Annotated in this window: 44 protein-coding genes; 26 read left to right on the top strand and 18 right to left on the bottom strand. The window is 62.3% G+C overall.

Translation table 11 applies throughout. The features are described 5' to 3' along the window. The 4 genes from JWP26_RS00895 to JWP26_RS00880 form a co-directional block, all read right to left on the bottom strand. Window positions 1-961 (bottom strand): ABC transporter substrate-binding protein (locus JWP26_RS00895; protein ID WP_299722065.1); only part of this gene is annotated, 961 nt, incomplete at its 3' end. Between the two features lie 164 nt (window positions 962-1,125). Next, window positions 1,126-2,034, bottom strand: a complete 909-nt coding sequence (locus JWP26_RS00890) for a LysR family transcriptional regulator (protein WP_299722062.1) — start codon at window positions 2,032-2,034, stop codon at window positions 1,126-1,128. A 268-nt stretch (window positions 2,035-2,302) separates the two neighbouring features. Continuing rightward, window positions 2,303-3,334 (bottom strand): aldo/keto reductase, encoded by a 1,032-nt coding sequence (locus JWP26_RS00885; RefSeq protein WP_299722059.1) that lies wholly within the window; start codon window positions 3,332-3,334, stop codon window positions 2,303-2,305. A 170-nt stretch (window positions 3,335-3,504) separates the two neighbouring features. After that, the gene (locus tag JWP26_RS00880; protein WP_299722056.1) at window positions 3,505-4,377 is read right to left on the bottom strand and encodes an AraC family transcriptional regulator; all 873 of its coding nucleotides are present in this window, start codon (window positions 4,375-4,377) and stop codon (window positions 3,505-3,507) included. 101 nt (window positions 4,378-4,478) lie between these two features. Between JWP26_RS00880 and JWP26_RS00875 the strand changes: the two genes are divergently transcribed. The 3 genes from JWP26_RS00875 (at window position 4,479) to JWP26_RS00865 (ending at window position 8,207) form a co-directional block, all read left to right on the top strand. After that, window positions 4,479-5,933, top strand: a complete 1,455-nt coding sequence (locus JWP26_RS00875) for an alpha-glucosidase/alpha-galactosidase (protein WP_299722053.1) — start codon at window positions 4,479-4,481, stop codon at window positions 5,931-5,933. Window positions 5,934-6,024: 91 nt separating this feature from the next. Then, complete coding sequence (locus tag JWP26_RS00870; RefSeq protein WP_299722050.1) at window positions 6,025-7,566, top strand: tryptophan halogenase family protein; 1,542 nt, start codon at window positions 6,025-6,027, stop codon at window positions 7,564-7,566. Then, complete coding sequence (locus tag JWP26_RS00865; RefSeq protein ID WP_299722047.1) at window positions 7,563-8,207, top strand: LysE family transporter; 645 nt, start codon at window positions 7,563-7,565, stop codon at window positions 8,205-8,207. The genes JWP26_RS00870 and JWP26_RS00865 overlap by 4 nt, the downstream gene beginning before the upstream one ends. Before the next feature lie 176 nt (window positions 8,208-8,383). Here JWP26_RS00865 and JWP26_RS00860 read toward each other — a convergent pair whose 3' ends face one another. From JWP26_RS00860 to JWP26_RS00840, 5 genes are read right to left on the bottom strand one after another with little or no spacing between them, the layout of a single operon-like run. After that, window positions 8,384-9,754: an alpha-glucosidase/alpha-galactosidase gene (locus JWP26_RS00860; RefSeq protein ID WP_299722044.1), complete on the bottom strand. Its 1,371-nt coding sequence runs from the start codon at window positions 9,752-9,754 to the stop codon at window positions 8,384-8,386. A gap of 9 nt (window positions 9,755-9,763) precedes the next feature. Next, window positions 9,764-11,428, bottom strand: a complete 1,665-nt coding sequence (locus tag JWP26_RS00855) for an ABC transporter ATP-binding protein (protein ID WP_299722041.1) — start codon at window positions 11,426-11,428, stop codon at window positions 9,764-9,766. Between the two features lie 13 nt (window positions 11,429-11,441). Continuing rightward, window positions 11,442-12,563, bottom strand: coding sequence for an ABC transporter permease (locus tag JWP26_RS00850; RefSeq protein ID WP_299722073.1), 1,122 nt, complete (start codon window positions 12,561-12,563; stop codon window positions 11,442-11,444). A 59-nt stretch (window positions 12,564-12,622) separates the two neighbouring features. Continuing rightward, complete coding sequence (locus tag JWP26_RS00845) at window positions 12,623-13,630, bottom strand: ABC transporter permease (RefSeq protein WP_299722038.1); 1,008 nt, start codon at window positions 13,628-13,630, stop codon at window positions 12,623-12,625. 54 nt (window positions 13,631-13,684) lie between these two features. Next, a complete protein-coding gene (locus tag JWP26_RS00840; RefSeq protein WP_299722035.1) occupies window positions 13,685-15,772 on the bottom strand; it encodes an ABC transporter substrate-binding protein in 2,088 nt (695 codons plus the stop codon). A 161-nt stretch (window positions 15,773-15,933) separates the two neighbouring features. Between JWP26_RS00840 and JWP26_RS00835 the strand changes: the two genes are divergently transcribed. Both JWP26_RS00835 and JWP26_RS00830 read left to right on the top strand, forming a co-directional pair. Further along, window positions 15,934-16,863, top strand: coding sequence for a helix-turn-helix domain-containing protein (locus JWP26_RS00835; RefSeq protein ID WP_299722032.1), 930 nt, complete (start codon window positions 15,934-15,936; stop codon window positions 16,861-16,863). Window positions 16,864-17,089: 226 nt separating this feature from the next. Next, window positions 17,090-18,232, top strand: coding sequence for an alpha-D-ribose 1-methylphosphonate 5-triphosphate diphosphatase (locus JWP26_RS00830; RefSeq protein WP_299722029.1), 1,143 nt, complete (start codon window positions 17,090-17,092; stop codon window positions 18,230-18,232). A 72-nt stretch (window positions 18,233-18,304) separates the two neighbouring features. Here JWP26_RS00830 and JWP26_RS00825 read toward each other — a convergent pair whose 3' ends face one another. Then, entirely contained in the window at window positions 18,305-19,060 is a 756-nt protein-coding gene (locus JWP26_RS00825; RefSeq protein WP_299722026.1) for an SDR family NAD(P)-dependent oxidoreductase, read from the bottom strand. Between the two features lie 137 nt (window positions 19,061-19,197). On the opposite strand from JWP26_RS00825, the gene JWP26_RS00820 reads away from it, so the two are divergent. Further along, window positions 19,198-19,806, top strand: a complete 609-nt coding sequence (locus tag JWP26_RS00820) for a TetR/AcrR family transcriptional regulator (protein WP_299722071.1) — start codon at window positions 19,198-19,200, stop codon at window positions 19,804-19,806. Between the two features lie 8 nt (window positions 19,807-19,814). Here the strand turns inward: JWP26_RS00820 and JWP26_RS00815 are convergent, their stop codons facing one another. Next, entirely contained in the window at window positions 19,815-20,033 is a 219-nt protein-coding gene (locus JWP26_RS00815; protein WP_299722023.1) for a DUF6500 family protein, read from the bottom strand. A gap of 67 nt (window positions 20,034-20,100) precedes the next feature. After that, window positions 20,101-20,649 (bottom strand): GcrA family cell cycle regulator, encoded by a 549-nt coding sequence (locus JWP26_RS00810; RefSeq protein WP_299722020.1) that lies wholly within the window; start codon window positions 20,647-20,649, stop codon window positions 20,101-20,103. A gap of 389 nt (window positions 20,650-21,038) precedes the next feature. Here JWP26_RS00810 and JWP26_RS00805 point away from each other — a divergent pair, with 389 nt between their 5' ends. The 5 genes from JWP26_RS00805 (at window position 21,039) to JWP26_RS00785 (ending at window position 27,378) form a co-directional block, all read left to right on the top strand. After that, window positions 21,039-22,244: an aspartate aminotransferase family protein gene (locus JWP26_RS00805; RefSeq protein WP_299722017.1), complete on the top strand. Its 1,206-nt coding sequence runs from the start codon at window positions 21,039-21,041 to the stop codon at window positions 22,242-22,244. 134 nt (window positions 22,245-22,378) lie between these two features. Then, window positions 22,379-23,311, top strand: coding sequence for an ornithine carbamoyltransferase (gene argF, locus JWP26_RS00800; RefSeq protein WP_299722014.1), 933 nt, complete (start codon window positions 22,379-22,381; stop codon window positions 23,309-23,311). Window positions 23,312-23,510: 199 nt separating this feature from the next. Continuing rightward, window positions 23,511-24,512 (top strand): Hsp33 family molecular chaperone, encoded by a 1,002-nt coding sequence (locus tag JWP26_RS00795; protein WP_299722011.1) that lies wholly within the window; start codon window positions 23,511-23,513, stop codon window positions 24,510-24,512. Between the two features lie 238 nt (window positions 24,513-24,750). Continuing rightward, entirely contained in the window at window positions 24,751-26,637 is a 1,887-nt protein-coding gene (locus tag JWP26_RS00790) for a glycosyltransferase (protein WP_299722008.1), read from the top strand. Between the two features lie 75 nt (window positions 26,638-26,712). Next, window positions 26,713-27,378, top strand: coding sequence for a dihydrofolate reductase family protein (locus tag JWP26_RS00785; protein ID WP_299722005.1), 666 nt, complete (start codon window positions 26,713-26,715; stop codon window positions 27,376-27,378). A gap of 4 nt (window positions 27,379-27,382) precedes the next feature. Here JWP26_RS00785 and JWP26_RS00780 read toward each other — a convergent pair whose 3' ends face one another. Further along, the gene (locus tag JWP26_RS00780) at window positions 27,383-28,426 is read right to left on the bottom strand and encodes a LacI family transcriptional regulator (protein WP_299722002.1); all 1,044 of its coding nucleotides are present in this window, start codon (window positions 28,424-28,426) and stop codon (window positions 27,383-27,385) included. 297 nt (window positions 28,427-28,723) lie between these two features. Here JWP26_RS00780 and JWP26_RS00775 point away from each other — a divergent pair, with 297 nt between their 5' ends. The 5 genes from JWP26_RS00775 (at window position 28,724) to JWP26_RS00755 (ending at window position 36,318) form a co-directional block, all read left to right on the top strand. After that, on the top strand, window positions 28,724-30,046 hold the full coding sequence (locus JWP26_RS00775; protein WP_299721999.1) for an extracellular solute-binding protein: 1,323 nt from the start codon (window positions 28,724-28,726) through the stop codon (window positions 30,044-30,046). A gap of 250 nt (window positions 30,047-30,296) precedes the next feature. Continuing rightward, window positions 30,297-31,193 (top strand): carbohydrate ABC transporter permease, encoded by an 897-nt coding sequence (locus JWP26_RS00770; protein WP_299721996.1) that lies wholly within the window; start codon window positions 30,297-30,299, stop codon window positions 31,191-31,193. Further along, window positions 31,193-32,005, top strand: a complete 813-nt coding sequence (locus JWP26_RS00765) for a carbohydrate ABC transporter permease (RefSeq protein ID WP_299721993.1) — start codon at window positions 31,193-31,195, stop codon at window positions 32,003-32,005. The genes JWP26_RS00770 and JWP26_RS00765 overlap by 1 nt, the downstream gene beginning before the upstream one ends. Then, the gene (locus JWP26_RS00760) at window positions 32,002-35,196 is read left to right on the top strand and encodes a glycoside hydrolase family 38 C-terminal domain-containing protein (protein ID WP_299721990.1); all 3,195 of its coding nucleotides are present in this window, start codon (window positions 32,002-32,004) and stop codon (window positions 35,194-35,196) included. The genes JWP26_RS00765 and JWP26_RS00760 overlap by 4 nt, the downstream gene beginning before the upstream one ends. Before the next feature lie 60 nt (window positions 35,197-35,256). Next, entirely contained in the window at window positions 35,257-36,318 is a 1,062-nt protein-coding gene (locus JWP26_RS00755) for an ABC transporter ATP-binding protein (RefSeq protein ID WP_299721988.1), read from the top strand. 16 nt (window positions 36,319-36,334) lie between these two features. Here the strand turns inward: JWP26_RS00755 and JWP26_RS00750 are convergent, their stop codons facing one another. Then, complete coding sequence (locus JWP26_RS00750) at window positions 36,335-37,618, bottom strand: ATP-binding protein (RefSeq protein ID WP_299722068.1); 1,284 nt, start codon at window positions 37,616-37,618, stop codon at window positions 36,335-36,337. 86 nt (window positions 37,619-37,704) lie between these two features. On the opposite strand from JWP26_RS00750, the gene ppk2 reads away from it, so the two are divergent. The 6 genes from ppk2 to JWP26_RS00720 all read left to right on the top strand — a co-directional run bounded on the left by ppk2 (window position 37,705) and on the right by JWP26_RS00720 (window position 45,311). After that, a complete protein-coding gene (gene ppk2 / locus JWP26_RS00745) occupies window positions 37,705-38,568 on the top strand; it encodes a polyphosphate kinase 2 (RefSeq protein ID WP_299721985.1) in 864 nt (287 codons plus the stop codon). 158 nt (window positions 38,569-38,726) lie between these two features. Continuing rightward, entirely contained in the window at window positions 38,727-39,524 is a 798-nt protein-coding gene (locus JWP26_RS00740; protein WP_299721982.1) for an N-formylglutamate amidohydrolase, read from the top strand. A 37-nt stretch (window positions 39,525-39,561) separates the two neighbouring features. Beyond that, window positions 39,562-41,073 (top strand): amino acid permease, encoded by a 1,512-nt coding sequence (locus tag JWP26_RS00735; protein ID WP_299721979.1) that lies wholly within the window; start codon window positions 39,562-39,564, stop codon window positions 41,071-41,073. A 61-nt stretch (window positions 41,074-41,134) separates the two neighbouring features. Next, the gene (locus JWP26_RS00730; RefSeq protein ID WP_299721976.1) at window positions 41,135-42,499 is read left to right on the top strand and encodes a glutamine synthetase family protein; all 1,365 of its coding nucleotides are present in this window, start codon (window positions 41,135-41,137) and stop codon (window positions 42,497-42,499) included. Between the two features lie 132 nt (window positions 42,500-42,631). Further along, window positions 42,632-44,014: an aldehyde dehydrogenase family protein gene (locus JWP26_RS00725; protein ID WP_299721973.1), complete on the top strand. Its 1,383-nt coding sequence runs from the start codon at window positions 42,632-42,634 to the stop codon at window positions 44,012-44,014. A gap of 142 nt (window positions 44,015-44,156) precedes the next feature. Further along, complete coding sequence (locus JWP26_RS00720; RefSeq protein ID WP_299721970.1) at window positions 44,157-45,311, top strand: iron-containing alcohol dehydrogenase; 1,155 nt, start codon at window positions 44,157-44,159, stop codon at window positions 45,309-45,311. A gap of 302 nt (window positions 45,312-45,613) precedes the next feature. Here the strand turns inward: JWP26_RS00720 and JWP26_RS00715 are convergent, their stop codons facing one another. Further along, complete coding sequence (locus JWP26_RS00715) at window positions 45,614-47,086, bottom strand: mannitol dehydrogenase family protein (RefSeq protein ID WP_299721968.1); 1,473 nt, start codon at window positions 47,084-47,086, stop codon at window positions 45,614-45,616. 130 nt (window positions 47,087-47,216) lie between these two features. On the opposite strand from JWP26_RS00715, the gene JWP26_RS00710 reads away from it, so the two are divergent. Further along, the gene (locus JWP26_RS00710) at window positions 47,217-48,125 is read left to right on the top strand and encodes a sugar kinase (RefSeq protein ID WP_299721965.1); all 909 of its coding nucleotides are present in this window, start codon (window positions 47,217-47,219) and stop codon (window positions 48,123-48,125) included. Between the two features lie 177 nt (window positions 48,126-48,302). On the opposite strand, the gene JWP26_RS00705 is transcribed toward JWP26_RS00710, so the two are convergent. Both JWP26_RS00705 and JWP26_RS00700 read right to left on the bottom strand, forming a co-directional pair. Then, a complete protein-coding gene (locus JWP26_RS00705; protein WP_299721962.1) occupies window positions 48,303-48,848 on the bottom strand; it encodes a DUF924 family protein in 546 nt (181 codons plus the stop codon). 59 nt (window positions 48,849-48,907) lie between these two features. Beyond that, window positions 48,908-49,825 carry a VOC family protein gene (locus JWP26_RS00700; protein ID WP_299721959.1) on the bottom strand — a complete coding sequence of 306 codons (918 nt, stop codon included), beginning with the start codon at window positions 49,823-49,825 and terminating at the stop codon, window positions 48,908-48,910. Between the two features lie 201 nt (window positions 49,826-50,026). On the opposite strand from JWP26_RS00700, the gene JWP26_RS00695 reads away from it, so the two are divergent. Next, window positions 50,027-50,632, top strand: a complete 606-nt coding sequence (locus JWP26_RS00695) for a short chain dehydrogenase (RefSeq protein WP_299721956.1) — start codon at window positions 50,027-50,029, stop codon at window positions 50,630-50,632. A 34-nt stretch (window positions 50,633-50,666) separates the two neighbouring features. On the opposite strand, the gene JWP26_RS00690 is transcribed toward JWP26_RS00695, so the two are convergent. After that, window positions 50,667-52,481 carry an ABC transporter ATP-binding protein gene (locus JWP26_RS00690; protein WP_299721953.1) on the bottom strand — a complete coding sequence of 605 codons (1,815 nt, stop codon included), beginning with the start codon at window positions 52,479-52,481 and terminating at the stop codon, window positions 50,667-50,669. 849 nt (window positions 52,482-53,330) lie between these two features. Between JWP26_RS00690 and JWP26_RS00685 the strand changes: the two genes are divergently transcribed. Then, window positions 53,331-54,572: an aminopeptidase gene (locus tag JWP26_RS00685; RefSeq protein ID WP_299721950.1), complete on the top strand. Its 1,242-nt coding sequence runs from the start codon at window positions 53,331-53,333 to the stop codon at window positions 54,570-54,572. Next, the gene (locus JWP26_RS00680; protein WP_299721947.1) at window positions 54,563-55,156 is read left to right on the top strand and encodes a YdcF family protein; all 594 of its coding nucleotides are present in this window, start codon (window positions 54,563-54,565) and stop codon (window positions 55,154-55,156) included. Before JWP26_RS00685 ends, JWP26_RS00680 begins: the two co-directional genes overlap by 10 nt. Window positions 55,157-55,320 lie beyond the last annotated feature (164 nt).

The following is a 55,320-nucleotide window of genomic DNA, read 5'->3' as shown; positions in this document are numbered from 1 at the left end:
CGAACCAAGCGGCGACGTCGCCCTGTACTTTCGGGTCGAGCGAGTGCTCCATCCACGCATAGGCGCAATTGGGATGCGCTGCGTCAGCCGCGAGCATGGTGGTGTCGGCCCAACCGGTGGCGCCTTCAGCCGGAATGGTGGAGGCCACTGGCTGCTTTGAGGCGATCAGCGTATTGACCTGGAACGGCCAAGAGCCCGAGGCGACGACGCCCTCATTCATGAAATCGTCGACCTGGACGGCCGCGTCATGCCAGTAGCGGCCGACCAGAGCGCGTTGGCCCTTCAACAGGTCGAGCGCGGCGGTGTATTGGGTTTCGTTGAGCTGGTAGGGATCCTTGATGCCGAGTTCGGGCTTGGCGGTCATCAGGTAATTGGCGGCGTCGGCGATGTAGATCGGGCCGTCATAGGCCTGCACGCGCCCCTCATTGGTCTTGCCGTCGGGCAGGTCCATCTTTTCGAAGACGACGTTCCAGCTGGTCGGGGCGGTAGGGAAGGTGGTGGTGTTGTACATGAGGACGTTGGGTCCCCATTGATAGGGCACGCCATAATGCTGGCCATCGACAGTGTACCAGGGCGCGTTCTGCAGGCGCTCGTCGACGGTTTTGAAGCTCGGGATCAGGTCGGTATTAACGGGCACGACCTTCTTGCCGGCCACCAGGCGCAAGGAAGCATCGCCCGAGGCCGTGACGAGATCGAAGCCGCCGCCATTCATCAGCGTGACCATTTCGTCGGAGGTGGCGGCAGTCTTGACGTTGACCTTGCAGCCGCTGGCCTTTTCGAAGCCGGAGACCCAGTCATAGCCGGGGTCGCTTTCGCCGCGCTCGATATAGCCCGGCCAGGCGACGATATTGAGCTCGCCCTCGTTGGTGCCGAGCGTCGTCAGCATATCCTGAGCCATCAACTGGCCGGTGAACAGCACTACCATCGAGAGCGCCGTACCTGTCCGCAGTATCGATTTCATCGCAATCTCCCTGTTCCTGAACGAACCGAGCCGGCCTTGAAGGCCGGTCGCGCTCGGGAGCGGGCGCGGAGCGCATGGCTCCCTGACACAAGAGCTTAGACGCCGCGTTAACTTTCGCAAATCTTTTGTGACGAAGCCTCATATCGGAAAAACCGATACCTTATTTACTGCCGCTGGCGGGAATGATGCGCCTGAGCCATGAAGATGAAATCGCGCGCCGCGCGCGGTAGGGCCGAGCCCTTGCGCCAGACCATGCCGACTTGGACCACCGGCAGAACCCCGGCAATATCGCGGCTTTCGATGCGATCCCCTTCCAGCGACCAGGGCCGATAGATCAGGTCGGGCAGGATGGCGACCCCTGCCCCGGTGGCGACGAGACTGCGCACCGCTTCCACGGATCGTGTGCGAAACGCCACTTGCGGACGGGCGCCCAAGGCCGAGAGCAGCTTGCCGGTATTTTCCTCGGTTTCGTCGACCGTCAACATGATCAGCGGTTCCTTGGCGATGTCGTTGATCTCAATGATTTCGGCCCCGGCCAGCCGATGGCCCAGCGGCAGCCACAGGCGATAGGGGGAAGTCTCGAAAATCTCGGCCTGCAAAGCAACACGGTCACGCATGTTGGAGATAACCATGACGGCTACATCGAGTTTGCCGCCGATCAGCAGGTGTTCGAGATAATCGCCATTGTCCTCTATGGCGGTGACATTGACCGAAGGCTGGGCCCGGCGATAGCGGGCGAGCAGGTCCGAGAGGATATAGCCGGCGACCAGCGAGGTGACGCCCAGATGCAGCGAGCTGGCCTCGGCTGGCACCTCGTCGGAGAAGCTGTGGCGAGCGTCGGAGACGCTGGAGAGAATGCGGGTGGCGTGGCGATAGAATTGCTGGCCCTTGTTGGTCATGGTCAAGCCGCGTCGATGGCGCTCGAACAGGTTCACGCCGAGATCGTGCTCGAGGTCCTTGATGGCGTCGGTGACGGCAGATTGCGAAACGGAAATGACATGAGCTGCGCCCGACACCGTCTGGGTTTCGCAGACGGCGACGAAGTATTGCAGCTGACGCAGGGTGAAGGCCACGCGGGTCCGATGGGCTGGCGGAAGATGGGGTGACGGTAGCGGCGGAATGGGGGGATGGGAAGGGCGGATCAACCCACCACTTCCCGCCCCAAACTCGGTGTCACCCCGGCGCTGGCCGGGGCCAACCTTGAGTTTGGTCTATGCGCCGCCAGATCGCGGTACTGATATAGCGACCTTGCGGCTGAGGTGAGTTCTCGGGATGGGCCCCGGCCTGCGCCGGGGTGACAGCCGGTGGGTGGGGTAGACAGTTCCCAACCGTTTGCGTGACCTACCGTCCGCCTTCGATCTTGCGGTGGCGCTGGTTGATGCCGCCGGTGCCGTACGGATATTCGGACATATCGGGCTTGCTCACTGCGTCGAGCGTGGCGAGTTCGCCGGCGGTTAACGCCAGGGACGTCGCGGCCAGATTATCGGCCAGTTGTTCGCGCGTCCGGGCACCGAGAAGAACCGAGGTGACGGCGGGCTGTGCGGCGACCCAGGCCAGCGCGATCTGGGCGGAGCTGACATTGCGCTCTTTGGCAATGGCCGCTAGAGCCTCGACGACCTGCCAAGTCTGTTCACGGGCATTGCGCTTGTCGAAGGCCTCCATGCCGCGCTTGGGATTTTCGCCCAGACGCGTGGCGCCGGTCGGTGCTACGTCGCGCTGATACTTGCCGCTGAGCCAACCGCCGCCGAGCGGCGACCAAGGCATCAGCCCCATGCCCGCGTCTAGCACCGCCGGCACGATTTCGTGCTCGATATCGCGCATCAGCAGATTGTATTGCGGCTGCAGGGTCACCGGCGCCGTATAGCCATTGGCTTTGGCCATCCACACCGCCTTGGTCAGTTGCCAGCCGAGGAAGTTGGAGAAGCCATAATAGGCAATCTTGCCATTGCGCACGCTGTCGTCGAGGAAACGCAGGGTTTCTTCCAGCGGGGTCAGCGCGTCCCAGGCGTGCATTTGATATAGGTCGATCTGCTCGACCTGCAAGCGGCGCAGGCTATCGTCCAGCGCCTTGCCGAGGTGGCGTCGCGAGGTTCCGATGTCATTGGGACCGGTGCCCATGGGGAAACGTGCCTTGGTGGCGATGACGAGCTGCTCGGCCTCGCTCTTGTGGGCCTTGAGCCAGCGGCCGATGATTTCCTCGGAAACGCCGGCATTGTAGACGTTGGCGGTATCGATGAAATTTCCGCCGGCGGCGACATAATCATTCATCAACTGGCCCGACATGGCCTCGTCGGCCTCATGGCCGAAGGTCATCGTGCCCAGGGCATAATTGGTCACGATCGCGCCGCTCGGGCCGAGTTTGCGGTATTCCATAATGGGCTCCCTTTGGGGATGTTCGAAATGGGGTTCGCCGCTCGATGGCCATGTCGCCGCTTCCGGGGAACGGACGCAATTATTGACGATGTGACAGTTTTTTGTCGGGCGGGGCGTGATTTGAGGTACGCCAGTCAATAGTGCACCGGGAGGGGACGCGGGGCAAGAGCCTAAGCGCCAACCGCCGAGCGCATCGCGATGCGGTATTCCAGCGGCGCCAGAGCGTGTTTACGTCGGAACGCCTTGGCGAGGTAATTGGCATTGGCGAAGCCGGCCGCCGCGGCGATGGCGACCACGCTCATATCGGTAGCCAGCAGCAGGCGCTCGACCCGCTCCAGCCGCCGCTCGAAGACAAAAACCGATGGAGAAGAGCCCAAGGCCGTCGAAAACTGCCGCACGAAATGGGCGCGGCTCATCTGCGCCACGGCCGCCATGCGGTCCACATTGATGGCCCCAGCCAGATTGGCATCGACATAGGCCACGGCCCGCGTGAGGGCCGGCGGCAGAGCCGGCCGCGGCTCGGTATTGGTGGAAAACACCCCGTCATGAAGCGCCACAATGGCAGCATAGGCGGCGCTTGAGGCCTCGCCGGGCAAAATCCCAGGCTTGTCGATCAGTGCCAGGCAGGCATCGGCCATGCGATCGATTACCGGCTCGGGCAAGGCCAGCACGGGCCCGGCCGCGTCGATCACCTCACGGGCGATGCGCAGGGCTTCGCGGCCATGGAGGACGATCCAGAAATACTCCCAGCTTTGCCCGCGTTCGAGCCAGTAGCGATGGGCATGCGGCAGTGACAGCACCATGGTCTGGCCCGGTGTCAGGCGGTGTTGGGTGCCTGCATAATCCAGCCTGCCCTGCCCCGCTATGGTGTGCTGCAACACGAGGAACGGCGCGGTGCCGCGCTGCAAACCATCCCAGGAATAGACCTCGTTGACGCGCTGCTCGTAGCCGGCGCTGATCGCCATGGCGTGCAGCGGCACTTGGCTTTTGGGCAGCGCCAGCACCCGCAATTTGTGGCCATAAGCAATCAGATCATCGAGCACAAAATTACCCGCCTGCGCATAAGTTTTCTCTACACCGATCCGACCCATGCGGCTAGACAGGGAAGCAGAGAAATTAGCCGCAACGCGGCAGGGAGAGATTGATGACCTTCAAAGTTACCGTCATCGGCGCTGGCTCGATCGGCTTTACCAAAACGCTGATCTCGGACCTGCTCAAGGTCCCCGAATTCGTCGATTGCGAATTCGCGCTGACCGACATCAATCCGGCCAATCTGGACATGGCCAAGCAGATCATCGACATGATCGTGTCTGTCAACAAATTACCCGCCAAGGTGACCGCGACCACCGATCGCCGGGCCGCCATTACGGGTGCTCGTTACATCATGAGCTGCGTGCGGGTGGGGGGGCTTGAGGCGTTCGCGACCGACATCAAGATTCCGTTGCGATATGGCGTTGACCAGTGCGTGGGTGACACCATCTGCGCGGGCGGCATTCTCTATGGCCAGCGCAACATTCCGGTGATCCTGGATTTCTGCAAGGACATCCGCGAAGTGGCCGAGCCGGGCGCGCTGTTCCTCAATTATGCCAACCCGATGGCGATGAACACTTGGGCGGCCGAGCAATATGGCGGCGTCAATGTGGTTGGCCTTTGCCATGGCGTACAGCATGGCGCGCATCAGATCGCGCAGGTTCTGGGCGTTGACGATAGCGAGCTCGACTATGTCTGCGCCGGCATCAACCACCAGACCTGGTACATCGATATCCGCGCCAAGGGCCGCAAGATCGAGGCAGATGAGCTGATCGCTGGCTTCGAGCGGCACCCGGTTTATTCCAAGCAGGAGAAGGTGCGCATCGACGTGCTGAAGCGCTTCGGGGTCTATTCCACCGAGAGCAACGGGCACCTCAGCGAATACCTGCCCTGGTATCGCAAGCGGCCGAACGAGATCAATCGCTGGATCGATATGAGCGACTGGATCCATGGCGAAACCGGCGGTTATCTGCGCCACTCGACCGAGCGCCGCAACTGGTTCGAAACCGATTTCCCGATGTTCAAGGAGCAGGCCAACAAGCCGCTTTCGGAGCATAAGCGGACCACCGAACACGCCAGCTACATCATCGAGGCGATGGAAACCGGGCGGGCCTATCGCGGTCATTTCAACCGCAGAAACAGTGGGATAATTACCAACCTGCCCGACGACGCGATCATCGAAAGCCCCGGCTATGTCGATCGTTTCGGCATCAACATGATCGAGGGCATCACGCTACCGACCGCCTGCGCCGCGACCTGTTCGGTATCGGTTTCGGTGCAGCGCCTTTCGGTGGAAGCGGCGATGACCGGCAATCTGGATACGCTCAAGCTCGCCGTGCTGCATGATCCGCTGGTCGGCGCCATCTGCACGCCGGACGAGGTGTGGGCCATGGTCGACGAGATGGTCGTGGCGCAGTCCCAATGGCTGCCGCAATATGCCGACGCCGTGCCCGCCGCCAAGGAGCGCATGGCCAAATCGACGGTCAAGACCAGTGATTGGGAAGGCGCCGCCCGCAAGCGCGTCCGCTCGGTGGAAGAGCTGCGTGAGATGACAGGCGGGCATCACTAAGCCTCTCTCGACAAAAGAACACCTCCCGAACCGGGCGTCCCTTGTGGGGCGCCCGGCTTGGTTTTAGAGTGTCGTGGGGAGAACATAACGCATGGAAAAACCTGCGCATTTCGTCATTGTGGGCGGTGGCACCGCCGGCTGGATCGCGGCGTTCATCATTCAGGATGAGGCGCGGCGGAAGGGGCTGAACGCGAAGATTTCGGTGGTGGAGTCATCGAAGATTCCCACCGTCGGCGTTGGCGAGGCGACTACCGCGGCATTCCGGGTGTTGCTCAAGCATTTCAAGATCGATGAGTTCGAGTTTTTCCGCAAGACCGATGCCAGTTTCAAGCTGGGCATTCGCCACGAAGACTGGCGGCGCAAGGGTTTTACCTATTACGGGCCGATCGATGATCCGCATCAGGTGATCCAGGCGCCGGCGGGTGCACCGTCGGATTATCTCAATGTCTATGCGGTGGCGGCCGGAAGGGCGGTGCAGGAGATGCATCTGTTCCAGCCGTTGCTGGAGCAGAAGAAGGCGCCGTATGCGCGCAAGGCCGATGGATCGCTGATCCCGTTGGGGCCGTTTCACCATGCCTATCATTTCGACCAGGCGCTGGTGGGGAAGTTTTTTGCCAGCAAATCCAAGCATGTAGACATCGTCGATGCGACTGTGGCGAGCGTCGAGCGGGATGCGGAGAGCGGGCTGATCACGGCGCTGGTGCTGGACGACAATCAGCGGTTCGAGGGCGATTTTTTCATCGATGCGACGGGGTTTCGCAAGCAGATCATCGTTAAGGAACTCAAGGCGCCATGGAAGTCCTATGCGCATGAATTGCCGGTCAATCGGGCGTTGCCGTTCTGGATCGATATCAAGCCGGGCGAAGAATTACCTAATTATACAAGGGCTTGGGCGCAATCGTCAGGCTGGATGTGGCAAATTCCAACCCGCACGCGCTTTGGCTGCGGCTATGTGTATTCCGATGAATTCTCGACGCCGGAGGAGGCCAAGCGCGAGGTGGAGCTTGTGCTGGGGCATGAGATCGAGGTGCGGAGCGATATCAAATTCCAGATCGGGCGGCTGGAGAATGCGTGGATCGGCAATTGCATCGGGGTGGGGCTGAGTTCGAGCTTTCTGGAGCCGCTGGAGTCGACGTCTATTCATGGGACTATCGTGCAGATGATGCTGTTCGCGCAGCATTTCATGAAAGATCCCAAAGAGATAACCGACAAGGATAGGGCGGATTACAATGCGCGGGTGGGGCGGCAGGTGGATGATTTCCGCACTTTCGTGAACACGCATTACGTCACCGAGCGGGACGACACGCCGTTTTGGCGGGAGGTGAAGGCCAACCGCATTCATCCGGAGGCCAGGGAGCGGCTGGCGCGGTGGCAGACCCAGATGCCGCGGCATGAGGATTTTCCCAATTATCTCGGGGGGTTACCGCATATCGAGACGCAGTTGCATTATCCGGTGCTGAGCGGGCTTGGCTTGTTGAACCAGGATGTGGCGCGGCGGGAGATGGATCGCGATCCTAAGCTCAAGCGCTTTGCGCAAGAGACGTTCAATTCGCTGGTGAAGGAATATCGCGCGGCGGCGAGCCAGGCGATGCAGCATGCTGAATTTCTTGAAGCCGTTCAGGAGATGGGGTGAACGAGTTTGTGCCGTTTATCCTCGCGGTGCTGGCGCTGCTCGCGGTGCCGGGGCCGACCAATACGTTGATGGCCGCCGCGGGCGCCAGTCGTGGGTTGGTGAGATCGCTGCCGTTTTTGGCAGGTGAACTGGGCGGCTATTTGATTGCCATCACATTTTGGACCGAAGTCGTTGGTGCGGTGGCGACGAGCCAGCCGATGGTGCCGGTGATTGCCAAGTTCATTGCAGCGGCATTTCTGGTTTGGTCGGGGTGGAAGCTGTGGAGCGCGGCGGGGCGGGTCGATCTGAAACAGCGCGGAATTACCCTATCGCGGGTGTTCGCGACGACGTTGATCAACCCCAAGGGATTGGTGTTCGCGTTTGCGATTTTTCCGCAGGTCGGGTTTGGGGCGAGGGTGCCGTATTTGGGGTGTGTTCGCGGTTTTGGTGGCGGTTACGGCGATCGGGTGGATGAGCTTGGGGATGGTAGCGGAGAGGTCGTCGCGGGGGTTGTTGACGTCGGCGCGGGTGGAGCGAGTGACCTCTGTGGCCCTGGGGGTGTTTGCGGTGCTGTTGGTGGTGCAGACGGTGGAGGGGATGTTGGGGCATTGAGTGCCCGACCTCGTGGTTCGAGGCTCGCAAGAGCTCGCACCTCACCATGAGCTCTCCGAGAGACACGACTTCCAAGTAGCCCAACCCACAGTAGCCCTCATGGTGAGGTGGGCCGCTTGGCGCCTCGAACCACGAGGGCGTGGCGCAGTCCCCCAAAAACCAAATCGGCCCCGGTGCTTTCGCATCGGGGCCGTTGTGCAAACAGGGAGGACTAGTCCAAAGTCGCTTAAGCGACCTGCTGCTTGCGGGAGAGGCGGGCCCATTCGGGCAGCATGGTGCCGTGGGCGATGAGGAGATCGTCGACCAGGTTCCAGATCTGGTCGAGATCGAGTTCGGCGGCGGTGTGGGGGTCCATCATCGCGGCGTGGTAGATGTGCTCGCGGTTTTCGGTCATCAGCGCGGCGACGGTCAGTTCCTGCACATTGATATTGGTGCGGATCAATGCCGTGAGCTGGGGCGGCAGGTCGCCGATGAAGGTGGGCTGGATGCCCGAGGCATCGACGAGGCAGGGCACTTCGACGGCGGCGTTATTGGGCAGCGAGGTGATGACGCCATTGTTGCGGACGTTGCCGTAAATCACCGAAGGCTCGCCGGTCCAGACCGAGTTGACGATGGAGGAAGCATATTCCTTGGATTGCGCGACTTCGATGCGATCGGCGTTGCGATAGTCCTCGGAGGTCTTCTTCCAACGCGCGATCTGCTCGATGCAGCGCTTGGGGTATTCATCGAGCGGAACGCCGAACTTTTCGATCAGGTCCTCGCGGCCTTCCTTGATGAAATAGGGGGTGTATTCGGCAAAGTGCTCGGAGCTTTCGGTGACGAAATAGCCCAGGCGGGTGAGCATTTCATAGCGCACCTTGTTGTTCTGGCGCGGGTTCCACTTGCTGGCCTTCGGCGCTTTGCCCGAGGCATAGGCAGCCAAGAGATCAGGATAGAGATCACGGTAGGAACCATCGGCCTCGCGGTGCTCGAACTTGAGATAGAAGGCCATGTGGTTGATGCCGGCCGAGCGATAGCGGATTTCCTCGTAGGGGATGTCCAGATCGTGGGCCAGTTCCATGGCCGTGCCCTGCACCGAATGGCAGAGGCCAACCTGCTTGATGGTGGGGTATTTTTCGGCAATGGCCCAGGTGTTGATGGCCATCGGGTTGACGTATTGCAGCATGACCGCCTCGGGGGCGACCTGCAGCATGTCTTCGCAGATGCTCCACAGATGCGGAACGGTGCGCAGGCCGCGCATGATGCCGCCGACGCCTAAGGTGTCGGCGATGGTCTGGCGCAGGTTGTACTTTTTCGGCACGTCAAAATCGATCACGGTCGAGGGCTCGTAGCCGCCGATCTGGAAGCAGACGACGACGAAATTGGTGCCGTCGAGGGCCTGGCGCTGGTTGGAATAGGTCTCGACCTGGGCCGAAACGCCAAGCGTGGCGATCAGCTTGCGGGCGATGACTTCGCTTTCTTCCAGGCGGGTCGGATTGATGTCCATCAGACGGATGGTGGCGCCGGCTAATGCCGGGCGCTGCAGGATATCGCCGACAATGTTCTTCATGAACACGGCCGAGCCGGCGCCGATAAAGGTAATCTTGGGATTTGCCATAAAATGCTCCTAGGCGGCTATTTCAAACGCAGCGCGGACAAGGCGCTTTGTATAATCGGTTTGCGGATTGGTGAGGACTTCGGACACTGGGCCCTGCTCGACGATTTTGCCGTTTTGCATGACCATGACGCGGTGACAGAGGGCTCGGACGACCTTGAGGTCATGCGAGATGAAGAGGTAGCTGAGGCCTTTTTCATCCTGCAGCTTGCGCAGCAGGTCGATGATCTGGGCTTGCACGGAGAGATCGAGCGCCGAGGTGGGCTCGTCGAGCAAGATGAATTCGGGCTCGAGCGCAATGGCCCGGGCGATGGCGATGCGCTGGCGCTGGCCACCGGAGAATTCATGCGGAAAGCGGTTGAGGATGGTATCGGGCATGCCGCTATCGTGTAGCGCCTGGCGAACACGGTCCCCGCGCTCGGTACGGTTGGCGCCGATATTGTTGACGATCAGCCCTTCCTCGATGATCTGGCGGATCGACATGCGGGGGTTGAGCGACGAGAACGGGTCCTGGAACACGATCTGCATGCGAGAGCGTAGAGGCCGCATCTGCTGGCGGTCCTTGTTATCGATGCGCTCGCCATCGAAGTAGATTTCGCCGCCCTGGTTGTTGATGAGGCGGATCAGGGCCTGGCCGAAGGTGGTTTTGCCCGAGCCTGACTCGCCGACGATACCCAGTGTTTCATGGCGCTGCAGTTTGATATCGAGATTGTCGACGGCGCGCAGTTCGAAGAAATCAGGCTTGAAGAAGCCACCGCGCTTGAGCGTGAAGGCGACCTTGACGTTCTTGCCTTCGAGCATGGTCTGGCTCATATCGCCGAGCGGATTGGCAGTCCCCTTGGGCTCGGAAGCCAGCAGGTGCTTGGTATAGGCATGGGTGGGATTGGCAAACAAAGCTTCGGTGGCATTGTGCTCCTGCACGCGGCCGTTCTGCATGACGTAGACGTATTCGCTGAACTGGCGGACCACGGTCAGGTCATGGGTGATCAGGATCACCGCCATGCCGTATTTGTCCTTGAGGTCCTTGATCAGGTTGAGAATTTGCGCCTGCACGGTCACGTCGAGCGCGGTGGTGGGTTCGTCGGCGATCAACACGTCTGGGCGGTTGGCGAGGGCCATGGCGATCATGACGCGCTGGCGCTGGCCGCCCGAAAGCTGATGCGGATATTGCATCAGACGGGCGCCGGGATCGGGAATCTGTACTTCCTCGAGGAGGTCGCGAGCCTTTTCCATGGCCTGGCGGCGGTTCATCTTGTTGTGGAGATGGATCACCTCGCAGATCTGCTGGCCGATGGTGTAGACCGGGTTCAGCGAGCTCATCGGCTCCTGGAAGATCATGGCGATATCGTTGCCGCGCAGCTTGCGCATCTCGTTGTCACCCATCTTGACGATGTCCTGACCGGACAGGGTGATCTGGGTCTGCGGCGCGATGGTGGCCCGCTTGGTGAGGAGCTTCATCAGGGCGCGGGCGGTGACCGATTTGCCGGAACCGCTTTCGCCGACCAGGGCAATGGTTTCGCCCTTGTGGAGCTGGAAGGAAACGTCGCGCACGGCGTGCACGATGCCCCCCTCGACCTTGAAATCGACGGCGATATTGCGGGCGTCGAGGATCAGCTCGCGGCCATGGCTGCCCAGGTCGTGGCGGGTGTTGGAAACAGGCAAGTTGGTGTCGGTCATGGTCTTGCCCTACTCAATACGGATCGATGGCATCGCGCAGGCCGTCGCCCAGCGCGTTGAAGGCGAAGACGGTGATCAGCACGAAAATAACTGGCGACAGAATCCACGGATAGGAGCCGATCACCGAGAAGGTGCCGGTATCCTGCAGCATCAGGCCCCAGGAAATCAGCGGCGGTTTGACGGCAAAGCCGAGGAACCCGAGGAAGCTTTCGAGCAGTACCACGCTGGGGATCGCCAGGGTGACCGCCACGATGATGTGGCTGAGCACGTTGGGCAGGATATGGCGGGTGATGATGCGGATATCGGACGAACCCACAGCAATGGCGGCGCGCACATATTCGATGCGGGCCAGTGCTAGGGTCTTGGAGCGCACTTCCCGGCTCAGTTGCGCCCAGCCCAGCACCGCCATGACGGCGATGACGAAGCTCAGAAAGATATTGGACGGCGCCGTCACCGGAATGAGCGAAGTCAGGGCCAGATAGAGCGGCAATTGTGGAAAGGCGAGCACGAATTCCACGAAGCGCTGCACCCAGGCATCGGTGCGGCCCCCGAGATAGCCCGAAGTGATGCCGACCAGCGTGCCGACGACGGTGGTCAGCGCGACCACTGCCAGCGCGATCATCAGGGAAATGCGCGAGCCGACGATGCCGCGCGACAGGATATCGCGGCCGAACTTGTCGGTGCCCAGAAGATGGATCGGACGGCCATCGGTCGAACCGAAGAAATGGATATTGGACGGAATGAACCACAGGATTTTGTAGGCGTTGCCCGAGACGAACAGGCTCGTGGGCGTCGGGTTGGTCTTGTCGATGCCGCTGATGGGCTGGAAGGTGATCGGATCGAACTCGCCGCTATCGCCGATCGGATAGACGTAGGGGATGAGGCTGAACGTGTCCTGCGGCGTCTGGAACGCGATCACATCGGGCGGAGCGAAGGGCAGTTCGGCACGATTGGGATCCATAGGCGCGAAGAAATCGGCGAAGATCGACACCACGAGCAGCAGGGTGACGAGCGTCAGGCCGATCATGCCCATGATGGACCGGCGGAAACGGCGCCAGACCAGCGTGGCATAGCCTTCGTTGCCGGTGATGAAGCGGCCGGCCTTGGGTGGCGCTTCCTCGGCCGGGGTCGGCATGGCGGTGCCGGCATCGGTGGGGAGCGGAATGGAGGAGCGGGTGTTGATATCGTCGACCATCAGGCATCTCCCCCGAGGCGAATGCGTGGATCGATCAGCGCCAGCAGCAGGTCGGCAATGATATTGCCCACGATCAGCGTCGCGGCCAGCACCAGCATGAAGGTGGCGGTGACGTAGACGTCGCCGACACCCATCGAGCCGACAATGGCGGGACCGACGGTGGCAAGGCCAAACACCACGGCAACTTCAATTTCGCCGCTCAGCATATAGGGCAGCACAACGCCCTGATAGGCGATGAGGGGATGCAGCGCATTGGGCACGGCATGCTTGAGGATCACGGCGCTTTCGGGCAGCCCCTTGGCGCGCGCGGTTTCGACATATTGGGCGTTGAGCACGTCGAGCAGATTGGCCCGCATGACGCGCATATTGTAGGCCAGCCCGCCGAAGGTGGCGATAAAGATCACCGGCCACACATGGTAGAGCAGGTTGACGAACTTGTCCCAGCTCCAGGGCGCCCCGCCGTACTTGGCCGAGAAGAACATGCCCACCTCCTGCACGTTCAGTTTGAACACCAGGACGTAGAGAATGATGATCGCGAGCAGGAAGCGCGGGATGGTCATGCCGAGGAACGAGACCACGCCCAGCATGGTATCGACCCAGGAATACTGGCGGGTGGCGGCGACGATGCCCAGGCCGATGCCGAGCACGGAGGCCAGAATGTGACAGGTCAGCGCCAGCGCGATGGTGGCGGGCAGCCGTTCGGTCACCACGGTGCCGACGGGCTTGTTGTAATAGAGCGAATGGCCGAAATCGAAGCGGGTAACGATGCCGCCGAGCCAGTGGAAATACTGCACGACCATGGGATCGTTGAGACCGTTGGCCTGACGATAGGCTTCGGCCTGGATTTCCGCCTGTTCGGGCGAGGCACCGCCCTGATTGACCAGCATCGAGCGGATATAGTCGCCATAATCGCCAGGCGGGGCCTGGATGATGGCGAAGGTCACGACACTGAGCAACAGCAGCAAGGGGATGGCGCTGAGGATGCGAATAGCGAGAAAACGGAGCATCTCGGGCCCTTCTGGTAAGGAGCAGGGGACCAAAGGCCCCCTGCCTGTTCGTCATCAGTTCGCAGTGATCGGACCCGCCGAACCCGGAGCGCCCGGGAGCGTATCGGGGAAGAGCTCGTTGGTGCTCTGCTTGTCAGCCGCAACGTAGACGCGTTCGCGGATGATGTTGTCCTCAGCCCAGTTGAACTGGAAGATCGGCGCGCCCACCGGGATATTGGAGAAGCGCTTGTTGATGATCAGCGCACCGGGATACTGCGTCAAACCAATGGTATAGACGTTGTCAGTATAGGTGTGCTGGAACCGCTTCATGATCTCGGTGCGTTCGGCATTGTCCGAGGTGGCGATGAAGCTGTTCACGTCATTGACCAGGTCCTGTTCGAACGGGAGCAAGTCAAGCGTGCCGTCCGTACCAGCGCGGTGGAAGGCGTTGGTGCGCGGACCGACCGGAGCCAGAGCCGAGGTCGATTGGACCACGGTCACGATTTCGGCGGTCTGACGGGCCACGGCCCAATCCCACTTGCCAGATTCAGCCATGTCGTCGCGGGCCGTACCGGTCTGGAAGTTGGCAATGACGCGCAGGCCAAGCGGAGCCATCTGGGCGATGACGCCTTCGGCAAGGTTGGTGTCGGTGCCATAGTCCGTATTGGCGAGCAGGGTGATTTCCACATTGGCTCCGCCGGCCTGGTCAGCCGGGAAGTTGCGGATGCCGTCGCCGTCGGTGTCCTTCAGCCCAGCGCTATCGAGCAGCGCATTGGCTGCGGCGATATCGTAGGGGTAATAGACGGTCGACGCCTTGTCGTAGAACGAGGTGCCGGCATAGAGGCCACCCGGATAGATGGCGGTGAACGGGCCGCGCACCAGCGAGTCGCCGAGACGCTGCCGGTCGAGAGCCATGCTCACGGCCTTGCGGAAGTCGAGATTGCGGTTGAGCTCGCGCACCGCCTGGCCGCGGGTATCGGGCTCACCCCAACCATTGGCCGAGTAGTTCACCTGCAACACATAGCCGATGGTGCGGGCACCAAACTGCAGACGGGCCGGAGCAGTCGGTTCGGCGGAGCGCTTGAGCGCCTCGACATAGCCTTCGGCCTGTTCCAGGTTCGAGAAATCGCCCGAGCCGGCCACGGCCTGCACGTCGCGATCCGCCCAGGTCGACAGGCGATACTCGAGTTCGTCGAGATAGGGCAACTGGTTGCCGTTCTCGTCGACCTTCCAGTAGTAGGGGTTACGGCGCATGACGATGATGTCGTCGGGACGATATTCGACCGGCACCCAGGCGCCCATCACCGGCATGTTCATGAATTCGGGCGGGAAGGCGTTCTTGTACTGATCGTACGTGTTAGCCGTATTGTACTTGGGATGCTGGGGCTTAAGGATATGAGCGGGACCCGGGCAGAAGGTACCGTAGGCCATGGCATAGAGGTACTGCGTCGGCTTGACCTCCTTGAAGGTCCACTTGATGGTATAGTCGTCGACCTTCTCGAGGGTGGTGCCGACACCGAAGGTTTCGGGGGTGGCGCCGTTGAGCGGGGTGACGTTGGGATCGTTGACGTTGTCGTTCCAGTAGAACATCACGTCATCGGCGTTGAACGCGACGCCGTCGGACCACTTGGCGCCTTCGATCAGGTGCATGGTCAAGGTGTGGCCGTCTTCAGACCATTCCCAGCTCTTGGCCAAGTTTGGCAGCGGCTCAAGTTCGTCGGCTTTGACCTCGAACAGGGGGCCAGTGCGCGTCAAGCATTCGGACAGGCCGATATCGATGCCGCCCCAGCCCTGGGACTGGCCGCCGATATAGTTCCAGCCTTCGGGACGCCCGCCAATGACATGGCGCATCACGTCGCCATAGACGCCGATGCCGTCAGGCATGTTGGCGGTCTTGTAGACCATCGGTTCCTTGGGAAGGCGCTCGGCAACCGGCGGAAGCTTCCCGGCGGTGACGAACTTGGTCACCCATTCGGGCTCATGGTATTCGGGAAGCGCCTTGAATTCGAGAATATCCTTGATGCCGACAAGGATTGGAGCGCTTTGGGCCGCAAACTGCGGCGGATCTGGTGGCGTGGTGGGCGCTGATTGCGCCATGGCTGCGATCAGGGAAACGCCCAGCAGCAAGCCTGCCCCGCCAAGGGCAATTGCATGTTTTCTCATCATTCCTCCCATAGCAGCGGAACGGCGTTGATCGCCGCGCCGAATGAAACTCTTCGGCCGTAGGTCCGTGCTTGAGATAAAATCCTTACCCCTTGCCAGCGCGCAAACAATCCGGTTTGTTAGAGACTTATTCCGGGATTCAAAGATATGAACGCTCTTGTATGGATGAGTTGAACGCGGCGGGCGACCTCGTTCGCATCGGCCGTGGCAAGGCCCCTCGCCCCACCCCGCGCCCCGATCGTAAATTCTACGCGTCGGGGCGCGCCTTTGGCCGTTTCGGGGTGCGCTCGTTTCCGCCCCAACTCATGGCGGAGCCACACAGCCATGGCCATATCGAGTTCAACTGGCTGACCGCCGGCACGATGGACTATCTGGTCGATGGCCGCCCGGTGACGGTGGGATCGGACCGGCTGGTGGCATTCTGGGCTGGCATTCCGCACCAGACGGTGGCGCTGAGCCCCGAGACCGGAAGGGGACGGCAGGTCAATATCTACCTGCCGGTGGATGCCTTTCTGGACATGCCGCAACTGGGCTTGCTCACCGAAACCCTGATGGGGGGCGGCGTGGTGCAACTGCGGCCCGAAAGTATCGGGATCGATACGCTCGATCGCTGGCATGGCGACTATCGCAGCGGCAACAGCTTGCGCACCGATATCGTCAAGACTGAAATTGCCGCCATGTTCCGCCGCGCCGCCTTGACCGGCTGGGACCTGCTGCTGCCGGCCTGGATCGAAAATTCCAGCGCCCGCACCCGCACCGCCGCCCCGGTGCGCTATGTGGTGCGCATGGTGCGCCATATCGTGGAGAACCTGACCGACCCGTTGACGGCGCAATCCATCGCCGACGTGGTGGGCCTGCATCCCAATTACGCCACCAACCTGTTCGCCAAGGTGATGCATATCTCGGTGCAGAAATTCGTGGTGCGGATGCGCCTGATCCGCGCCCGCTCGCTGCTGTTCGAGGGAAACCTGTCGGTGTCCAATATCGCGTTTCAGTCGGGCTTCAGCTCGCTGACGCAGTTCTACGAGCATTTTCGCAATGCGTATGGAATTACGCCGAGTGAGATGCGCCAGGACGTGATTGATCGCTGAACCTATCACCAATCAGGCGATGCCGGCCTGCAAAGGCGGGTTCTCTGCGCTTCCGGTCCTCACGTACCGAAGTACGCTCCGGTCCGGTTCTCGCGAACCCGCCTTTTCGACTCGGCCTAGCCTGATTTGTGACAGGTTCAGTTCTTGCCAGCCATCGCCCGTCATCGCACCGTCATCAATGCCACCTAATCGCGCAGCAACAAACCAGCCGGATCGATTCATCCCTATGTCGCAGACACTCAGCAATGCCCGCATCGTGCTGGCCGATCGCACCATGAGCGGATCGGTGACTATCGAGGGCAGCACGATCACGGCGGTCGCGGAAGGCGACGGCAGGACGGGCGAGGTGCTGGATTTCGACGGCGATTACCTGCTGCCGGGGATCATCGACCTGCACACCGACAACATTGAGCACCATCTCAATCCGCGCCCCGCAGTGCGCTGGCCCGCGCCGGTGGCGGCGGTGCTGGCGCATGACTGGCAGGTGCTGGGAGCGGGCATTACCACGGTGCTGGATTCGCTATCGATGGGCGATTACGACAGCCAGGGAGCGCGCACCGCGATGCTGGAAGCGGCGATCGGCGCGGTGAACCAGGCCAAGGCCGCGGGCGTGCTCAAGGCCGATCACTATTTCCACTTCCGTTGCGAATTGTCCGACGCCGGCCTGCTCGACCTGGCCAGGCGACATATGGACAATCCGGCGCTGCGGCTGGTCAGCATGATGGACCACACGCCCGGCCAGGGGCAGTGGCACAATCTCGATATCTATCGGGCCTTCCGCAAAAAGAAGAACGGCCAAGTTTGGAACGATGAAGAATGGGAGGTCTATATTGCGGGCCGCCGGGAGTCCCAGGAGCAACATGTCGGGCCGGCCCGTATCTGGATCGCCGAAGCGGCCAGGGCGCATGGCATTCCCATGGCCAGCCACGACGACACCACGGTGAGCGACGTGGACCGGGCCCATGCGGACCGCATCGCCATCAGCGAATTTCCCACCACCTTCGAGGCGGCGCGCCATGCCCGCGAACTGGGCATGCAGATCGTCATGGGCGCGCCCAATATCGTGCTAGGCGGCTCCCATTCGGGCAATGTCAGCGCCGCGGCGCTGGCCGACGAGGGGCTGCTGGATATCCTGACGTCGGACTATGTGCCTGCCAGCATGCTGCAGGCAGCGTTTATCCTGGCGGCGCGTGGGATGGCGATGCACGACGCCGTGGCGATGGTGAGCAGCCGGCCGGCGGCGGTGTTGGGATTTGAGGATCGTGGCCGCGTCGAGGCCGGCCTGCGGGCGGATTTGCTGCGGGTGCGCGTGGTGGACGGGCTGCCGGTCATCAACGGCATCTGGGTGGCGGGACGGAAGTTCATGTAGTGGGATGGGCTGGGAGATGGCCAAAGCCATCCCCCGCATGTCCGGCCGAGCCGATAGCCCATTGGCCCACGATCACCAGGGGATGGTCGTGTTGTCCCACATGGTGAAGGTTCCGCTCGGGGCGTCGGGACCGAACAGGGCAACGCGCACCACTTCGCGGGAGCCGTCCTCGAGCGTGTCAGTGCCCTCAAAATTGTTCAGCGCGGTGCTGGTGAAGCCGGGCGAGACCAGGTTCACCTTGATGCCGCTGCCTTCAAGCTCGATCATCATGGCCAATGTGATGCCGTTGAGGGCTGTCTTGGAGGCGGCATAACCGGGCGTGTAAATATTGCGATAGGGGAAGGCCGGATCGGCATTGGCGGCGAGCGAGCCGACACCGCTCGAGACGTTGACGATGCGGGCATCCGTGCCTAGGCGCAGCAGCGGCAGCATGGCCTGGTAGACGGCGAGTACACCAAACACATTGGTGTCCCAGATGGCGCGGACCTCGTCGATGGAGACGATGCTGGCAGCGCTGGTCCTGGTGAATTCCGCCATGGTCACCGGGCCTGTGCGGTTGTTGGAAATGCCGGCATTGTTAACCAGCAGGTCGAGGCGGCCGAACTCGGTTCGCACGCGGTCGGCGGCGGCCGCGATCGAGGCGGCGTCGGTGACGTCGATCTGCATGGCAATGGCCCCTGCCCCGATGGATTTGGCCGCGGCCTCACCCTTTTGCGCGTTGCGCGAGCCGAGCAGAATGGTGACGCCATTGGCGACGAGTTCCTTGGCGAGCTGCAAGCCGACGCCCTGATTGGCCCCGGTGACGAGGGCAATGCGTGTATCAGTCATGATGGTATCCTTTTTGCGCTGCTGTGTGGTCAATGGCGCCGCGATGGGCTATATCGATCTAAACGGAACAGCATTCCGTCTATATACGGAACGTTGTTCCGTTTTGGCAAGAGGAAATTTTCGCCGTGAGCGCAGACGTGCCTGCATCAGGAGACGACACAGGACAGCCGGCGGCAAAAACCCGGGCTCCGCGCGCCGATGCGCAGCGCAACCTCGATGCCTTACTCAGAGCGGCGATGGCTGTGTTCAGCTGCTCTGGTGTCGAGGCGCCGGTGCGCGAAATCGCTGATAAGGCCGGGGTTGGCGTCGGCACGCTGTATCGGCATTTTCCGCAGCGTGTGGACCTGGTGGTGGCGGTGTTCCGCAACGAGATCGATGCCTGCGCCGATGCGGCGCCGGCCTTGGCCGCCGTGCATAGCCCCAGCGAGGCCCTCGGCCTGTGGATGCAGCGCTATGTGGATTTTCTCAATGCCAAACGCGGGCTGGCGGCGGCGCTGCACTCCGGCAACCCGGCTTTTGATCCATTGCCGGCCTATTTCTGCGAGCGGCTTCGCCCTGCCCTACGGAGCCTGCTGGACGCCGCTGCCGGGGCGGGCGAAATCCGCGGCGATATCGATCCGGACGATCTGCTGGAAGCTGTCGGCGGCCTCAGCCGCTCCGCGCCGAACGGCGATCTGACCCAGGCCCGCCGCATGGTGTCGCTCCTGGTGGATGGGTTGCGCTATGGGGCAGGCCCCAAAGCGTAGTCGCCACCTCAGGCCAACGCTTCAAGCATAGCCCTGATTTTGGTGGCTTTCTCGAAATGGTCGAGGCGGTGGGTTTCAATCCACCAGGTGGCGGCCTCCATCAAAAGGTCCGGGTCGTCATTTTTGTTGGCGAAGAAGGCGTAGAAGGACAGCCCGACGCCCTGCCCCTTCTGGGCGATCTTGGCATCGCAGACGGCCATGGCCTTTTGTCGGAGGGACGCTCGCATGGGAGTCTCTTGCACAAACAAAAGGGGCGCCATTGGCGCCCCAGTTTTCGGGAGGGAACGGGAGATTTCAGCGCCGCTTGCGGTCGACCTGATGGTAGGCCTTGCGGGCATGGAATTCGCAGTAGGGGCTCGTGTCCTGGGCGTGGCCGCCGCAGAAGTAGAAGTCCTTGTTAAGCGGGTCGCCGATCGGCCACTTGCAGGTGTCCTCGGTCAGCTGCAGCAGGCTCAGGCGCTTGTCTTCGGGAATGAAGATTTCCTGGCTCGCCGGCGCCACATAAAGCTGGGCTTCGATTTCGGGGTTCGAGGCCAGGGCGGTGGCGCCCATGGTCTGCGGGCGGCTGCTCATGCTGGCGCGGGCCTTGTTCATCCCCGCCATCGCATTGCCGATGGTCGAGGCAGGGCTGGCCACCCGGCGCGGCGCAGGGCGCGCTGCCGGACGGGCGCGCGGCGCCGAATTGGTGGGCTTGGCCCGGGCTGAAAGTTTAAGCCGGTGGACCTTGCCGATGACGGCGTTGCGGGTCACCCCTTCGCCGAGTTGGCCCGCGATCTGGCTGGCGCTCAGGCCCTCCATCCAAAGCTTCTTCAACGTCTCGACGCGCTCGTCGGTCCAGCCCATGGGCTGCGCTCCTGAAACCATCGTCAAAGCAGAATCCTTCATTGCGCTCCCAGAATGGCCTGGTCGCCAAATATCGCTATACGTCGTATGTTAGGTGGGTCCGCCACACGAGATATCGTGTCCCCAACGCGTTCTATACTACGCTATCGGTGGAATCGGGATCAAGAGTCCAAGCCCATTTTCCCCGGAAAAACGACTGGTTAACATCGCGTAAAGAAAGGCTGAGTCAATTCAGTCACTTGGCGCGCAAACATTGACTTTCAAAGCAAAAATGCTCTATGTCAGGGCCGGAACGCGCTGCATAACTGGAGCGCGTTTTTGGTTTTTTCGGGGCCAGTGATAATTCCGTCACCGCCCTGTGCCTTGTCTGTCACACCTAACGAAGGTCAATGTCCATGTCTGCGCTTTTTGGCACCTATGCTCGGTCCGAACTCTCGTTTGAGCGCGGCGAAGGCATGCGCCTTTTTGACCAGAACGGCTTGGCTTATCTGGATTTCCATTCCGGCATTGCCGTCAATGCGCTCGGCCATGGCGACGCGCATCTGATCGCGGCGCTGAAGGCGGCGGCCGACAAGGTCTGGCACACGTCCAACGTGTTCACCATTCCCGAGCAGGAACGGCTGGCCCAGCGGCTGGTTGATGCCACGTTTGCCGATTCAGTGTTCTTCACCAATTCGGGCGCCGAGGCGCTGGAATGCGCCATCAAGACGGCGCGGCACTATTTCTTTGCCAAGGGCGAGCCCGAGCGCTTCGAGATCATCGCCTTCACCGGCAGCTTCCATGGCCGCACCATGGGCACGATCGCGGCGGGCGGCAATCCGAGTTATCTGGAAGGCTTCGGCCCGGCCATGCCGGGCTTCAAGCATGTGGCTCCGGGCGATCTAGCCGCGGTCGAGGCGGCGATTACGCCGCAGACCTGCGCCATCCTGATCGAAACCGTGCAGGGCGAAGGCGGCGTCACCGCCATGACCAATGAATTCATGCAGGGCTTGCGCGCACTGTGCGACAAGCATGGCATGCTGCTGGTGCTTGACGAGGTCCAGTGCGGCTATGGCCGGACCGGGCGCTTCTTTGCTTTCGAGTGGAGCGGCATCACGCCCGATATCGTTGCCGTGGCCAAGGCCATCGGTGGCGGCTTCCCGCTGGGGGCGTGCCTCGCCAAGGGCGATGTGGCGGCCTCCATGGTGCCCGGCACGCATGGCTCAACCTATGGGGGCAATCCGCTGGCGACAGCGGTCGGCAATGCGGTGCTTGACCGTATCCTGGCGCCCGGCTTTCTCGATCAGGTCAACCAGATGGGCCAGAAGCTGGCCTGGCATCTGCAGCAGCTCGCGCAGCGGTTTCCCGATTTTGTCGTGGAGCACCGCGGCAAGGGCCTGTTGGCCGGTATCAAGATCACCCCGCCGGTGCGCGATTTCGTCGCCCGGCTGCGCGATGATCACAAATTGCTAGCCATCGGCGCCGGCGACAATGTGCTGCGCCTGCTGCCGCCCCTGATCGTCTCCGAGGCCGATATCGAAGAGGCTATCGACAAGATTGCCGCGGCCTTCACCGCGATCGAGACGGAAACGGCTTCGGTGCCGGCAGTCGACTAATGCAGGACGCACCTCAATATTTCGGACGGCGACGACGCGGTTTGTTTCCTCCACCCTGAGGTGGAGGCAGCATTCATTGCGGTGCCCACAGGGGCGCCGCCCGCTTTTCTATGCGTCACAAAGGAACCCGGCCCATGACATCGACCGGCACACCCAGACATTTTCTTTCGATCGACGATTTCGACTATAATGAATTGCGCGGCATGCTCACCGCTGCCGGCTCGCTCAAGGCCCGCCTGAAGGATGGCGACCGGCCCAAGCTGCTGCAGGACAAGGTCCTGGCCATGATCTTCGAGCGCCAGTCCACTCGCACCCGCGTCAGCTTCGATGTGGGCATGCGCCAGTTGGGTGGCGAGACCATCATGCTGTCCGGCCAGGAAATGCAGCTCAGCCGCGAAGAGACCCTCTCGGACACCGCCAAGGTGCTCAGCCGCTATGTCGATGCGATCATGATCCGCATTCTCAGCCATGCCGATCTGCTCGATCTGGCGGAAGCCGCGACCGTGCCGGTCATCAACGGCCTGACGCGTCGCGCGCATCCCTGCCAGATCATGGCGGACCTGATGACGTTTGAGGAGCACCGCGGCAATATCAAGGGCGCCAAGGTGGCCTGGGTTGGCGATAGCAACAATGTGCTGCATTCCTGGGTCAACGCGGCCGAGGTGTTCGAATGCCACCTGACCATTGCGGTTCCGGACGAGTACAGCCCGGAAAAAGACCTGATGCAGGACATTCGCCGGGCGGGCAAGTATGTGACGCTCATCGAGGACCCGCGCGAAGCGGTCGAGGGCGCCGATCTCGTCATCACCGACACCTGGGTGTCGATGGGTGACGTGGATATTGCCGAGCGCCGGCGGGTCTTGAAACCCTACCAGGTCAACACCAATTTGATGGCCTTGGCGGACAAGAACGCCTTGTTCATGCACGACCTGCCCGCGCATCGCGGTGACGAGGTGACCGACGAGGTGATCGACGGTCCTCAATCGGTGGTGTGGGACGAGGCCGAAAACCGCCTCCATGCACAAAAAGCCATCCTGTGCTGGGCGTTTGGGGTTGAAACAAACTAGAACAAACTAACGGCCTATTGCCGTGCTTTGTTCTGTCACAGCGTCATTCCCGCGCAAGCGGGAACCCATTCTTCTGGGTATCCCCAGCAGAAGCAGAGTGGGTTCCCGCTTGCGCGGGAATGACGTTGTGGTTTGATCGACTTCGGAAGGCCAGGCCTGCCGAAAGAAACCAATACAAATGACGACGGACGCGACCGCTATGCCTGACACACTGATGAGTTCCCTCGGCCTCGATCGCCCGGAAACCGGCGATGACGCGGTCGTGCCGTTCACGCTCGACAAGCTCGATACCCGCGGCCGCTCGGTGCGGCTGGGCGAGGCGCTCGATACCATTCTGAGCCGCCATAACTATCCGGCTCCGGTGGCGCGGCTGCTGGGCGAGGCGGTGGTGTTGGCGTCGCTGATCGGCTCGTCGCTGAAATTCGATGGCCGCTTCATCATGCAGACCCATACGGATGGGCCGGTGAACCTGCTGGTGGTCGATTTCGACGCGCCGGACGGGATCCGCGGCTATGCGCGCTACGATCATGAGGCGCTGCTCAAGGCGTCCGAGGAGGGCAGGACCAAGCCGGGCGAGCTGCTCGGCCATGGCCACCTCGCCATGACTATCGACCAGGGCGCCGATATGGAGCGCTATCAGGGCATCGTGGCGCTCGAGGAGGAATCCCTTGAAGAGGTCGCACACACCTATTTCATGCAATCCGAGCAGATCCCCACCAAGGTGCGGCTGGCGGTTGCCGAATTCATGCAGAAGGGCGATCACCGTCCCCATTGGCGCGCCGGCGGCGTGCTGATCCAGCATCTGCCCGAGCATGGGCAATCGATGATGGCCGACCTGCCGGGCAATGGCGACTTCGACAATCCGGACATGTCCGATCCCGACTTCGTCGAGCCCGATGTGTGGAACGAAGCCAAGACGCTGCTGATGACGCTGGAAGATATCGAACTGGCCGACCCCGACCTGTCGCCGGAGCGGATGCTGTTCCGGCTGTATCATGAGACGGGTGTGCGGGTGTTCACCCCCACGACGCTGGTGGAGCGCTGCACCTGCTCGGCCGACCGGATCGAGGACATGCTGGCCACCAGCTTCACCCCCGAGGACCGCGAGGAAATGGCGGTCGATGGCCAGATCGAGGTGGTGTGCGAATTCTGCTCGACGGCGTACCACTTCAATCCGCATCAATTCGACGCCAAGCACTAAGCCTAAATCATCAAAACAGTCAGCACCGCTGCCCCATCGGGCGGCGGTTTTTTGCTTAGTTACAAGCACTTGCGCAATTGTACATTTATGACAGTATGCCCGTAGAGTAAAACAGGCGGGGCAGCGCCAGTTGATCTTTTTGGGGACGTCGCATCGCGCGCGAACAGTGCGCATGGCCGATGGGTACTGGGCTATTGCCCGCGATACTCAATTGACCTCGTGTCGGGCCGGTTGAGCCATGTCCGATGCACTGGACCTCATCGCGGCGGTAATGGGCACGGGCGATTCCCAGGGTTTGACCGCCGAGCAGGTACTGGAACGCGCGCTGGAGCGTGAGGTCGACCCGCTCAGCTATTGCGCCAATACGCTCAATCTTGGTCAGATCACGGTAATGCGGCGGGCGGCGCACTGGGCCGGCTTCGCCTTTTTCGATGTGATTCCTCGCGGCCTGTCAGGTCATGCCGAACACTATCCCCTGGCAGAACTGGCGCGGGCGCGCGCCGTGCCGCTGCGGCTGATCGATCGCGACGTATTCTTCTCTTCCCCCGGTTTCTTTGAAATCCTGGCGCTGCGAACCCGGCTGCGCGAACGGCCGCAATTGCATAGCCGGGTATGCTTCGTGCCCGAGGCGGCGATCCGCGGTTATATGGTGCAGGCCAGCTCGGAAGCGCTGGTCGACAATGCGCGGCAAGGGCTGGCGCGGCGCTGGCCGTTTGCCACCGCACAGCTGGAACTGACCCGGCCGGTGCGGATCGTCTTTGTGGTGGCGCTGACGCTGCTGGTTGGGATCATCATCATAGTGCCGTTCCTCGGGCTGAGCTGGCTGTTGCCGTTGAGCGTGGTGCTGCTGGGCCTGCCCGCCGTGTTGCGGCTGGCGGCAAGCTGGCGCGGGCTGGTTGAGGGCGCGCCGCCACCGCCGCCGGAGCGGCCCGACGATGCGGAACTACCGGTCTACTCGGTGCTGGTGCCGCTGCGCGACGAGGCGCATATGGTGCCGCAATTATACGCCGCGCTGCGGGCGCTGGATTATCCGCCCGAAAAACTCGACATCAAATTCGTGGTGGAGGACCGCTCGCGCGCCACGATCGATGCGGTGGGCCGCCTGCCGGACGATGGAAGTTTTTCGCTAATCTGCGTGCCCGACGCGGCGCCGCGCACCAAGCCCAAGGCACTGGGTTTTGCACTGCCGGCGTGCCGGGGCGACTTTGTGGTGGTGTTCGACGCCGAGGACCGGCCGCACCCCGACCAGCTCTGGCAGGCCGCAGCAGCGTTTCGCGACCAGCCGGATGTGCAATGCCTGCAGGCCGAACTGCTCATCGACAATGCCGACGAGCACTGGTTGGCGGGCCTGTTCGCTGGAGAATATGCGGGACTGTTCGGCGCGCTGTTGCCGGCCCTGGCGGAATGGCAATTGCCGATGCCGCTGGGTGGAACGTCCAACCACTTCCGCATCGCCGCGCTGCGCGCCATCGGCGGCTGGGACGCGTTCAACGTGACCGAGGACGCCGACCTGGGCATGCGGCTGGCCCGCAGCGGCTATCGCACCGCGATGCTCGCCTCGCACACGCTGGAGGAAGCCCCGACGCAGTGGCGAAGCTGGCTGGGCCAGCGCACGCGCTGGATGAAGGGCTGGATGCAGACCTTTATCGTGCACAACCGTTATCCGATTACGCTGCGGCGCGAGATGGGCTGGCGCTCCATGTTTGCCTTCAAGGTCACCGTGCTATCGATGATCGTATCGCCGCTGCTGCATACGGCGCTGTTGCCGACGCTGTTGGTGCAGACGGTGATGAACCAGTTCCTGTTCGGCGGCTTCGGCTGGTCCTGGGCAGCGCTGCATCTCGGCCTGCTGTGCTTTGGCTATTCCACCACCCTGGCGCTGACCCTGATCGGCTTGCACCGGCAGCGACGCTATCGGTTGATGGTCCTGCAATTGCTGCTGCCGTTCTATTGGCTGCTGCTGGCCATCGCCACGCTGCGCGCCCTGCATGAACTGCTGGACCGGCCGTTCTATTGGGCCAAGACCGAGCATAGGGTGCGCAAGACCGGCCTGAGCGTAAAAGAGCGGATCAGGCGGACGGGAGGCATACCCAAGGACCCCGAGCATCCAAGGCCTGCCGAGTAAGCGTCCTTTTGCTCCCTGATGTCGGATCGGCGCGCTTCGGGCCGTCCTTGGTGCTTAAGGGAACGGAGATCCATGATGAGGAAAATTATCGCTGCTGCCTTCGTCAGTCTGGATGGCGTGATGCAGGGTCCGGGCGGCCCGACGGAGGACCCAACCGGGGGCTTCACCCAGGGCGGCTGGACCGTCACGTTCTGGGACGAGACCATGGAGCAGTTCATGGGTGGCATGTTCGGGGACGCATTCGACCTGTTGCTCGGCCGCAAGACCTACGAGATTTTCGCGGCGCACTGGCCCTATCTGGAGGACGACCCCATCTCGGTGCTGTTCAACGGGGTGACCAAATATGTCGTCACCTCATCGGCGTCCGAACCGCTGAACTGGGTCAATTCCGTCCGCGTCACCGGCGATGTTCCGGGCGAAATTGCCAAGCTCAAACAGGGCGACGGGCCAAATCTGCTGATCCAGGGCAGTAGCGTGTTGTTGCAAACCTTGCTGGAGCACAATCTTATCGACGAATTCCGGCTGTTGACGCTGCCGGTCGTGCTGGGTTCGGGCAAGCGCCTGTTCGGGACGGGCACAAGACCCGGAGCCCTCAAGCTGGTGGAAAGCGGGGTTTCCAAAACCGGCGTCATCGTCAGCGTCTATCATCCTGCCGGCGCCATACCGATCGGCAGCTTCCAGTCCGCACAGCCCTCCGAGGCTGAAGGCGCACGGCAGGACCGGATGAAGCACGAAGGGTGACGGCCTAGCTGCGCCAGCGCGGCGATGGCTCGAACAGGGTTTGCAGCGTTTCGGGGGCCTCGCCATTGATGCGGCGCAGCAGCAGGCGGGTGAGTTCCCCGCCGGCGGTGAACACGTCCTCGACGATGCTGTCGAGCCTGGGGAACAGCGTCGGCAGGATGTCCGAGGTCTGCTTATAGATCAGCTCGACGCCCTGCCCGAGCTTCAGGCCGCCATCCTGCAGGCCGCCGATCAGGGCTAGGGTGCGCATTTCGCTATCGCAGATGATGCCATCCGGCCGGTCGGCCCGGCGGGCGATATCGAGGCCAAGCTGGCGGATTTCGTCGGGCCCGCCACGCAGGGCCGCGCTGTCCATGATGGTGCCGACAATGCCCAGCCGGGCGGTGGCGTGGTGGAAGGCGGTGACGATATTGTGGTGATTGGTGGTGCTGTCGTCGCCCACCAGCATCAGCAGGTGCTTGCAGCCCTTGGAGGCCAGCCGCTCGGCCGCCACGGTGGCAAAGGCTTCGGAATGGAAGTCGTGATAGGCGTGCTGGGTGAAGAACTCGGTGCGGCCATGGCTGACGAAGGGGAAGTTGGCGTCCATCAGCAATTGCACACGCCGGTCGCGCGGCCCCGTATGGGTGATGATGACGCCGTCGGCGGTGCGGTTATCCAGGATGTAGCGCACGGTTTCGACCGATTGGGTACGCACGAATTCCGGGATCACTGTCAGGTGGTAGCGCGAGCCCCGAATGGCCTGGCCGATGCCCTGGATCATCTGACGGGCAAAATCGATGGAATCGTCGCCGCCATCCAGCACCAGGGCGATGACATTGGTCTTGCCGGTCCGCAGGCGCACACCGGCCCGATCGGGCACATAACCGACGGCCTTGGCGGCCTCGGCCACCTTGCGGCGCGTCTCCTCCTTGAGCGCGGTGCCGCCGCGCAGTGACAGCGACACCGTCGATTGGCTGAGCCCCGTCAGTTCGGAAATCGTGCGCAGCGTGGCGCGCTGGCCAATCGCCCCCGCGCCGTTTCCGCTGCCTTTGTCTTTGCCGCCAGCCATTGTCTGTCCGATTGTCTCCAGCGGTCTTTTACACCCTGTCACCAGGATTCAAAACAGCGAAGATTTTGCAACGATGCAGAATGAGGTACGCCCTTCAAAGGGTGATATTCACAGGACGAATAGGCCCTAACCTGTTCATATCAAAAGCAATAAATGCAGAAGACAAAAGCTGCTCGACTCTTTTTGCTCGTCACCATTGCAACGTTGCAATTAACATGATTACCTCTGCCGGCGCCGGAGGAGGGTTCGGCGCAAGAGCCGCGCATTGTCGCGGTGCGAGCACCTGAGGAGGAGTTCATGCTCAAACGGAATCTAATGGCGACGGTCGCCGCTGTGGCCATGGCTGCAGCGTCGGTTATCCCAGCGCATGCCGAAATCACCTTTATGTATGCCACGTGGCTCTCGGGCCTGGTGGAACCAGGTGTCGCCAATTTCGAAAAAGCGACCGGCGAAACGGTCAACGCCATCAAGCTGCCCGACCAGGGCTATGACCAGCGCGTGGCGCTGGACCTGTCGGCCGGCACCGCCGCCGACGTGGTGCTGATGGACAGCTTCATGGTGAGCGAACTGGCTTCGGCCGGTTATCTGCACCCGCTGGACGAGTTGGCTGGGAAGTGGGACCAGTATCAGTATTACCTCAAGGGCCTGATCGAAGTCGGCTCCTATGATGGCAAGGTCTATTCCCTGCCGACCGACACCGACGTGCGCATGCTGTGGTACAACAAGGCCAACTTCACCAAGGCCGGCATTGCCATGCCATGGGAGCCCAAGAGCTGGGCTGACGTGCTCGATGCGGCCCAGAAGCTCAAGGACGCCGGCGTCGAATACGCGTTCCAGCTTCCCGCCGGCACCAAGCAGGGCGAAGCGACCACGATGCAGGGCTTCTATATGGCGCTGCTCGGCGCCGATGTTCCCGAAGGCGATCGCAATCGCTTGCGCGACCGTACCAGCGGCAAGTGGATCGGCGACAGCCCAGGCATCCGCAAGACGCTGCAGCTTTATCACGATGTCTATGTCGGCAAGCAGCTGACCGCGCCGGACCTGAACTATGCCACCGATATCGGCGCTTCGGTGCGTGAAGCCATGGCCAATAACACCATCGGCATTTTGGCGTCCGGCTCGTGGGAAGATGCATGCCTGTGGGATTGCACCGGCGCCAATGTGCCGAGCCGCGAAGAGCGCGATGCGCTGGTCGGCTGGACCCCATGGCCGGGCTCGGGCGATCCGGGCACCAATGCCACCACCAATATTTCGGGTGGCTGGGCTGTGGGCGTGAACGAAAAGGCCGCCGACAAGGATACCGCGTTCAAGCTGGTGGAAGCCATCTTCGACAAAGCCAACTTCGAAGCCTGGACCATCGCCAACCACCGCATGGGTGTGCGTACCGATATTTCGGAATCCCCGGAATATACCGCTGACGCCTATCTGGCCAAGGCAACGGCTCTTGCCGCCACCACCACTGGTCGCGACACTGTCCCCGGCTATCAGACCGTTTCGGCTCTGATCCAGCAGGCAACCGCCGATATCCTCGACGGCGGCTCCGTGGATGACGTGGTCAAGGAATATCACGACGCCCTGGTCGACGAGTTCGGCGCAGACGCGGTCGAAGTCTACCAGTAATACCGAGGCCCTCCCGGCACGGCGGCGTCCGGTCCTCCGGCGCCGCCGGTACGGGAGTTTTGAATGCATATGGAGCGGCGGCTCCCCTCCCCCTTGAGGGGTTGGGGGTGGGGGTTTGCAGGATGGAGTGGAGGCCTTGCGGCAGCTCCACTCCTGTTGAGGCCTCCCCCCACCCTAGCCCTCCCCTCAAGGGGGAGGGGACTGCATCGAGTATGCGGACGATGTTGCGACCAACAGGAAATCCAGCCGAATGGCGATGAAAAACCAGATCAATCCCTGGCTGGCATCCAATGTGTGGCTGCTGGTTCTAGGCATGCTGCCGGCCTTTTTGCTGCTCGCCGCACTGATCTATTTCACCGCCTGGGCCTTCAGCTTCTCCTTCACCGATCTTGAGCTTGTGGGCAGGAAGTCGGTCAACTGGAGCTGGGTAGGCTTTGAAAACTACGTGCGTCTATGGACCCGCAAGGGGTTCCTGGATGCGTTGTGGACCACGGTCATCTTCACTTTCTTTTCGGCCATTGTAGGCCAGAGCGTGCTCGGCTTCCTGCTGGCGGGGACATTGCGCACCACCAAGTCCAACCTGCGCAGCTTCATCGAAGTCGCCATCATGCTGGGCTGGCTGCTGCCCGATATCGTAGCGGCGTTCCTGTGGTCGGCGACCACCTCGCAGACAGGGCTGATCAACAACTTGATCATCACGCCGCTGGGCTTCAAGCCGGTCAATTTCATCAGCGAATTCGCACTGCCGGTGGTGACCATCGCCAATATCTGGAAGGGCACCGCGTGGAGCTACCTGCTGTTCTCGGCGGCTTTGGACTCGGTGTCGCGCGAAGTGGTGGAAGCCGCCAAGGTGGATGGGGCGACGCCATTCCAGCGCATCTGGCTGGTCATCCTGCCGATCATCCGGCCGCATATCGCGACGAACATGCTGTTCATCACCATCTGGACCTTCACCTATTTCCCGCTGATCTATGCGCTGACCGGCGGCGGGCCGGGACGGCAGAGCGAGACCCTGGCCATTTTCATGTACAAGCAGAGTTTCGGCACCGGGAAGCTCGGCTATGGCAGCGCCATTTCGGTGGCCATGCTGCTGATCGTGGGCGCCTTGTCGCTGATCTATCTGCGCCTGCTGCGGGAGCCTAAATAATGGAAAATGAAGCGCATTCCCGCGCCATGGCGCTGGCGCTGTCGTTCATGGCGCTGATCTGGATAAGCCCGTTTGCCTGGCTCATCCTCAACGCTTTCGATCCGGCGGCGACCGGTCGGCTGGCGATCCCTCAGGGTGTGACGCTGGGCAATTTCGCTCAGGCGATGAGCGGCAATGCGGGGCGGCAGTTCTTGAACTCGGTCTATATCGCGGCCGGCACGGCGACGCTGACAGTGATCGTCGGCATTGCGGCCGCCTATCCGCTGTCGCGGCTGAAAATCCCCGGCCGCAATGCGTTCCTGTGGGCGCTGGTGGTGATGCGCATGCTGCCCTCGATCGGCGTGCTGGTGCCGATGTATTTCGTCTCGCAATCGATGGGGCTGCTGAACAATTACGGCGTGGTGCTGGCGCTGACCATTTTGAACCTGCCGTTCACCCTGCTGCTGCTGAAGAACTTCTTCGATACGGTGCCGGTAGAGCTGGAAGAGGCCGCCTATGTGGAGGGCGCCAGCCTTTGGCACATCGTCACGCGCATCGTGCTGCCGCTATCGCGGGCCGGCATTGCGGTGGTGTGGTTCTTCACCTTCACCGGCGCCTGGAACGAGTTCCTGTTGCCGCTGATCTTTTCGCGCACCGAACAGGGTTTTCCCATGTCGGTGGGCCTCTATGCCGCTTTCGGCCAGAATGGGGCGATCCAGTACGGGTTCTTGGCGGCCTATTCGATTATCTACGCAGCGCCGGCGGTCGGCGTCTATTTCTTGTTACGGCGCAACATGAATACAGGTTTCGCCGGTGTCGGAGTTAAAGGATGACCTATTCCAATCCCCTGTCCACCAAGCTTGGCCTGCTGGACGACGATCTCAAAACCGAGGGGAAACTGCTGCGGCTGTGCGCCGATCTGCACGCCAAAATCCTGACGCCGGTCGAGGTGCCGTTCCAGTGGCATTATGTGGAGGAAAACCTGAGCGCCCAGGCCGCGCTCAAGGCCGATTGGCGCGGCTGGACCAAGTTCGACGCGCGCACCGTATGGGCGCGCAGCCAGGACAATACGTGGTTCGCTGCTGAAGTGACCGTGCCCAAGGAAGCGGCAGGCAAGACCTTCATCATGCGCGTCACCTCGCAGTGGAGCGACCGGCCTGGCGGCACCGATCCGCAGTGCCTCGCCTATCTCGATGGCTCGACGGCGCAGGCGATCGACGGAAACCACAATGAAGTGGTGGTGATGCGCAAGGCCAAGGCCGGCACCAAGCGCGTCGTGCATGTGAACGCTTTCACGTTTTTTCCGCGCCTGCTGGTCGGCTTCACCGTCGAATTCTTCATCCGCAACGAACGCGCTGAAAAGCTCTATTACGACCTGCAGACGCCGCTGGAAGTCGCCACCCGCCTGCACCAGTCCGATCCGCGTCGGCATGCCATCACAAAGCTGGTCAATGACTCCCTGCGCGCGCTGGATCGGCGCGGTGCGCATACCGAGGCGTTCGAGGCGTCGCTGGGCGCGGCCGAGAAGATCGCTGCCAAGATTTATCAGCTCAAGGACACCGAGGTGATGCCGACCATCACGGCGGTGGGGCATACCCATCTCGATGTCGGCTGGCTCTGGCGCGTGATGCATACACGCGACAAGACCGGGCGAAGCTTCGCCACGGTGATGGAGCTGATGCTCGAATATCCGCAGTTCGTCTTCATGTACAACCAGTCGGTGCTGTTCAACTTCCTTAAGACCGATTACCCGGAAACCTGGGCGCGGCTGAAGGAAAAGGTCAAATCCGGCCAGTTCGAAATCGAAGGCGCGATGTGGGTCGAGCCGGACGTGAATATCGTTTCGGGCGAGAGCCTCGTGCGCCAGATCATGCGCGGGCGGCGGTTCCATATCGAGGAATTCGGCGTTACCCCAAAGACTGTGTGGCTGCCCGATACGTTCGGTTATTCGGCCAACCTGCCGCAGGTGATGGAGCGTTCGGGGCTGGAATATTTTGTTACCAGCAAGCTGAGCTGGAACGATACCGACCGCCACCCCTATGACACCTTCTTCTGGCGGGGCATCGACGGCACCAAGACCAAGGCGCAGCTGATCACCGCGCAGAAGTTCGGCAGCGAGCAGATTTACACCACGTACAATTCCGATCTCTCGGTCAGCGAAGTGATGGGCGCCTGGACGCGTTACGAGCCCAAGCAGGCCTATGACGAAGTGCTGCTGTGCTACGGTTATGGCGACGGCGGCGGCGGACCGACCCGCGCGATGATCGAGCGCGGCACGCGGCTGGAGCGCGGCATTCCCGGTGCGCCCAAGCTGAAGCTCGAAGGCATCGCGCCCTTCCTCGACCGGTTGGGCACGGCCATGGAAGCGGACCCGGCCCGCTTCCCCGAATGGAATGGCGAGCTTTACCTGCAATATCATCGCGGCACGCTGACGTCGGTGGCCAAGAACAAGGCCAATAACCGCAAGAGCGAGCGGGTGATGAAGGAGCTCGAACTGCTGAGCGCCCTGGCGCATGCCCAGAGCGGCGCGGCCTACCCAGCGGCGCAGATCAATACGTTCTGGGAAACCATCCTGATCAACCAGTTCCACGACATTTTGCCGGGCACGTCGATCCCCGAAGTCTATGTCGACTCCGACAATGAATATGGCGAGCTGTTCTCGACCCTGGCGTCGGCCAATGGGCCATGGCACTCGGCGGCTTCGGCCATTCCGGGCGCCAAGAGCGGCACGCGATTGTTCAACTTCACCAGCCAGGCGCGGACGAATGCGCTGGTGAGCCTGGGCAGCGATGCTGGTCTCGATGGCGCCGGGCTTGCTCAAGGCGGCGCGACGCAGCCGCTGCAGAAGCTGGTGGGTGCCGGTGGCGAGACCAGTTATGCGGCGCCAGTCAGAGCGCTGGCACCGCTCGGCTGGACTGGCGTTCAGGTGGTCTCCGGCGTTGCTGCTGGCAAATCGACACTGAAGGCGACCACCAGCCTGCTCGAAAACGACCTGATCAAGGTCAGCTTCGACAAGGCTGGCGAGATCACCTCGATCCTCGACAAGAGCCGCAATCGCGAAGTCATCGCCAAGGGGCAGACGGGCAACCGGCTCATCGCTTACGAAGACAAGCCGATGGAGTGGGACGCCTGGGATATCGACCGGTATTTCGAGGAGCAGTTCTGGCCGCTCAGCGACAGCAAGGCCACCATTACCGTGGTCGAGACCGGCCCGCATCGCGCGGCAATCCGGGTGGAGCGGACGTACAACCTGTCCAAGGTCGTGCAGGTCATTTCGCTCGAAGCAGGCGCTCGCCAGCTTGAATTCGACACCTTTGTCGACTGGCAGGAACGCGCGACCGTGCTCAAGGCGTGTTTCCCCTTCGATCTGAACGTCTCGGAAATCCGCTCGGAAATCCAGTTCGGTCACGTCAAGCGGGCGACCCATCGCAATACCAGTTGGGACAAGGCGCGCTTCGAAGCCTCGATGCATCGCTGGGTGGATATGAGCGAGACCGATTTCGGCGCCGCGCTGCTCAATGACTGCAAGTATGGCTATGACGCGCTGGAGCAGACCGTGCGGCTGACGCTGCTGCGCGGTTCGAGCTTTCCCGATCCGAAGGCGGATCTGGGCGAGCATCGCCTGCGCTATGGCTTGTTCGTGCACGATGGCGTCGCCGATCTGGCGCAGGTGCATCGCGCGGCCGAGCGGTTCAACAATCCGATCGCGGTCTTGGGTTCGGTCAAGCCGGGCGCGGCGACGGGGGCCAGCGAAAGCTTCGCTTTTGCGACTTGCGATGCGCAGAATGTGACCATCGAGACGGTCAAGAAAGCGGAAAAATCCGACGGGCTGGTGCTGCGGGTTTTCGAGACTGCCAATACGCGGGCGACGGCGACGATCAGGTTCGGGCTGCCGATCAAGTCGGCCAAGCTGGTGAACCTGATGGAAGAAGGCGACGAGGGTAAAGTCACGGTGGTGGACAATACCGTCGTGCTGGAACTGCGGCCGTTCCAGATCGCGACCTTGATGGTTGAGACGGCCTGAGGCCCATTGCTGTCATCCCGGCGCAAGCCGGGGTGACCCTTGACGAATGAGGAGACCACGATGAGCGATGTCCAACTGACCGGCGTACACAAGTCCTACGGCAATGTGCCGGTGCTGCATGGGGTCGATCTGACCATCAAGTCAGGCGAGTTCGTGGTCTTTGTGGGCCCGTCGGGCTGCGGCAAGTCTACGTTGTTGCGGATGATCGCGGGGCTGGAGCACATTACCGGAGGCGAGGTGAAGATCGGCGGCAAGGTGGTCAATGACGTCCCCTCCCCCCAGCGCGGCATTGCCATGGTGTTCCAGAGCTACGCGCTTTATCCGCATATGAGCGTCTACGACAATATGGCCTTCGGGTTGAAGCTGGCCAAGACGCCCAAGGCCGAGGTCGACCAGCGCGTCCGCGAGGCTGCGCGGATTTTGCAGATCGAGCCCTATCTCGACCGCATGCCAAAAGCCCTGTCGGGCGGGCAACGCCAGCGCGTCGCCATTGGCCGCGCCATTGTGCGCCAACCGAAGGTTTTTCTGTTCGATGAGCCGCTGTCCAACCTCGATGCTGCACTGCGCGGGCAGACCCGCGTCGAAATCGCCAAGCTGCACGATACGCTCGATGCGACGATGATCTATGTGACGCATGACCAGGTCGAGGCGATGACGCTGGCCGACCGGATCGTGGTGCTCAATGCCGGGCGGATTGAGCAGGTCGGCACGCCGCTGGAGCTTTATCGCCACCCGGTCAATACGTTCGTCGCCGGCTTCATCGCCAACCACACGATGAATTTCGTCAATGTGACGCCGAAGGGATCGTCTCTGACGCTGCCCGGCGGCAAGACGATTGCGACAACCAATCCTCAGGTCGCCAAAGCCGCGAGCCTGGGCGTGCGGCCGGAGCATCTGGGGCTGACGGACGTGGCCAGTGCGCAATTCACCGGCACGATCGAGGTCATCGAACAGTTTGGCGAATATGCGCTGATCCACGTCCTGCTGGCCGATGGCAATCACCTGACGGTCAAGCTGGACGGGGCGCCGGATCTGCATCTGCACACGGAAGTGCATGTCGGGCTGGACCCCGCCGTGGTGCATCTGTTCGATGCCGAGGGACGGGCGCTCCGGTCCGTCTAAGACCAATCCTACAGCCTCACGGCAGCAGCACGTCGACCCGCATGCCTTCGCCCGGTTTGCTCTTGATGGTCAGCACGCCGCGGTGGCGGTGGACGATGTGCTTGACGATGGCGAGGCCAAGGCCGGTGCCTTTTTTCTTGCGGCTGGTATCGGCATCGATGCGGTAGAAGCGCTCGGTCAGGCGTGGCACATGCTCGGGCTCGACGCCAGGCCCGTGGTCGGTGACGCTGACCTGATGAGCGAAACCGACGCGGCCCGCAGGCCCAAGCTGGACCTCGACGGTCTTGCCATTGGAGCCGTACTTCACCGCGTTGTCGATCAGGTTTTCAAACACTTCGTAGAGCTGGCTGCGATCACCCGTAGTGGTCGCGGGCCCGTCCGGCAGGGTCATGACGATCTCGACATTGGCCGCCCGGGCTTGCGTTTGCAGGCCCTCGCGTACTTCGCGCAGCAGCGCGGCAAGATCAATGCTGCCGGTGGGGCGGACATGCTGGTGCATCTCGATGCGCGACAGGCTCAGCAGGTCGTCGATCAGCTTGCTCATCCGCTCGGCCTGACCGCGCATGATGACGAGGAATTTTTCCCGCGCGGCCGTATCCTTCGCGGCCGGCCCCAGAAGGGTATCGATAAATCCCAGCAAGGACGCCAGCGGCGTGCGTAGCTCGTGGCTGGCATTGGCGATGAAGTCGGAGCGCATCGCGTCGACCCGTTTGAGCTCGGTCAGGCTCTGGAAGGTTACAATCAACAGGCGGCCTTCGTCTTCGAACCATTCGGTATCGGGACGCCGCAGCGGGGTGACGACAACCTTGTCCCAGGTCTCGGAGGGCAGGGTTTCGTGCAGCTCGAAGGTTCGTGTCGTGCCACTGCGGCCGGCGCCATCGATGGCCTGCACCAGATCCGGATTGCGCAGGTAGAAGGTGACGGGATTGCCTGCGATCAGGTTAGGAAACTTTCGCGCCGCTGCGCTATTGGCGTGGGTGACGAGCGCGCGCCGGTCGAGCAGCAGGCAGGGGTCGGTCAAAGCATCGGCGAAAGCGGCGATCCACTGTTCGTCATCGGTGACGATCTCGCTGGCGCCGGGCACGACGGTTTCGATCCGGATTTCAGCAGCCGGCAACAGCGCCGCCACGACTCCCATGATGAGCAAAGCCAGCAGCGCATTGATGGGGTGCAGCCCGGCGGAGAGCACCAAAGCCAGCAGCACGCCGGCCAGCACAAGCAGCAGCGTGGCCCGGCTGAGCAGGCGCGACATCAGCGTTACGACAAAGCTACGCGGTTGGGGGGAACTGGAAACGAGCATCGACACCGTAAAAAAACCACAGCGGCCGGAGCCACTTGCACACAAGCGATCTTCATAGCACGTTCAATGCGACAAGGGAGAGACAGGTGAGCAATCCGTTCGACGACTTCGATATCGAAAATCCCAAATTGCCCAAGGCGATCAAGAAGGCCGCAATGAGCTCGGGCGGCTATCCCTATGCGGACAAGCTGGACTGGGATGTCTACGAAGCGGAAATGCTCGACCTGCAAAAGCAATTGGTGCTGCTGCAGGCCCACCTGGCCAAGACGGGCGAGCGCGTAATGCTGGTGTTCGAGGGCCGCGATGCGGCCGGCAAGGGCGGCACGATCAAGACCTATCTCGAAAATCTCAACCCGCGCTACAATCTGATCGCGGCGCTGCCCAAACCCAACGATCGCGAAAGCACACAGTGGTATTTCCAGCGCTATGTCGACTGGCTCCCGGCCGCCGGGGAGACCGTGCTGTTCGATCGCTCCTGGTATAACCGGGCCGGGGTCGAGCCGGTGATGGGGTTTTGCACGCCCGAACAGACCGAGCATTTCCTGGAGGAAGCGCCCGAATTCGAGAAACGCCTGACCAATGACGGCATTCATCTGTTCAAGTTTTGGCTGTCGATCGGGCGGGAAATGCAGCTCAAGCGGTTCCATGACCGGCGGCACGATCCGCTCAAGGTGTGGAAGCTGTCGCCAATCGACTTGAAGGCGCTCGACAATTGGCAACCCTATTCCAAGGCGCGCGACGAAATGCTGACGCGGACCGACAAGTCGTATGCGCGCTGGACCATCATCCGCGCCAACGACAAGCGGCGCGGTCGGCTCAACGTTATCCGCAGCGTGCTCGACCGGCTCGATTTTGTGGGCAAGGATCATTCCAAAATCGGCCCGATCGATGCGAAAATTACCATGAGCGCTGACGAGTTCCTGGCCATGGATGGGGTCGACGCGGCATAGGACTTTGATCGAACGGTCAAAATTATCCACAGGGGACACACCAAGCCTTTGACAGAGGCCGCAAAAGGCTTTCATCTGTCATTAATCTTTCGTGATCGCTGGTGAGGGCCGGCGCATGAAGATGGAAGTCCGGATCGGCGATCCGGCTGGGGCACGGCATGCTTGACGATCGTGCAGAGGCGCGCCTTGAGGCGAGCCAACTGCCGCCGGCAATCACCATCAATCCCGAGGGGCGCTCGCCCTTCGTACTGGTTTGCGACCACGCCTCCAATCGCATTCCCGAGCGCTATGGCGATCTGGGCCTGTCGCTGGCGCAGCGGCTGGAACACATCGCCTGGGATCCGGGTGCGCTATCGGTGTGCCAGGCGCTGGTCGATCTGCTCGATGCGCCGCTGGTACATTCGACCGTGTCGCGGCTGATCATCGACTGCAACCGCGAGACAGACTCGCCCGAACTGATCCGCACGCTGTCGGAGGCCACGATGATCGCGGCCAATATCGATGTGAGCGATGAGGAGCGCGCGCGACGGATTGGCGATTATCACGCACCATTTCACCTCGCCATCGAACGGGTGCTGGATCGGCGCGCCGAGCGCGGCCTGCCGACCGTTCTGGTCTGCATGCACTCGTTTACCCCGATTTACCTCGATGTGCCGCGGCCTTGGCCGATCGGGCTGATCCACGGCCGCGACACCGGCTATACGCAGAAGCTGTTCGACGCGCTCATGACCGAAGATCCGGCGCTGGACCTCGGCTGGAACGAGCCCTATGCGGCGCTCAACGGGGTGACGCTGACGCTGGAAAAGCATGGTGATGGGCGCGGGCTCGAGGCCACCATGATCGAAATTCGCAACACTGAAATTCTCGAACCCGCCGGGGTTGCCTTCTGGGCTGCCCGGCTGGCCCGATGCCTCGTGGCCGCGCATGAGGCGCGCGGCAGGGCGGCGGCTCGCTAGACGCAAGATTGGGGCTTTAAACCTGGGGGCTTGAATAATGGCAGAGACAAAGAAGGTCGGCAGCGTCGCCTACGCGACGCAGGACAGCAGCTATTTCGAAAAACGTGGGCTGACCCGCTATGCGGGCATCTGGTCGCTATGGGCGCTCGGCGTCGGCGCGGTGATTTCTGGCCACTTCTCCGGCTGGAACTTCGGTTTCATCACCGGCGGCTGGGGCGGTATGATGGTGGCAGCGGCCATCATCGCCATCATGTATCTGGGCCTGGTCTCCTCGATTGCCGAGATGAGCCCGGCACTGCCCCATACCGGGGCGGCCTATTCGTTCGCGCGCACCTCGATGGGGCCGTGGGGCGGCTTTGTCACCGGCCTGTTCGAGAACGTCGAATATGTACTGACGCCGGCGGTGATCGTCACCTTTATCTCAGGCTATTTCGGCTCGATTACGGGGCTCGATACGGCGCTCTACCCGATCCTGTGGATCGTGTTCTTCGCCATCTTCCTCGCGCTCAACATCTATGGCGTGGCGCTCAGCTACAAGGTCACGCTGGTGGTAACCCTGATCTCGCTGGCGGGCCTCGTCTTCTTCTGGTTCAGCGCCTTCCCCAATATCGATTTCGGTCGCTGGGCGCTTAATATCGGCGTCGGGCCGGATGGTGGCGCAGTCGAATTGCCCGAGGGCAATGGCTCATGGTTCCCCTTTGGCTGGCAAGGCGTATTGGCTACCCTGCCCTTCGCAGTCTGGCTGTTCCTGGCCATCGAGCAGGTGCCGCTGGCGGCCGAAGAATCGGTCGATCCCAAGCGCGACATGCCGCGCGGCATTCTCCTGGGGTTCTGCACCCTGCTGCTCAGCGCGTTCATGATCGTGCTGCTCAACCCATCGATCCACGGCGTCGGCAGCTTTGCCCTTGGCTCGTCGCTGGAGCCGGCGCTGCTCGGCATCCGCAACATCTATGGCGATGCGGCGGCACCCCTGTTCGGCATTGTGGCGTTGATCGGGCTTATCGCCTCGTTCCACACCATCCTCTACGCGCAGGGCCGTCAGGTCTATTCGCTCAGCCGGGCGGGGTATTTCCCGTCGGCGCTGTCGGTGACGCATCCCAAATACAAGACCCCGCATATCGCCATGATCTCGGGCGCGCTGCTGGGCCTGGCGGTGATGCTGATCATCTGGTTCGTCAATGGCGGCGGCGGCGAAGGCGAAACCCAGCTCGGCGATGACATCATTGGCTCGGTGCTGCTCAATATGGCGGTGTTCGGCGCAATGTTGAGCTACATCATGCAGGCGATCAGCTTCATTATCCTGCGCCGCAAGCTGCCCAATATCGAGCGGCCGTTCCGTTCGCCGGTGGGCATTCCGGGCGCGGTCCTGACCATCATCATCGCCGCCGTGACACTGTTCTACCAGTTGCAAGACCCGAACTTCTTCAAGGGCGTGATCTGGGTGGTGGCATGGTGCGCCGTCGGCGTCGTCTACTTCGCGGTCATCGGGCGGCACAAGCTGATCCTGTCGCCGGAAGAAGAATTCGCGATGGAACATCAAAAGGCCTAACGCCAAAACGGGGCCGCGGTTCACCGTGGCCCCGCAATCAAGAACACTGTGGGAGTTTCGCATGGCCGCCTATTCGCTCGACGCGCTCAAGGCCGACGTCGCCGCCGGCACGATCGATACCGTCCTCGTCGCCTTTCCCGATATGCAGGGGCGACTGATGGGCAAGCGGCTGCAAGCCGAGTTTTTCCTCGAAACCGCCCATGATGAAACCCATGGCTGCGATTACCTTCTGGCCGACGATATCGATATGGAGCCGGTGCCCGGCTACGAGGCGGCCAACTGGGCAAAGGGCTACGGTGATTTCGTGCTGAAGCCCGATTTGACGACGCTGATGAAGGCGACATGGCTAGAGGGCACGGCGCTGGCGTTGTGCGACCTCAGCGATCACCACCATCACGAGCCAATTCCGCATAGCCCGCGCGCCATTCTCAAGCGCCAGATCGAGCGGCTGGCGGCGATGGGCTATACCTGCAACGCGGCGACGGAGCTGGAATTTTACCTGTTCGACGACGATTTCCGTACCGTGCACGAAAAGGGCCACCGGAACCTGAAGACCTCCGGCTATTACATCGAGGATTACCACATCTTCCAGACGAGTAAGGAAGAGGGGGTGATGCGGGCGCTGCGCAAGCACCTGCAGGCCTCGGGCATTCCGGTGGAAAGCTCCAAGGGCGAATGGGGCCCGGGGCAGGAAGAAATCAACGTCAAATATGCCGACGCGCTGACCATGGCCGACCGCCATGTCGTGCTCAAGAACGCCACCAAGGAAATCGCCTATGGGCAGGGCAAGGCCGTGACCTTCATGGCCAAGTGGGATTTCGGGCTGGCGGGATCATCGAGCCATATCCATATGTCGCTGGCCGACATGGCGGGCAAGCCGGTGTTCGCCGACCCCTCAGCCGAGCGTGGCATGAGCCAGACCATGGCCCATTTCATGGCTGGGCAGATCGCCTATGCGCGCGACATCACCTATTTCCTCGCGCCCTACATCAATTCCTACAAGCGGTTCCAGGCGGGAACGTTTGCGCCCACCAAGGCGATCTGGAGCTCGGATAACCGGACGGCCGGGTTCCGGCTGTGTGGCGAAGGCGGCAAGGCGATCCGGGTGGAATGCCGGATTGGGGGCGCGGATTTGAACCCTTATCTCGCCATGGCGGCGCTGATCGCGGCTGGGATCAAGGGCATCGAGGACAAGCTGCCGCTGGAGCCGGCATTCGTCGGCGACGCCTATGTGACTGAAAAGCTGCGCGAAATTCCCAAGACGCTGCGTGAAGCCACTGAAACGCTGCGCCATTCGGTGCTGTTGCGCGAGGTGTTCGGCGAGGATGTGGTGGGGCACTATGTCCATACGGCGGAATGGGAACAGTTCGAGTATGATCGGCGCGTGACCGATTGGGAGCTCAAGCGCGGTTTTGAACGCAGCTAAGCCCACTTGCTGCCACAAGCGGCATCACATACTCGGTGTCACCCCGGCCTTGAGCCGGGGCCCAACTTGAGATTCCAGGATGGGTCCCCGCCTGCGCGGGGATGACATCGTGGCAAGGTAATAGGCTGGAACATGACGGAAACGGTCAAAATCATCTCGCCGATCGACGGCAGCGTTTATGCTGAGCGGGCTTTGGCCAGCGGTGCGGAAATCGATGCGGCGGTGGTGCGCGCCAAAGCGGCGCGGCACAGCTGGCACGAGATCACCGTGGCCGAGCGGGCCAAGGTGATGAGCCATTTCGTCGATGCGCTGCTGGAAATGAACGACGCGATCGTGCCCGAACTGGCCTGGCAGATGGGAAGGCCGATCCGGTTCGGGGGCGAGAAGCGCGGCGTCGAGGAACGGGCGCGGCATATGATTGCGATTGCCGAAGCGAGCCTGGCGCCGGTGGAGAAAACCGATAAGCCGGGGTTTACACGGTATATCACGCGGGAAGCGTTGGGCACGGTGATGGTGATTGCGCCGTGGAATTATCCGTTTTTGACGGCGGTCAATTCGATCGTGCCGGGGCTGATGGCGGGCAATGCGGTGATCCTCAAGCATGCCAGCCAGACGCTGCTGGCGGGAGAGAGATTTGCCGAAGCGGCCAAGCATGCTGGACTTCCCGACGGCATTTTCCAAAACCTGGTGCTTGGCCATGCGGACACCGAAACACTGATCGCCTCGGGCGCGATCGACCACATCAATTTCACCGGTTCGGTCGAGGGTGGCCGCCGGATCGAAAAAGCCGCGGCCGGCACATTCGCGACGCTCGGGCTGGAACTGGGCGGCAAGGACCCGGCCTATGTCCGCGCCGATGCCAATCTCGACAACGCGGTCGAGAACCTGGTCGATGGCTCGTTCTTCAATTCCGGGCAAAGCTGCTGCGGTGTTGAGCGCATCTATGTCGATGCGGTGATCTATGACGGGTTCGTCGAGCGCTTCGTCGAGAATGCCAAGGGCTGGACCCTGGGCAATCCGTTGGATGAAGCGACCGTGGTTGGGCCGATGGCACGGGGGAATTTTGCCGATCATGTGCGCGGACAGACCGAGGAGGCCGTGCGCGGTGGGGCGAAGCGGCATTTGAATTCAAGGCATGAGCTGGACAAAGACGGCTCGCCGTATCTGGCGCCGGAGGTGTTGACCAATGTGAACCACCAGATGTCGGTTATGCGCGAGGAAAGCTTTGGGCCGGTTGTCGGCATCATGAAGGTGGCGGACGACGAGGAAGCCATCACGCTGATGAACGACAGCCCCTATGGGCTGACGGCCTCGATCTGGACCGAGGACCTGGATGCGGCGGGCAAAATCGGCGCGCGGGTCGAGACTGGCACGGTGTTCGCCAATCGCTGTGACTATCTCGATCCGGGGCTGGTGTGGACCGGGGTCAAAGACACCGGCAAGGGCGGCGCGTTGAGCGAGATTGGCTATGCGAATTTGACCCAGCCCAAGAGTTATCATTTCAAGCATGGCTAGTGCCACGCCCTCGTGGTTCGAGGCTCGTAAGAACTCGCACCTCACCATGAGGGCTACTTTGAATCGCAGCTCCAGTAGACCTCATGGTGAGGCGGGAGCGCAGCGACCCTCGAACCACGAGGGCGTGCCACTGGAGGCCCCAATGACCAAAGCCAACTGGAACTACCCGACCGCCATCAAGTTCGGCGCGGGGCGCATTGCCGAATTGCCCGAGGCGCTCAAGAGCGCGGGGATCAGCAAGCCGCTGCTGGTGACCGATGCTGGGCTGGTCAACCTGCCGGTGACGCAGAATACGTTGGCACTGCTCAAGGCCGCGGGGATCGAAGCTGGCGTATTCGCCGATGTGAAGCCCAATCCGATCTCGGCCAATGTGAATGCCGGCGTCGAGGCGCTGCGGGCGGGCGGCTATGATGGCGTCATCGCCTTCGGCGGCGGCTCCGGGCTGGATGTCGGCAAGGCCATCGCCTTCATGGCCGGCCAGACGCGCCCGATGTGGGACTTCGAGGATATCGGCGATTGGTGGACCCGTGCCGACCCCAAGGGGATTTTCCCGATCGTCGCCGTGCCGACGACGGCAGGCACCGGCTCGGAGGTGGGCCGCGCCAGCGTCATCACCGACGAGACCACGCACACCAAGAAGGTGATTTTCCACCCCCTGATGATGCCCAAGGTGGTGATCGTCGATCCGGAGCTGACGGTGGGCATGCCCAAATTCATCACCGTGGGCACCGGCATGGATGCCTTGGCGCATTGCCTCGAAGCCTATTGCGCGCCGGGCTATCACCCGTTGGCCGACGGCATCGCGGTCGAGGGCATTCGGCTGGTGTTCGAGAACTTGCCCAAGGTTTATCTCGATCCCAATGACATCGAAGCGCGTGGACATTTGATGAGCGCGGCGGCGATGGGGGCGACGGCGTTCCAGAAGGGGCTGGGGGCCATCCATGCGCTGAGCCATCCGGTGGGGGCGCTTTACGACACCCATCACGGCATGACCAATGCGGTGTTCATGCCCTATGTGCTGGCGGTCAATCGCTCGGCCATCGAGCAGCGGATTGCGCGGCTGGCGGCATATCTGGGGATGTCGCCAAGCTTCGAGGCCTTCCAGCATGCGGTATTGGCGCTGCGGCAGCGGCTGGATGTGCCCAATACGCTGCGGGAGTTTGGCGTCGATGAGTCGAAGCGGGATTTGATCGGGGAGATGGCGATCGTTGATCCGACGGCGGGGGGCAATCCCATCGAGCTGACCAAGGCGCGGGCGCTGGATATTTTCGATCGGGCGTTGAACGGCTGGGTTTAGACCCGGGATTAGGCCGGCCTTTTCTTCTCCCCGTCGGGGAGAAGGTGGCGCGTAGCGCCGGATGAGGGTGTCTGCCCTGATAAAGTGCACCCTCACCCGTCTCGGCTGCGCCGATCCACCCTCTCCCCGACGAGGAGAGGAATAGAAGGTTGGTCCACTGTTTCAGCCCAACCACCGGACGAACTCCTCCCCCTTGACGGGGGAGGTGGGTGGGGGTGTTGGGAGCCACGATGATGGATCGGGGCTAAACATCCCCCCACCCTTGATCCCTCCCCGCAAGGGGGAGGGTGTCGACTGCTAGATTAGTCGCCAACCAATTCCGCCACTGTCTCCGCCGATCCGATCTCAAACAAGCTCTCCAAGTGCTCGATGACCGTGCCGCGGAACACTTCGTTCTGGGGCAGATCCGTGCCGAACACTTCGGTCAGCGCCGATAGGCCATCGAACAGCGCTTCGGGGTCACCCCCTGCCCCCGCCGAAATCGCCATCATGCGCATGGCGAGGGGGTCCTTCACATCAATGGTGTCGCCGTTCTCGTCGATGCCCATGACGTAGCGCATCCAGGCGGCAACGCCCAAGGCGAGGTGGGTGATGGGCTGGTCGGCCTTGAGGCGGTCGCGGATGGTGCCGAGAAGGCGTTGGGGGAGTTTTTGCGTGCCGTCCATGGCGATCTGCCAAGTGCGGTGCTGCAGGGCGGGATTGCGGAAGCGTTCGAGCAATTGATCGCGATAACCGGGCAGGTCGACGCCGGGCATGTCGAGGGTGGGGATGGCTTCCTCGGTCATCAGATTGTGGATCAGCTTGACGAAAGCCGGATCGGCCATGGCGTCGGAGACGTATTGATGACCGGCGAGGTAGCCGAGATAGGCTAGAGTCGAGTGAGAGCCGTTGAGCATGCGCAGCTTCATGCGCTCGAAGGGTTCGACATCCTTGACCACTTGCGCGCCAACAGTTTCGAAGGGTGGGCGGCCGAGGGGGAAATGATCTTCGATAACCCATTGGGTGAAGGGCTCGGTCATGATCGGCCAGGCGTCTTCGAGCCCGGTCAGCGAAGTGACCATGGCGCGGTCGGCATCGGTGGTGGAGGGCACGATGCGGTCGATCATGGTGCCGGGGAAGGCGACGTGTTCGGCGACCCAGGCGCCCAGAGCGGGATCGCGCAGTTCGGCGAAGCGGACGACAATGCGGCGGGTGGTGGGGCCGTTGGAGGGGAGATTGTCGCAACTCATGACGGTGAACGGGCGGATATCGGCGGCGCGGCGCTGGGCCAGGGCGGCGACGATTATGCCCGGCGCGCTGCGGGGGGCATCGGGATTGGCCAGGTCATGGACGATATCGGGATGGTTCGGATCGAGCTCGCCGGTGGCGGGGGCGGAGCAATAGCCCTTTTCCGTGACGGTGAGCGAGACGATGCGGATGGCGGGCGAGGCCATCAGATCGAGCAATTCGCTGCGCTGGGTATTGGCATCGAGCACTTTGAGGATCGAGCCGATGACACGGGCCTTGGTGCCGGAGGCGTCGCGCACGGCGACTGTGTAGAGGCCATCCTGCGGCTCCAGCGCTTCCTTGGTATCGGGACGGCGCAGGCTGGCGCCGACAACGCCCCAGCTGGGGTTTGTCGCCAGCAGGCTATCGACATAGACCGCCATATGGGCGCGGTGAAAGGCACCGATGCCGAGATGCACGATGCCGGGCGTCACCGCGCTGCGGTCATAATCGGGGACGGCAAAGCCCGTGGGCGATCCGGCAAGGGTTTTGGCGCTCAGGCGGGTCATGGCGGCAGAATCTCCAAACAACAGGGCGCAGCATAAGGCCTTCCAAACTTGTATGGAAGGCTATGCGCAATCTTGCGGCGCAGGTGGGTTTGACGGCATAACCCATAGGGACGCAATGGAGATTTTGAACTTGGCACAGCGGTTCGTAAGCATTGGCGAGTGCATGATCGAGATGGCCGGGGGCGAGGATCGGCAATACCGGCTGGGCTATGCCGGTGATACGCTCAATACGGCCTGGTACATGCGGGCGCTGCTGGGGGACGACTGGGAAGTGGATTATTTCACTGCCCTGGGCGAGGACCGCTATTCGGGCGATATCCGTGCGTTTCTGGATAGCAACGGCATCGGCACGCAGTTTATCGGCAAAGTCAAAGGGCGGCGGCCGGGGCTGTATATGATCCACCAGGAGCATGGCGACCGGCATTTCACCTATTGGCGCGACCAATCGGCAGCCAAGCTGATGGCCGAGGACAAGGATGCGCTCAACGGCGCGCTGGAGGGCGCCAACATGGTGTATTTCTCCGGCATCACCATGGCGATCCTGCATCCGCGGGCGCGTGGAAGGCTCTTGGGGGCGATCGTACGAGCGCGCGATGCGGGGGCTAAAATCGTGTTCGACCCCAATCTGCGACCGGCCCTGTGGAGCAGTCAGCGGGTGATGGCCTCGATGCTGACGGCGGCGGCGAGCGTGTGCGATATCGTGCTGCCGACGCATTCGGACGAGGCACCGGTGTTTGGCGACAAGTCGGTGGAAGAGACGGCCGAGCGGTATCTGGAACTTGGCGTTGAAGAAGTGGTGGTCAAGGACGGGGCCAATCCGGCGCTGATCGCGACGGCAAGCCAGCGGGTGACCGTGGCACCGCCGACGGGGGCGGTTGTGGTAGACCCGACGGGCGCGGGCGACTCGTTCAACGGGGCGTATTTGAGCGCGCGGCTGGCGGGGAAGTCGTTGCAGGATGCGGCCACGGCGGCGCATCGGGTGGCGGGGATTGTGATCGGGCAGCGCGGAGCGCTGGTGGAGCCGGGGTTGGTGCGGTAGCGCGGCGCCTCCTGCTTTCCTCTCCCCATTGGCGAGAGGTCGGCTCGGGATGGCCGAGACGGGTGAGGGGAAATTTATCCTCCGCAAGGCACGCAGTGATTGCCGCGACAATCCCCCTCATCCGGCGCCGCGCGCCACCTTCTCCCCGATGGGGAGAAGAAAAGAGGGCTCGGCGCTTCAGAAGCCGCGGTCACCGATTTCGACGAGATAGGCCGCTTCCTCGGGCGTATTTGCCCGTCCCAGCGCGGCGTTTCGAACCGGGAAGCGGCCGAAGCGGGCGATGCAGTCGTAGTGTTTTTGCATGAAGCCGAGCTGCTCGGCATCGCCGAGGGCGCGGTAGAGCTTTAGGCCCTCGTCCTGAATGGGCAGGGACTCGGCGTGCATGAAGGGCAGGTAGAAGAAAGGACGCTGCAAGGGGCTTACCACGTCGTCGGCGCCTTGGGCGATAGCTTCCTGGGCCAGAACCAAAGCCATCCTGTCCTGGGCGAAGGCTTCGGGCTGCTTGCGGAACAGTTGGCGGGAGAACTGGTCGAGGACGATGATTTCGGCCAGGCGGCCATGAGCGCTGGCGCGCCAATGCCAGGCTTCGCCCTTGGCGACGTGCGGGTGGGTCGCGGCGAATTCTTGCGCCAAGGCGGCGTCGAATTCGGGCTTGCCGCCGAACCAGTCCCCGGAGCCATGCTGTTCGAACCAGAAAGCGATGACGTCGGCTGCTGTGCGCATGAAAAATCCTCCCGCTCGGTGAACGGGAGGATTAGCGGTTCGGTTCGCTGGCGTCGAGGCTAGGCGCGCAGCAGCTTGATGCGATTGCCGAACGGGTCCTGCGTTTCGATGCCGCCATCGATCTCCGACACCGGCGCCTTGGCGGCGGCGAGCCGGGTGCGGACACCGTCGAGCGTGGCGGTATCGGGCAGCACGATGGTGAACCAGCGGAGGCCGGCGGCGCCGGCGGGCGGCAGGGCGGCGTTCTCGCCGGACCAGATGTTGAAGGCGATGGTGTGGGGGGCGTAGTCGAGGCCGACATCGCCCATGCCGAACGAGGTGATCAAGAGGAACCCGGCAAAACCGATGACATCGCGATAGAAATCCATCGCCATGTGCAGGTCGTTGACATGGACATGGACGTGGCCAATGCGCGTGCCGGCGGGCATGGAGGGGACGAGCACGGGCTTGTCACCAAGCTCGTCGAGCAGGCCATCGAGATCGATCGGCTCGCGGCCCGAATGCGGCTTGCCCTCGGTGGTGACGGCGTAATGGCCCAGCTTTGGGTCGGCCAGCGTGCCGCGCCAGGGGGTTTCGAAGGTGATTTCGATGCCGTTGTGGTCCAGATCCCAGAGGTAAATGGCTTCGGACACCAGGTGATCGGTGGGCGAAATCTGCACCTGGCGCTGCAGGGCGCGGACGGCCATTTGTGCAAGATCGGGCCGGGTCGGCACGTGGATGGCGACGTGGTAGAGGCCGATGGTACGGGGAACGGATGGACGGGTCGCGCCGGTTTCGAGCACGATCAAGGGCGTGCCGCCGGCACCCAGGGTCAGCAGGTTGCCGGTTTCGGCGATGATCTCAAGACCAACGACATCGCGCCAGATGGCAAGCGCCTTGGCTTTTTCGGTGACGGCGATGTGGACCGGACCCAGCTTGGTGGCCAGCGGCAGGATGAGGGCCGAGCGGACGTCGGTCTGGATGCGGGCATCGATCATGATTGTCTCCCGATGAATTGATCTGACGCTGATATAGGCCGGGCCTGCTGTTCTCACCATGTCCGACAAGGCGAAGGCATTGTTCGTCAATACTAGGGCAAAGCGGCCTTCCCCGCTCGGCGCATTCGTGGTGAATTGCCTTCGGCTTCCGCGATCGCGACGATTGCGAGGGCTTCAGCGTAACCCTGGATGTGATCGACCATGAAAGTCATCGTCATTGGAGCAACCGGCACGATCGGTGCCGAAATCGTCACCGCCCTTGCGGGGCATGAGGTCATCACCGTATCGCGCAGTGCCGGCGAGTATCGCGCCGACATCCAGGACAAGGCGTCGCTGGAAAAGCTGTTTGCGGCGATCGGCGAGGTGGATGCGATCGTCAGCGCGGCAGGCGGCGGGGCGTTCAAGCCGATCACCGAACTGAGCGACGAGGATTATGCGTTCAGCCTAGGCTACAAGTTGATGGGGCAGATCAATGTCATCCGCACCGGCATGAAATATGTGCGGCCGGGCGGCTCGATCACGGTGACCTCGGGCACGCTGGCGCGGGTCGCGATGCCGGCGGCGGCGGCGATCGGCATGATCAATGCGGGTCTCGAAGGTTTTGTGCGCAGCGCGGCGCTCGACCTCAAGGGCAAGGTGCGGCTCAACGTCGTCAGCCCGCCCTGGGTCGCCGAGACGCTGAGTGGGATGGGCCAGGACCCGGCCGGCGGCCAGAAAGCCGCCGATGTCGCCAAGGCCTATGTGAAGGTCATCACCGGCACGGCGACTGGTCAGATCATCGACAGCCAGACCGGCAAGGCGGTCTGAAAACAAAACGCCGGGGATTGCTCCCCGGCGGTTTTTACTCTCCGGCGATGGCGAGGCCCTTGGTCAGTTCCAGCGCCTGGCGCTCGAACAGGCGGCGGTAGATGCCGGCGGGTTGGCGCACCAGCATCTCGTGGGTGCCTTCCTCGACAATGCGGCCCTTGTCGAACACCAAGAGGCGATCCAGCGCGCGCACCGTCGACAGGCGGTGGGCAATCACCAGCGTGGTGCGGCCGACCATCAGGCGTTCCATCGCATTCTGGATCAGCACTTCGCTTTCGCTGTCCAGGCTCGATGTCGCCTCGTCCAGGATCAAGATCGGCGCATCGGCGAGGAAAGCGCGAGCGATAGCAACGCGCTGGCGTTCGCCGCCCGACAGCTTGACGCCGCGTTCGCCCACCATGGTCTCGTAGCCCTTGGGCAGGGACATGATGAAGTCATGCGCCGACGCTTGCCGCGCCGCCAGCTCGATCTCGGCGCGGGTGGCGCCGGGACGGGCATAGGCGATGTTCTCTGCCAGGGAACGGTGAAACAGCACCGGCTCCTGCTGCACGATGGCGATCTGCTGGCGCAGGGACGCCTGCTTCACAGTGGCGATGTTCTGCCCATCGATAACGATCTGGCCCTGGTTCACGTCATAGAGACGCTGGATCAGCTTGACGAAGGTCGTCTTGCCGGATCCCGAATGACCCACCAGCCCGACGCGTTCGCCGGGTGCAATCTTGACCGAGAAATCCCGGTAGAGCGCTGTGGCGTGCGAACCGTACTGGAACGTCACGTTCTCGAAGGCGATGGCACCCTTACCGATCTTGATCGCGCCGGCGCCCGGCTTGTCATCGATGCCGAGCGACTGGCTGTGCAGAGCCACCAGTTCTTCCATGTCGTTGACCGAACGCTGCAGGTTGCGCACGTGCTGGCCGACATCGCGTAGATGCCCCGACAGCACGAAGAACATGGACAGCACGAACGTGATGTCGCCCGGCGTGGCCGCGCCCTGCTGCCACAGCAGCAAGGCCGTGCCCAGAATGGCGGTCTGCATGATGACCATCATCAGGCCCTGCGCGCCGCCATTGAGCGTGCCGCGTTGCCAGGTGCGGCGCGTGCGCTTGCGCCACTTGCCAACGACATGGGTCAGCCGGGCCTCCTCGCGCGTTTCGGCGCCGAAGGCCTTGACTACGGGGTTGCAACTGACCGCGTCAGCCAGCGCGCCGCCCATACGGGTATCCCAGGCGTTGGCCAGGGTCGCGGCAGGCGCCACGAAATTGACCGCCAGAGCGATGGTGACGACGACATAGATCAGCGAGCCGAGACCCACGACCAGGCCCATGACCGGCCAAGCCATGCCGAGAATCACGCTGGCGCCGACCAGCATGGTCAGCGACGGCAACAGCGCGACCAGCAGCACGTCATTGAGCAGATCGATCGCGCCCATGCCGCGCGTGATCTTGCGCACCGTGGAGCCGGCGAAGCTGTTGGCATGCCAATCGGTGGAGAAGCGCTGGACGCGATGAAAGGCGTTCGCCGTCACGTCGCTCATGATGCGCAGCGTGAAGGTGATAATGTTGAAGAACACGAACTGCCGCAGCACCACCGAGCCGAGATAAAGCCCGGACATGACGAGGAATGCGGTGACCGCCGCACTCCAGAACTTGGCATCCTGGCCACTGCCCGATGCCACTGCATCGACCATATGGCCGGCAAACAGCGGAACCAGGGCCTCGGCCAAAGTGGCCACCAGCACGAGAACCGCGATCAAGGCAGCGCGAAGCGGCTGCTGGCGCCAATAGCCCATGGTGAAACCCAGGACATTGCGGAAGGCGTCGGCACTAAAACCGGATTTCTTGGACGACATAATGGTGACCCGGCCACGATTTTGGCGCGCCGGCCCTCAAGGGTAGACATGAAAGGCACAACCGTGGCGGGAGATAAATCGACCCGGCACTCAGATGGGTTGTGATGAAAAAACCGCGGGCGGCACCAGGGCGGGCCGCGGATGGGGACCTAACCTCGACGAGGTCGAGAGGTGCCCATAAGGAAGCCGGTGAACATATCTGTCATACAACGCCTCCCGAAGTTCGATTTTAAGCGGTGGACGATTTGTAGCCAAACAGTTCGGCTTTGCCAACCGCGAAAATCGCGGTCGGGCGAGTTGTGTTGCGTGAATGCAACGCTGGCAGGCGCAGCGGGCGATAGGTCAGGGAAGGTCGCGCGTGATCCACTGGCCGTAGCCGAGCGCTCCCATGAAAACGGCGAAAAATGCGACGACAGCACAGATGACGACAATCGTATCGGCGGGCATTGGGCTCACTCCATTTGGATGCAAGATGGAATAAGCGCGTAGCCGGGTGGGGGCTTTGATCTGGATCAAACGACGGGAGGTTCGCACCGCTCCGCTGTATGGATTAGTTTGATCCCTGAATTCTCAGTCGTCTCCCTCCCCCTGGCGGGGAGGGTCAAGGGTGGGGGATGTCTAACCCCGATCAACATCGTGGCTCCGAACACCCCCACCCTGCCTCCCCGTCAAGGGGGAGGAGTTCGCGCCACTCTTAAGCCCATCCACCGGCAGACACCTCCCCCTTGATGGGGGAGGCCGAGAGGAGGGGGTGAGTTGGCGTTCACCAAGACATCCCATTCTTGCCCTTGCCTTGCCGCGATGGCTGGTTAGGGTAACGCGCAAATCAATCCTGTTTCGGAACATGTCATGACCACGCAGAACCCCATCGATCCGGTAAAGCTCGACAAGCTCGGCGAAGTCGCCATCAAGGTGGGGCTGCAACTGGCGGAGGGGCAGGACCTGATCATCACCGCCCCGATGACCGCGGCGCCACTTGTGCGGCGGATCACCGAGCATGCTTACAAGGCCGGCGCGGGCCTGGTCACGACCATCTATTCGGACGAAGAGGCCACGTTGGCCCGCTACAAATACGCCAATGACGCCAGCTTCGATCGCGCGGCCGGTTGGCTCTATTCGGGCATGGCCGAGGCCTACAAGAACAACGCAGCGCGGCTGGCGATTTCGGGCGACAATCCGATGATGCTGGCGGGCCAGGACCCGGCCAAGGTGTCGCGCGCCAACCGCGCCAATTCGGCGGCCTATCGCCCTGCGCTGGAACTGATCACCGGCTTCGATATCAACTGGAACATCGTCAGCTATCCGACGCTGGCCTGGGCCAAGCTGGTGTTTCCGAACGATAGCGACGACATCGCGGTGGGCAAGCTGGCCGATGCGATCTTCGCGGCTAGCCGCGTCGACCAGCCCGATCCGATCGCGGCGTGGAAAGAGCACAATGCGAACCTGAAGAAGCGCTGGACCTGGCTCAACGAGAAGAAGTTCGCGTCCTTGCACTACACCGGGCCGGGCACCGACCTGACCGTGGGCCTGGCCGATGGTCACCGCTGGAAGGGCGGCGCGTCGGAGGCCAAGAACGGGGTGACCTGCAATCCCAATATTCCGACCGAGGAAGTGTTCACCACGCCGCATCGCGAGCGGGTCGATGGCTACGTGGCGGCGACCAAGCCGCTATCGCATAACGGCTCGCTGATCGAAGAAATGCAGGGCCGGTTCGAGAATGGTCGGCTGATCGAGCTCAAGGCCGCCAAGGGAGCGGACGTGTTCAACAAGGTGCTGGACACCGATGAGGGCGCGCGTCGGCTGGGCGAAGTGGCGCTGGTGCCGCATTCGTCGCCGATTTCGGCTTCGGGGATTTTGTTCTTCAATACGCTCTATGACGAGAATGCCTCCTGCCATATCGCGCAGGGGCAGTGCTATGCGGATTGCTTCATTGATGGCAAGAGCCTGAGCCAGGAGCAGATTTTCGCCCAGGGCGGCAACAAGAGCCTGATCCATATCGACTGGATGATCGGCTCCGACAAGGTGGATATCGATGGCGTCCACGCCGATGGCACGACCGAACCGGTGATGCGCAAGGGCGAATGGGCCTAGTTCGGCGCGTCTATAAACTCATCGTCGCGCTTGTCGTCCTCGCCCTGCTGGTCGGGGGCGGCATGGCGGTGGATATCTGGCGGTTTGCCGGGCAGAGCGCGTCCGGCAAGGCCGATGCGGCTTTGGTGCTGGGCGCGGCGGTGATCGGATCGACGCCGACGCCGGTGCTGGTGGAGCGGTTGCGGCATGCGGCGGATTTGTTCGAGAGCGGACAGGTGCGGCGAATCGTGGTGACCGGCGGGCTGAGCCCCGAGGATGACCTGACCGAGGCACAGGCCAGCAAGAACTGGCTGGTGGCCGAGGGCGTGCCGGCGGATGATGTGCTGCTGGAGGACAAGTCGCGGACGACGATCCAGAACCTGCAGTTTGCCAAGCCGGTGCTGGAAGAGAATGGGCTGGGGAGCGTGCTGGTGGTGAGCGATCCGCTGCATATGCGGCGGGCGCTGATGATCGCGGGGCGCGTGGGGATAAGGGCGGAACCGTCGCCGACACCGACCAGCAAATATCAGAGCTGGCAGACGACCTTGCCGTTTTTGGCGAGGGAGGTGTGGTTCATGGGGCAGTATCTGGTGACGGGGATGTGAGGCACTTCACCTCTCCCTTTGGGGGAGAGGTCGGATCGCTCTTGCGAGCCGGGTGAGGGGGCCTTCCGCAAGCACCTCACCCAGTAAAGGCCCCCACACCCCACGCGGCGCGTCGACCTCTCCCCCGCAGGGAGTGGTGAAGAGAGCGTGCCATGCCTACCCAG

The organism is Devosia sp. (assembly GCF_028290435.1).
GTDB lineage: Bacteria > Pseudomonadota > Alphaproteobacteria > Rhizobiales > Devosiaceae > Devosia.
This window is presented reverse-complemented; position numbering and strand designations above follow the sequence as displayed.

Excerpts from the sequence above, each read along its gene's own strand:
- argF (WP_299722014.1), top strand. The coding sequence starts at position 22,379 with ATGACATCGACCGGCACACCCAGACATTTTCTTTCGATCGACGATTTC.
- JWP26_RS00780 (WP_299722002.1), bottom strand. The coding sequence starts at position 28,426 with ATGGCTGGCGGCAAAGACAAAGGCAGCGGAAACGGCGCGGGGGCGATT.
- JWP26_RS00845 (WP_299722038.1), bottom strand. The coding sequence starts at position 13,630 with ATGCTCCGTTTTCTCGCTATTCGCATCCTCAGCGCCATCCCCTTGCTG.
- JWP26_RS00830 (WP_299722029.1), top strand. The coding sequence starts at position 17,090 with ATGTCGCAGACACTCAGCAATGCCCGCATCGTGCTGGCCGATCGCACC.
- JWP26_RS00850 (WP_299722073.1), bottom strand. The coding sequence starts at position 12,563 with ATGCCGACCCCGGCCGAGGAAGCGCCACCCAAGGCCGGCCGCTTCATC.
- JWP26_RS00825 (WP_299722026.1), bottom strand. The coding sequence starts at position 19,060 with ATGACTGATACACGCATTGCCCTCGTCACCGGGGCCAATCAGGGCGTC.
- JWP26_RS00740 (WP_299721982.1), top strand. The coding sequence starts at position 38,727 with ATGCTTGACGATCGTGCAGAGGCGCGCCTTGAGGCGAGCCAACTGCCG.
- JWP26_RS00810 (WP_299722020.1), bottom strand. The coding sequence starts at position 20,649 with ATGGGCTGGACCGACGAGCGCGTCGAGACGTTGAAGAAGCTTTGGATG.
- JWP26_RS00835 (WP_299722032.1), top strand. The coding sequence starts at position 15,934 with ATGGATGAGTTGAACGCGGCGGGCGACCTCGTTCGCATCGGCCGTGGC.
- JWP26_RS00700 (WP_299721959.1), bottom strand. The coding sequence starts at position 49,825 with ATGATCGATGCCCGCATCCAGACCGACGTCCGCTCGGCCCTCATCCTG.
- JWP26_RS00785 (WP_299722005.1), top strand. The coding sequence starts at position 26,713 with ATGAGGAAAATTATCGCTGCTGCCTTCGTCAGTCTGGATGGCGTGATG.
- JWP26_RS00870 (WP_299722050.1), top strand. The coding sequence starts at position 6,025 with ATGGAAAAACCTGCGCATTTCGTCATTGTGGGCGGTGGCACCGCCGGC.
- JWP26_RS00860 (WP_299722044.1), bottom strand. The coding sequence starts at position 9,754 with ATGGCAAATCCCAAGATTACCTTTATCGGCGCCGGCTCGGCCGTGTTC.
- JWP26_RS00750 (WP_299722068.1), bottom strand. The coding sequence starts at position 37,618 with ATGCTCGTTTCCAGTTCCCCCCAACCGCGTAGCTTTGTCGTAACGCTG.
- JWP26_RS00715 (WP_299721968.1), bottom strand. The coding sequence starts at position 47,086 with ATGACCCGCCTGAGCGCCAAAACCCTTGCCGGATCGCCCACGGGCTTT.
- JWP26_RS00760 (WP_299721990.1), top strand. The coding sequence starts at position 32,002 with ATGACCTATTCCAATCCCCTGTCCACCAAGCTTGGCCTGCTGGACGAC.
- JWP26_RS00735 (WP_299721979.1), top strand. The coding sequence starts at position 39,562 with ATGGCAGAGACAAAGAAGGTCGGCAGCGTCGCCTACGCGACGCAGGAC.
- JWP26_RS00815 (WP_299722023.1), bottom strand. The coding sequence starts at position 20,033 with ATGCGAGCGTCCCTCCGACAAAAGGCCATGGCCGTCTGCGATGCCAAG.
- JWP26_RS00680 (WP_299721947.1), top strand. The coding sequence starts at position 54,563 with ATGGGCCTAGTTCGGCGCGTCTATAAACTCATCGTCGCGCTTGTCGTC.
- JWP26_RS00775 (WP_299721999.1), top strand. The coding sequence starts at position 28,724 with ATGCTCAAACGGAATCTAATGGCGACGGTCGCCGCTGTGGCCATGGCT.
- JWP26_RS00885 (WP_299722059.1), bottom strand. The coding sequence starts at position 3,334 with ATGGAATACCGCAAACTCGGCCCGAGCGGCGCGATCGTGACCAATTAT.
- JWP26_RS00690 (WP_299721953.1), bottom strand. The coding sequence starts at position 52,481 with ATGTCGTCCAAGAAATCCGGTTTTAGTGCCGACGCCTTCCGCAATGTC.
- JWP26_RS00805 (WP_299722017.1), top strand. The coding sequence starts at position 21,039 with ATGTCCATGTCTGCGCTTTTTGGCACCTATGCTCGGTCCGAACTCTCG.
- JWP26_RS00725 (WP_299721973.1), top strand. The coding sequence starts at position 42,632 with ATGACGGAAACGGTCAAAATCATCTCGCCGATCGACGGCAGCGTTTAT.
- JWP26_RS00875 (WP_299722053.1), top strand. The coding sequence starts at position 4,479 with ATGACCTTCAAAGTTACCGTCATCGGCGCTGGCTCGATCGGCTTTACC.
- JWP26_RS00705 (WP_299721962.1), bottom strand. The coding sequence starts at position 48,848 with ATGCGCACAGCAGCCGACGTCATCGCTTTCTGGTTCGAACAGCATGGC.
- JWP26_RS00795 (WP_299722011.1), top strand. The coding sequence starts at position 23,511 with ATGCCTGACACACTGATGAGTTCCCTCGGCCTCGATCGCCCGGAAACC.
- JWP26_RS00730 (WP_299721976.1), top strand. The coding sequence starts at position 41,135 with ATGGCCGCCTATTCGCTCGACGCGCTCAAGGCCGACGTCGCCGCCGGC.
- JWP26_RS00755 (WP_299721988.1), top strand. The coding sequence starts at position 35,257 with ATGAGCGATGTCCAACTGACCGGCGTACACAAGTCCTACGGCAATGTG.
- JWP26_RS00840 (WP_299722035.1), bottom strand. The coding sequence starts at position 15,772 with ATGAGAAAACATGCAATTGCCCTTGGCGGGGCAGGCTTGCTGCTGGGC.
- JWP26_RS00790 (WP_299722008.1), top strand. The coding sequence starts at position 24,751 with ATGTCCGATGCACTGGACCTCATCGCGGCGGTAATGGGCACGGGCGAT.
- JWP26_RS00855 (WP_299722041.1), bottom strand. The coding sequence starts at position 11,428 with ATGACCGACACCAACTTGCCTGTTTCCAACACCCGCCACGACCTGGGC.
- JWP26_RS00695 (WP_299721956.1), top strand. The coding sequence starts at position 50,027 with ATGAAAGTCATCGTCATTGGAGCAACCGGCACGATCGGTGCCGAAATC.
- JWP26_RS00685 (WP_299721950.1), top strand. The coding sequence starts at position 53,331 with ATGACCACGCAGAACCCCATCGATCCGGTAAAGCTCGACAAGCTCGGC.
- JWP26_RS00720 (WP_299721970.1), top strand. The coding sequence starts at position 44,157 with ATGACCAAAGCCAACTGGAACTACCCGACCGCCATCAAGTTCGGCGCG.
- JWP26_RS00770 (WP_299721996.1), top strand. The coding sequence starts at position 30,297 with ATGGCGATGAAAAACCAGATCAATCCCTGGCTGGCATCCAATGTGTGG.
- JWP26_RS00765 (WP_299721993.1), top strand. The coding sequence starts at position 31,193 with ATGGAAAATGAAGCGCATTCCCGCGCCATGGCGCTGGCGCTGTCGTTC.